48 protein-coding genes and 1 tRNA gene are annotated in these 53,802 nt (G+C 62.3%); 30 read left to right on the top strand and 19 right to left on the bottom strand.

Going from position 1 to position 53,802, the window contains the following annotated elements:
• Positions 1–5 precede the first annotated feature (5 nt).
• The 4 genes from SYN63AY4M2_RS11670 to lpxB all read left to right on the top strand — a co-directional run bounded on the left by SYN63AY4M2_RS11670 (position 6) and on the right by lpxB (position 3,239).
• The gene (locus SYN63AY4M2_RS11670; RefSeq protein WP_346426068.1) at positions 6–287 is read left to right on the top strand and encodes a zinc ribbon domain-containing protein; all 282 of its coding nucleotides are present in this window, start codon (positions 6–8) and stop codon (positions 285–287) included.
• 79 nt (positions 288–366) lie between these two features.
• Positions 367–867 (top strand): 3-hydroxyacyl-ACP dehydratase FabZ, encoded by a 501-nt coding sequence (gene fabZ / locus SYN63AY4M2_RS11665; protein ID WP_011430776.1) that lies wholly within the window; start codon positions 367–369, stop codon positions 865–867.
• Between the two features lie 273 nt (positions 868–1,140).
• A complete protein-coding gene (gene lpxA / locus SYN63AY4M2_RS11660; protein ID WP_099887397.1) occupies positions 1,141–2,052 on the top strand; it encodes an acyl-ACP--UDP-N-acetylglucosamine O-acyltransferase in 912 nt (303 codons plus the stop codon).
• Positions 2,049–3,239: a lipid-A-disaccharide synthase gene (gene lpxB / locus SYN63AY4M2_RS11655; RefSeq protein ID WP_011430780.1), complete on the top strand. Its 1,191-nt coding sequence runs from the start codon at positions 2,049–2,051 to the stop codon at positions 3,237–3,239. Before lpxA ends, lpxB begins: the two co-directional genes overlap by 4 nt.
• Positions 3,240–3,241: 2 nt before the next feature.
• Here the strand turns inward: lpxB and SYN63AY4M2_RS11650 are convergent, their stop codons facing one another.
• Positions 3,242–4,303, bottom strand: a complete 1,062-nt coding sequence (locus SYN63AY4M2_RS11650) for a DUF1611 domain-containing protein (RefSeq protein ID WP_099887396.1) — start codon at positions 4,301–4,303, stop codon at positions 3,242–3,244.
• Positions 4,304–4,307: 4 nt separating this feature from the next.
• Positions 4,308–5,387 (bottom strand): dipeptide epimerase, encoded by a 1,080-nt coding sequence (locus SYN63AY4M2_RS11645; RefSeq protein WP_240530539.1) that lies wholly within the window; start codon positions 5,385–5,387, stop codon positions 4,308–4,310.
• Positions 5,388–5,814: 427 nt separating this feature from the next.
• Here SYN63AY4M2_RS11645 and SYN63AY4M2_RS11640 point away from each other — a divergent pair, with 427 nt between their 5' ends.
• The 6 genes from SYN63AY4M2_RS11640 to SYN63AY4M2_RS11615 all read left to right on the top strand — a co-directional run bounded on the left by SYN63AY4M2_RS11640 (position 5,815) and on the right by SYN63AY4M2_RS11615 (position 18,086).
• Positions 5,815–7,878, top strand: coding sequence for a GspE/PulE family protein (locus tag SYN63AY4M2_RS11640; RefSeq protein ID WP_206336842.1), 2,064 nt, complete (start codon positions 5,815–5,817; stop codon positions 7,876–7,878).
• Positions 7,879–8,038: 160 nt separating this feature from the next.
• Complete coding sequence (locus SYN63AY4M2_RS11635) at positions 8,039–9,181, top strand: type IV pilus twitching motility protein PilT (RefSeq protein WP_099834829.1); 1,143 nt, start codon at positions 8,039–8,041, stop codon at positions 9,179–9,181.
• 160 nt (positions 9,182–9,341) lie between these two features.
• The gene (locus SYN63AY4M2_RS11630; RefSeq protein WP_099887395.1) at positions 9,342–10,568 is read left to right on the top strand and encodes a type II secretion system F family protein; all 1,227 of its coding nucleotides are present in this window, start codon (positions 9,342–9,344) and stop codon (positions 10,566–10,568) included.
• 51 nt (positions 10,569–10,619) lie between these two features.
• Positions 10,620–15,329 carry an MG2 domain-containing protein gene (locus SYN63AY4M2_RS11625; RefSeq protein WP_099887394.1) on the top strand — a complete coding sequence of 1,570 codons (4,710 nt, stop codon included), beginning with the start codon at positions 10,620–10,622 and terminating at the stop codon, positions 15,327–15,329.
• Positions 15,330–15,406: 77 nt separating this feature from the next.
• The gene (locus SYN63AY4M2_RS11620) at positions 15,407–17,038 is read left to right on the top strand and encodes an alpha-D-glucose phosphate-specific phosphoglucomutase (RefSeq protein ID WP_099887393.1); all 1,632 of its coding nucleotides are present in this window, start codon (positions 15,407–15,409) and stop codon (positions 17,036–17,038) included.
• A 160-nt stretch (positions 17,039–17,198) separates the two neighbouring features.
• The gene (locus tag SYN63AY4M2_RS11615; RefSeq protein WP_168173373.1) at positions 17,199–18,086 is read left to right on the top strand and encodes an alpha/beta fold hydrolase; all 888 of its coding nucleotides are present in this window, start codon (positions 17,199–17,201) and stop codon (positions 18,084–18,086) included.
• Here SYN63AY4M2_RS11615 and SYN63AY4M2_RS11610 read toward each other — a convergent pair.
• Positions 18,083–18,544: an HHL1-like protein gene (locus tag SYN63AY4M2_RS11610; RefSeq protein ID WP_011430790.1), complete on the bottom strand. Its 462-nt coding sequence runs from the start codon at positions 18,542–18,544 to the stop codon at positions 18,083–18,085. The two genes, SYN63AY4M2_RS11615 and SYN63AY4M2_RS11610, sit on opposite strands and share 4 nt — an antisense overlap.
• A 115-nt stretch (positions 18,545–18,659) precedes the next feature.
• On the opposite strand from SYN63AY4M2_RS11610, the gene SYN63AY4M2_RS11605 reads away from it, so the two are divergent.
• Positions 18,660–18,733: transfer RNA gene (locus SYN63AY4M2_RS11605), tRNA-Pro, on the top strand.
• A gap of 99 nt (positions 18,734–18,832) precedes the next feature.
• On the opposite strand, the gene SYN63AY4M2_RS11600 is transcribed toward SYN63AY4M2_RS11605, so the two are convergent.
• The 4 genes from SYN63AY4M2_RS11600 to xseA all read right to left on the bottom strand — a co-directional run bounded on the left by SYN63AY4M2_RS11600 (position 18,833) and on the right by xseA (position 24,244).
• Positions 18,833–21,409, bottom strand: coding sequence for a DUF3536 domain-containing protein (locus SYN63AY4M2_RS11600; protein ID WP_240530538.1), 2,577 nt, complete (start codon positions 21,407–21,409; stop codon positions 18,833–18,835).
• A 360-nt stretch (positions 21,410–21,769) separates the two neighbouring features.
• On the bottom strand, positions 21,770–22,639 hold the full coding sequence (gene folD, locus SYN63AY4M2_RS11595; protein WP_011430792.1) for a bifunctional methylenetetrahydrofolate dehydrogenase/methenyltetrahydrofolate cyclohydrolase FolD: 870 nt from the start codon (positions 22,637–22,639) through the stop codon (positions 21,770–21,772).
• Positions 22,640–22,740: 101 nt separating this feature from the next.
• A complete protein-coding gene (gene xseB / locus SYN63AY4M2_RS11590) occupies positions 22,741–22,977 on the bottom strand; it encodes an exodeoxyribonuclease VII small subunit (protein ID WP_011430793.1) in 237 nt (78 codons plus the stop codon).
• Positions 22,958–24,244, bottom strand: a complete 1,287-nt coding sequence (xseA, locus tag SYN63AY4M2_RS11585) for an exodeoxyribonuclease VII large subunit (protein ID WP_346426057.1) — start codon at positions 24,242–24,244, stop codon at positions 22,958–22,960. The genes xseB and xseA overlap by 20 nt, the downstream gene beginning before the upstream one ends.
• A gap of 76 nt (positions 24,245–24,320) precedes the next feature.
• Here xseA and SYN63AY4M2_RS11580 point away from each other — a divergent pair, with 76 nt between their 5' ends.
• From SYN63AY4M2_RS11580 to mraY, 5 genes are all read left to right on the top strand, one after another.
• Entirely contained in the window at positions 24,321–25,457 is a 1,137-nt protein-coding gene (locus tag SYN63AY4M2_RS11580) for an AI-2E family transporter (protein WP_099887391.1), read from the top strand.
• Between the two features lie 119 nt (positions 25,458–25,576).
• Positions 25,577–25,951 (top strand): DUF1257 domain-containing protein, encoded by a 375-nt coding sequence (locus tag SYN63AY4M2_RS11575; RefSeq protein ID WP_011430797.1) that lies wholly within the window; start codon positions 25,577–25,579, stop codon positions 25,949–25,951.
• A 22-nt stretch (positions 25,952–25,973) separates the two neighbouring features.
• Positions 25,974–27,089: a pentapeptide repeat-containing protein gene (locus tag SYN63AY4M2_RS11570; RefSeq protein ID WP_011430798.1), complete on the top strand. Its 1,116-nt coding sequence runs from the start codon at positions 25,974–25,976 to the stop codon at positions 27,087–27,089.
• A gap of 99 nt (positions 27,090–27,188) precedes the next feature.
• A complete protein-coding gene (locus tag SYN63AY4M2_RS11565; protein WP_011430799.1) occupies positions 27,189–29,564 on the top strand; it encodes a phosphoketolase family protein in 2,376 nt (791 codons plus the stop codon).
• A gap of 120 nt (positions 29,565–29,684) precedes the next feature.
• The gene (mraY, locus tag SYN63AY4M2_RS11560; protein ID WP_228375263.1) at positions 29,685–30,773 is read left to right on the top strand and encodes a phospho-N-acetylmuramoyl-pentapeptide-transferase; all 1,089 of its coding nucleotides are present in this window, start codon (positions 29,685–29,687) and stop codon (positions 30,771–30,773) included.
• A 214-nt stretch (positions 30,774–30,987) separates the two neighbouring features.
• Here mraY and SYN63AY4M2_RS11555 read toward each other — a convergent pair whose 3' ends face one another.
• The 4 genes from SYN63AY4M2_RS11555 to SYN63AY4M2_RS11540 all read right to left on the bottom strand — a co-directional run bounded on the left by SYN63AY4M2_RS11555 (position 30,988) and on the right by SYN63AY4M2_RS11540 (position 34,463).
• Positions 30,988–31,551, bottom strand: a complete 564-nt coding sequence (locus SYN63AY4M2_RS11555; protein WP_099813029.1) for a hypothetical protein — start codon at positions 31,549–31,551, stop codon at positions 30,988–30,990.
• Between the two features lie 231 nt (positions 31,552–31,782).
• Positions 31,783–32,400 carry an Npun_F5749 family FMN-dependent PPOX-type flavoprotein gene (locus SYN63AY4M2_RS11550; protein WP_011430802.1) on the bottom strand — a complete coding sequence of 206 codons (618 nt, stop codon included), beginning with the start codon at positions 32,398–32,400 and terminating at the stop codon, positions 31,783–31,785.
• A gap of 27 nt (positions 32,401–32,427) precedes the next feature.
• Positions 32,428–33,690 (bottom strand): GNAT family N-acetyltransferase, encoded by a 1,263-nt coding sequence (locus SYN63AY4M2_RS11545; protein ID WP_099813028.1) that lies wholly within the window; start codon positions 33,688–33,690, stop codon positions 32,428–32,430.
• A gap of 119 nt (positions 33,691–33,809) precedes the next feature.
• Positions 33,810–34,463, bottom strand: a complete 654-nt coding sequence (locus SYN63AY4M2_RS11540) for a DUF3386 domain-containing protein (RefSeq protein WP_011430804.1) — start codon at positions 34,461–34,463, stop codon at positions 33,810–33,812.
• A 436-nt stretch (positions 34,464–34,899) separates the two neighbouring features.
• On the opposite strand from SYN63AY4M2_RS11540, the gene murA reads away from it, so the two are divergent.
• Positions 34,900–36,252 carry a UDP-N-acetylglucosamine 1-carboxyvinyltransferase gene (gene murA, locus SYN63AY4M2_RS11535; protein WP_228375517.1) on the top strand — a complete coding sequence of 451 codons (1,353 nt, stop codon included), beginning with the start codon at positions 34,900–34,902 and terminating at the stop codon, positions 36,250–36,252.
• Between the two features lie 121 nt (positions 36,253–36,373).
• A complete protein-coding gene (locus SYN63AY4M2_RS11530; RefSeq protein ID WP_011430806.1) occupies positions 36,374–37,504 on the top strand; it encodes a geranylgeranyl reductase family protein in 1,131 nt (376 codons plus the stop codon).
• On the opposite strand, the gene SYN63AY4M2_RS11525 is transcribed toward SYN63AY4M2_RS11530, so the two are convergent.
• From SYN63AY4M2_RS11525 to SYN63AY4M2_RS11515, 3 genes are all read right to left on the bottom strand, one after another.
• Positions 37,501–37,986: an anti-sigma regulatory factor gene (locus SYN63AY4M2_RS11525; protein WP_011430807.1), complete on the bottom strand. Its 486-nt coding sequence runs from the start codon at positions 37,984–37,986 to the stop codon at positions 37,501–37,503. The two genes, SYN63AY4M2_RS11530 and SYN63AY4M2_RS11525, sit on opposite strands and share 4 nt — an antisense overlap.
• A gap of 119 nt (positions 37,987–38,105) precedes the next feature.
• The gene (locus tag SYN63AY4M2_RS11520; RefSeq protein ID WP_228375265.1) at positions 38,106–38,918 is read right to left on the bottom strand and encodes an OmpA family protein; all 813 of its coding nucleotides are present in this window, start codon (positions 38,916–38,918) and stop codon (positions 38,106–38,108) included.
• Between the two features lie 151 nt (positions 38,919–39,069).
• The gene (locus SYN63AY4M2_RS11515; RefSeq protein ID WP_011430809.1) at positions 39,070–39,726 is read right to left on the bottom strand and encodes a helix-turn-helix transcriptional regulator; all 657 of its coding nucleotides are present in this window, start codon (positions 39,724–39,726) and stop codon (positions 39,070–39,072) included.
• Between the two features lie 159 nt (positions 39,727–39,885).
• Here SYN63AY4M2_RS11515 and SYN63AY4M2_RS11510 point away from each other — a divergent pair, with 159 nt between their 5' ends.
• The 7 genes from SYN63AY4M2_RS11510 to SYN63AY4M2_RS11485 all read left to right on the top strand — a co-directional run bounded on the left by SYN63AY4M2_RS11510 (position 39,886) and on the right by SYN63AY4M2_RS11485 (position 43,590).
• Entirely contained in the window at positions 39,886–40,149 is a 264-nt protein-coding gene (locus tag SYN63AY4M2_RS11510) for a hypothetical protein (protein WP_041438440.1), read from the top strand.
• Positions 40,150–40,233: 84 nt separating this feature from the next.
• Positions 40,234–40,596: a photosynthetic/respiratory NAD(P)H-quinone oxidoreductase subunit C gene (gene ndhC, locus SYN63AY4M2_RS11505; RefSeq protein WP_011430811.1), complete on the top strand. Its 363-nt coding sequence runs from the start codon at positions 40,234–40,236 to the stop codon at positions 40,594–40,596.
• Positions 40,593–41,327, top strand: coding sequence for an NADH dehydrogenase subunit K (locus tag SYN63AY4M2_RS11500; protein ID WP_011430812.1), 735 nt, complete (start codon positions 40,593–40,595; stop codon positions 41,325–41,327). The genes ndhC and SYN63AY4M2_RS11500 overlap by 4 nt, the downstream gene beginning before the upstream one ends.
• Before the next feature lies 1 nt (position 41,328).
• Positions 41,329–41,874: an NAD(P)H-quinone oxidoreductase subunit J gene (locus tag SYN63AY4M2_RS11495; RefSeq protein ID WP_011430813.1), complete on the top strand. Its 546-nt coding sequence runs from the start codon at positions 41,329–41,331 to the stop codon at positions 41,872–41,874.
• 47 nt (positions 41,875–41,921) lie between these two features.
• Positions 41,922–42,095 carry a hypothetical protein gene (locus SYN63AY4M2_RS13855; RefSeq protein WP_011430814.1) on the top strand — a complete coding sequence of 58 codons (174 nt, stop codon included), beginning with the start codon at positions 41,922–41,924 and terminating at the stop codon, positions 42,093–42,095.
• Between the two features lie 62 nt (positions 42,096–42,157).
• Positions 42,158–43,333 (top strand): SAM-dependent methyltransferase, encoded by a 1,176-nt coding sequence (locus SYN63AY4M2_RS11490; protein ID WP_049749829.1) that lies wholly within the window; start codon positions 42,158–42,160, stop codon positions 43,331–43,333.
• Positions 43,330–43,590, top strand: a complete 261-nt coding sequence (locus SYN63AY4M2_RS11485) for a SemiSWEET transporter (RefSeq protein WP_041438445.1) — start codon at positions 43,330–43,332, stop codon at positions 43,588–43,590. The genes SYN63AY4M2_RS11490 and SYN63AY4M2_RS11485 overlap by 4 nt, the downstream gene beginning before the upstream one ends.
• Positions 43,591–43,657: 67 nt before the next feature.
• On the opposite strand, the gene SYN63AY4M2_RS11480 is transcribed toward SYN63AY4M2_RS11485, so the two are convergent.
• Both SYN63AY4M2_RS11480 and SYN63AY4M2_RS11475 read right to left on the bottom strand, forming a co-directional pair.
• A complete protein-coding gene (locus SYN63AY4M2_RS11480) occupies positions 43,658–45,148 on the bottom strand; it encodes an Ig-like domain-containing protein (protein ID WP_011430817.1) in 1,491 nt (496 codons plus the stop codon).
• 134 nt (positions 45,149–45,282) lie between these two features.
• Positions 45,283–46,545, bottom strand: a complete 1,263-nt coding sequence (locus SYN63AY4M2_RS11475; protein ID WP_011430820.1) for a class I SAM-dependent methyltransferase — start codon at positions 46,543–46,545, stop codon at positions 45,283–45,285.
• 103 nt (positions 46,546–46,648) lie between these two features.
• On the opposite strand from SYN63AY4M2_RS11475, the gene SYN63AY4M2_RS11470 reads away from it, so the two are divergent.
• The 4 genes from SYN63AY4M2_RS11470 to SYN63AY4M2_RS11455 all read left to right on the top strand — a co-directional run bounded on the left by SYN63AY4M2_RS11470 (position 46,649) and on the right by SYN63AY4M2_RS11455 (position 50,605).
• The gene (locus SYN63AY4M2_RS11470) at positions 46,649–47,467 is read left to right on the top strand and encodes a hypothetical protein (RefSeq protein WP_011430821.1); all 819 of its coding nucleotides are present in this window, start codon (positions 46,649–46,651) and stop codon (positions 47,465–47,467) included.
• Positions 47,468–47,777: 310 nt separating this feature from the next.
• The gene (locus tag SYN63AY4M2_RS11465; protein ID WP_099813022.1) at positions 47,778–48,755 is read left to right on the top strand and encodes a PspA/IM30 family protein; all 978 of its coding nucleotides are present in this window, start codon (positions 47,778–47,780) and stop codon (positions 48,753–48,755) included.
• A gap of 39 nt (positions 48,756–48,794) precedes the next feature.
• Positions 48,795–49,634 (top strand): tetratricopeptide repeat protein, encoded by an 840-nt coding sequence (locus SYN63AY4M2_RS11460; RefSeq protein WP_228375267.1) that lies wholly within the window; start codon positions 48,795–48,797, stop codon positions 49,632–49,634.
• Between the two features lie 551 nt (positions 49,635–50,185).
• Entirely contained in the window at positions 50,186–50,605 is a 420-nt protein-coding gene (locus SYN63AY4M2_RS11455) for a hypothetical protein (protein ID WP_011430825.1), read from the top strand.
• Here SYN63AY4M2_RS11455 and SYN63AY4M2_RS11450 read toward each other — a convergent pair.
• From SYN63AY4M2_RS11450 to SYN63AY4M2_RS11440, 3 genes are all read right to left on the bottom strand, one after another.
• Positions 50,592–51,836: a transposase gene (locus tag SYN63AY4M2_RS11450; protein WP_240530537.1), complete on the bottom strand. Its 1,245-nt coding sequence runs from the start codon at positions 51,834–51,836 to the stop codon at positions 50,592–50,594. The genes SYN63AY4M2_RS11455 and SYN63AY4M2_RS11450 overlap by 14 nt on opposite strands.
• A gap of 135 nt (positions 51,837–51,971) precedes the next feature.
• Positions 51,972–53,066 carry a nucleoside triphosphate pyrophosphohydrolase gene (gene mazG / locus SYN63AY4M2_RS11445; RefSeq protein ID WP_011430826.1) on the bottom strand — a complete coding sequence of 365 codons (1,095 nt, stop codon included), beginning with the start codon at positions 53,064–53,066 and terminating at the stop codon, positions 51,972–51,974.
• The gene (locus tag SYN63AY4M2_RS11440) at positions 53,047–53,262 is read right to left on the bottom strand and encodes a DUF2949 domain-containing protein (RefSeq protein WP_041438447.1); all 216 of its coding nucleotides are present in this window, start codon (positions 53,260–53,262) and stop codon (positions 53,047–53,049) included. Before SYN63AY4M2_RS11440 ends, mazG begins: the two co-directional genes overlap by 20 nt.
• A 356-nt stretch (positions 53,263–53,618) precedes the next feature.
• Here SYN63AY4M2_RS11440 and SYN63AY4M2_RS11435 point away from each other — a divergent pair.
• Positions 53,619–53,802: helix-turn-helix domain-containing protein (locus SYN63AY4M2_RS11435; protein ID WP_143597034.1), on the top strand; the 184-nt coding region annotated here is incomplete at its 3' end.

The raw sequence follows: 53,802 nt of genomic DNA, 5'->3' as shown, positions 1-53,802 counted from the left end.
AGTTCCTGCAAATTCTGGCAGCCAAGGCTGAAAGAGCTGGGCTGTTGACGATTGCAGGGGATCCCCGCGGCAGCAGTCAAGGGTGCTCGGGGTGTGGTCGTGAGGTGCCCAAAAAGCTGCATGAGCGGTGGCACGATTGCCCCTCCTGCGGGCTAAGGCTGTCACGGGATCACAACTCGGCGCGAGTTATCAAATCCAGAGCGGTGGGGCGTCCCGTTCTTCAAGCTCAGGAAATGTCCTGCCATTGGGCAGGAGTCACTGTTGGCGAAGCGTGGCGTAAGCCATGAAGCCTGCACTCTATGCGTCAGCATGAGTGCGGGAGTACGTCACGGTTTCACGGTTTGTCTTCTGGCTCTGTGGGTTACTATGTCCTCTGATGTCTCTCCTCCACCTCTTCTCTCGGCTGAAGCAGCTGCCCAGTTGGCAACCGCTCCCCCCGTCTTCACCACGGATCAAATCCTGGAGATCCTGCCCCATCGCTACCCTTTTTTGCTGGTGGATCGCGTGGTGGAGTATCAACCAGGGCAACGGGCGGTGGGCCTGAAAAACGTCACCTTCAACGAGCCCTTTTTCCAGGGGCACTTCCCCAACCGACCGATCATGCCCGGCGTTCTGATCGTCGAGGCCATGGCGCAGTTGGGGGGGATCGTGTTGACCAAGTTGCCGGATGTGGCTGGGCGGTTGGCTCTCTTTGCCGGCATCGATGGCGTTCGCTTCCGCCGCCCCGTGCTGCCGGGGGATCAGTTGCTGCTGTCAGCCAATTTGCTCACCATCCGGCAAAAACGCATCGGCAAGATGTTTTGTCGGGCCCAGGTGGGGGGACAGTTGGTGACCGAAGGGGAGCTGATGTTCTCCCTGGTGGATTGATGGGCCAACAGCGGCCAGCAGCGGGGCCTTTGGCGCTCCGCAACCGCGGGGCAAGTGGGGGGTGGCCATCTGTTTTCCCCATCGAGGAGGAGCCCAGCGGAGGCAACTTGGCGTGGAAAGACCCTGCTAAAGTGTTGGGATAGGGGCATGTCAAGTGCTGCTTTCACCTCCCGGTCGGAGTTTCACAGCAGAGCGGTGGAGGATTGTGCCCTCCCCAAGCAAGCCCTAATCGCAGGGTTGGGAGCGTAGCTACATTTGCTGGCTAGGTTAGAAATGAGTTCGTTGGCTTCAGCGGGATCCACTCCCAACTCCTCTGTTCGGATTCATCCCACAGCGGTGATCCATCCGAAGGCTGAGTTGCACGAGACGGTACAAGTTGGCCCCTATGCGGTTATCGGCGAGCATGTGCGCATTGGCGCCCGTACGGTGGTGGGGGCCCACGTGGTGATCGATGGTTGGACAGATATTGGCGAGGACAACCAGATTTTTCCGGGGGCGGTGCTGGGCAGGGAGCCTCAGGATCTGAAGTACAGCGGCGCGCCCTCTCAGCTGGTGATCGGCAAGGGCAACCGCATCCGCGAGTTCGTCACCATCAACCGAGCCACCAATGAAGGGGAAGCGACGGTGGTCGGCGATCACAACCTGCTGATGGCCTACGTCCACGTCGCCCACAACTGCGTCATCGAAAATCAGGTGGTGATCACCAACGCTGTCTCCCTGGCTGGCCACATTCACATTGAGTCGCAGGCGCGCATCGGCGGCATGGTCGGGCTCCACCAGTTTACCCGTGTGGGGCGCCTGGCTATGGTGGGGGCCATGAGCCGGGTGGATCGCGACGTGCCGCCTTACATGTTGGTGGAGGGGCACCCGGCCCGCATCCGGGGCCTTAACTTGGTGGGGCTGCGGCGGGCCAAGGGGATGGAGGGATCCCTGCCGGCCTTGCGCCAGGCCTACCGGCTGCTCTACCGTTCCGGTTTGCCCCTGGAAAAAGCGCTGCAAACGCTGCGGGAGAGCCTGCGAACCGAGAACGGGCAGAGCGTCCTTTCCCTAGAGGGGAAAGAGCTGGTGGACGAGACGGGATCCCTGCTCCATCTGCTGCAATTTTTGGAAGATTCCCTTTCCCAACCCCAACGGCGCGGCCCTCTGCCGGCCTTGCGCCGCAGCAGAGAAGAGGACGACCTGTGAGCCATCTGTTTATCTGCACCGGAGAAGTCTCCGGGGATCTGCAGGCCGGCCATCTCATCCGCGAGTTGCTGCGCCAACGCCCGCACCTACGCATCACGGCAGTTGGGGGAGAGGAGATGGCCGCTGCGGGGGCCAATCTGTTGCACCGCACCACGGAGATCAGCTCTATCGGCATTCTGGAGGCTCTCCCCTTCGTCGGCCCTGCCCTATGGACGGAGTGGAAGATCCGCCGCTTCCTGGCGCAAGACCCGCCTGATTTGGCCATCCTGGTGGATTACATCGGCATCAATAGCCGCATCGCCCGCCTGTTGCAGCGGCGACGCATCCCTGCCGTTTACTACATTGCCCCCCAAGAATGGGTGTGGTCGCCCAACAGCCGCCTCACTTACCGGCTAGCCCAGCAGATGCGACTGATGGTGGCGATTTTCCCTGAAGAAGCCCGCTACTACGCCGCAGCAGGTGCCCAGGTTTGCTATGTGGGCCACCCCCTGCTGGATATTTTGGCGAGTGTACCCGGTCGCGCTCAGGCCAGGGCTGAGTTAGGGATCCCTGAGGAAGCGATGGTGGTGGCGCTGCTGCCGGCCTCCCGCCGCCAGGAGCTGCGCTCGGTTTTGCCCATCTTGCTCCAGGCAGCGCGGCTGTTGCGGGCTCGCCTGCCCCAGGTGCGGTTTTGGGCGCCGCTGGCCTCGCCCCGCTTTGCCGCCCCGATTGCCCGAGCCGCCCGCCGCTATGGGCTGGAGGATCTCACCCTTCTCTTGCCTCGCCCTTCGCCTCCGAAGGCGCATCACCTGCTGTTGGCGGCCGCCGACCTGGTGCTGGCCAAGTCGGGAACTGTCAACCTGGAGGCGGCCATTTTGGGGATCCCGCAGGTGGTGATCTACCGCCTCAACCCAATTACCTTTTGGCTGGCCCGCCATTGGCTGAAGGTGTCGGTGCCCTTTATGTCTCCCCCCAACTTGGTGCTGATGCGCCCCATTGTGCCGGAACTCCTCCAGGAGGAGGCCCAGCCAGAGCGAGTCGCCCAACTGGCCTTGGAGCTGCTGACTCGGCCCGAGCGCCGCACCCAACTGCAGGCCGACTATGCTGCTATGCGGGCAGCGCTGGGGGAGCCGGGAGTTTTGGCCCGCGCCGCCAAGGCCATCCTGGAAGTGCTCGACAGCGAAACTCGCCCTAAGGGAGATCCCTGAGGCTAGCCTGTCGAGAGAATGGCATCCAAGAGGGGATCCGCCCCAAAGCGCACCACGTCGGTACAGGGCCGCCCGGTCTCCACTTCCACCTGGCGGATCTGGGCCAGGGCGGCTTCCTCCTCCCAACCGAAGGTATTGAGGGCCACCCCCACCACCGGCACGGGGGCAAAGGCGCCGGCAGCTCTGGCCACCTGTTCGTACAGCTCGATGACCTTACGCAGGGGAGGGATGGGTACGTAGTCCATCCCTTTGATGTGGGTTTGCCCAGCTCGGTGGACCAAGATCAAGTGGGTGGGCTGGGATCCCCGCAACAGGGGCAGGGTTGCTGTAGAGGCGGGGTTGAGCAGGGATCCCTGGCCTTCGATGTGCAGGATGTCGTGGTCAAATCCATAGCGCAACACCAGTTGCTCCACAGCGCCGCTGGCATAGTCCACCCGCACCGCATCCAGGGGTATCCCATCGCCGCTGATGAGGATCCCGGTTTGTCCGGTGGCCAAAAAGCGGGAGCGCAGGCCGCGCTTCAGGCTGGCCCGGTGCAGTTCCAGGCTGGTGGACATTTTGCCCACGCTCATGTCGGTGCCCACCGTCAGTACCCGCCGACAGGGGAGAGAGCGAGCTAGGCCCCTCCCTACTCCCAGACCAGGGGGTTCGCGGCGAATGTCCCAGATCCAGGCTCCCGGCTGCAGCCACTGCCGCAACTGGGCATCTTCCGCTAGGGGGGTGTGCAGCCCGTTTGCTAAAGACAAGCCGGCTTGCAGGGCTTGGCAGAGCTCCTCCCGCCACTCAGGGGGCAACTGGCCGCCGGAAGGAGCGATCCCAATCACCAACACCTCGGGGCCGTAAACCAGCGCCTCTTGCACCGAGGCTACGATGGGAATGTCTTTGGCAATGCCCGTGAGTTGGGCCAGGGATCTCCCCGCCTGCTCCCGGTCAATAACCGCCACCACCGGGAAGGGCCCATACCGAAGCAACCCCAGCCCTGTTTTGCCGTGCTCCCCCAACAGGCCGCCGTGGAGCAGGACGGCCACGCGAGTTTGTCTGGAGAGGGATCGCCGTTGCCCCATGGTGCTACTCCCGCAACTCCACCCCCAAGCCAGGTCGGTCAGTGGGGATAAGACAACCCTCCTGCACCAGAGCTCCGGAAAAGGGATCGTCGATGAGATTGAGGTGGCTGTCTAAGTCCACGTAGTCCACCAGCGGCGCTAGGTGGGCCGCCGCCGTGTTGCCCAGGGCGGTGTTGCTGTAGCAGCCCAGCATCACCTGGAGCCCATAGGCTTTGGCGGTGTGGATCATGCGCCAGGCTTCGCTAAGGCCGCCGCACTTCATCAGCTTGATGTTGATGCCGTGCACCCGATCCACCAGGGCGGGAATATCGCGGCTGTCGAAACAACTCTCATCCACGAAGATGGGCAGCTTCGACTCGTGCCAGAGGGTGATCAGCTTCGCCTCCTGTCCCCTCTCCAAGGGCTGCTCCAGGTAGCTCACCCCCTGCCCCGCCAGCCAATTGCTCATGCTCAGGCTCTGTTCCACCGTCCAGGCACCATTGGCGTCCACAGTAATCAGGGATCCCAGCGGGATCACCTCCTGCACGGCAATCAGCATGTTCTGATCCGCCATCAGCCCCAAGTCGCTGCCCAGCTTGATCTTGAAGGCCCGCGCTTGGGTCTGTTCCATCCAGGCCAAGGCACGCTGGCGGGCCGCCTGAGGGGTGGAAATGCCAATGGTCAAAGTGGTGGGCGGGATGCGGGAGCGATCCAGTCCCCACACCTGCCACAGGGGCATCCCCAGACGTTTGCCCATCCAATCGTGCAGGGCCATATCCACCGCTGCCCGCGCTGCCGAAGGGATCCCGGCCCGCAGCAGTTCCGCCTCAATGGCCTGCCGCTCCCAGGGGGAGTGGCGGCGTAGGATCCCTTTGGCCACCTCCAAACCCACCAAGATATCCTCCAAAGACTGGTGGCAGTCCTCGCTCACCGAGAAAGGACAGGCCTCCCCCCAGCCCTCGATCCCCTCCTCTTCGATCCGCACCCAGGCCAGCGTGGCCTCGGTATAGGTGCCGCGGCTGAGGGTGAGGGCATAGCGCTTGTGAACGGTAAAGGGTTCGACGTAGAGCCGCATGGGCAGTTGCAGCGAGGTAATCCTGAACAAGTTGGGCCGACTCCGTCCCTTTGAGCTTAGCTTGTCCCCCGAATTTCCCATCAGCTTGGCGTTGCCCGCCCTATTTTCGACCGATCTCAGCCATTGGCAGAAGCTGTCTCGAGAAAGGGGACAAGTTAGCAGGCTTCTCCCGTCGGAAAGGCTCGCAAGCCGCCGGCCTGCTCCCCATCTTAAGCTGATCCCTCTCTGGAAGCAGGCCCCCAACCGGCCCCGTGGATCCGGCGAAGATCCCGGCCTGACCAGACAGGCGTCACCACCCTGCCGGAACTAGGAAGGGGGATTTAAGTTTCAACCAAGTTGGGGCATAGTAAGGCCATGGGCAGCGCCCTTTGGGACGCGCAGGCCTGCATGTCCCCACCGTTGATCCCTGCGGTTAACTGCAGTCATTATGTGAATACATCCTGGGTGGCCCGGCAGCATGAATGACCTTCCTACTCCTCTAACCCGTCGCAGCGTTGCGGCCAGCAAAGCCCTGGCCATTGCCAACGTCAGCATCACTCCTTTCGGCCGCAAGCTCAAAGAGCTGGGCTTTGCCGACGATAAGCAAATCCAGGACATCCAAAACGCCCTCAAAGCCGATCGCGAAGGGGGCAGCAAGGCCCTAGCCCTGGTGGTCAAAGAGATTGTCGGCAAAGAGATCACCCCTGACCTGGAGCGGGCCTACAAGCGGCAGCAGCTCTTTGAGCTGAAAATCATCTACGGGATCCCCCCCCTCGACATCGATTTGGAGCCGGTGGAGATCTCGGAGATGATCGGGCTCATCGACTCGCTCTTGCCTCTCGACATCTGCAACCGCTACAAGTTCTTGCCCATCCGCCGCCAAGACAACCAAGTGCTGGTGGCGATGGTCAGGCCGGACAACCTGCAGGCGCTGGACGACATCCAGCGGCGCTTCCGCATCCAGGGGCTGAAGCTGCAGCGGCGGGTCTTCACCCAGCGGGATTTCGACGCCCTGATCAACCGCTACATGGATGCCCAGGCGGAGCTGCTGGCCATCAAGGGGATCAACGACGCGGCTGCTGCCCAACAGGAAGAAGAAGAAGAGGTGGTGGTCAACACTGCCGAAATCGATCTGGATGCTATTGAGGATGTGGCTGCCGATGAGGCCGGCGAGGGATCCCTGGAGCAGCAGGTCAAATCGGCAGATGATGCCCCGATTATTAAACTGTCCAACCAGATCCTGGTCAAGGCCCTGCAGGACGGGGCGTCGGACATCCACATCGAGCCACAAGAAGAATACCTGCGCATCCGCTTCCGCAAAGATGGGGTGTTGCGGCAGGCTTTTGAAAACTTTCCCAAGAAGATCGTCCCTGCCCTCACCGCTCGCTTCAAGATCATGTCCAACCTGAACATTGCCGAGCGGCGCATGCCCCAGGATGGGCGGATCCGGCGGGTCTTCAAGGGGCGCAAGGTGGATTTCCGCGTCAGCACCCTGCCCTCCCGCTACGGGGAGAAGATCGTGCTGCGGATTCTGGACAACTCCGCCACCCAGCTCGGCCTGGACAAGCTGATCACCGACCCAGAGACCCTGGCCAGCTTCAAGGAGGTTGTCAGGCGACCCTTTGGCCTGATCTTGGTAACCGGGCCCACCGGATCCGGGAAAACCACCACCCTCTACTCGGCGCTGGCAGAAGTGAACGATCCCGGCATCAACATCAGCACCGCCGAGGATCCCATCGAATACTCCCTGCCGGGGATCACCCAGGTGCAGGTGATCCGCGAAAAGGGCATGGACTTTGCCATGATCCTGCGCGCTTTCTTGCGGCAAGACCCGGATGTGATCCTGGTGGGGGAAACCCGCGACCACGAGACGGCCAAAACCGCCATCGAAGCCTCCCTCACCGGCCACCTGGTGTTGACCACCCTGCACACCAACGATGCCCCCGGTGCCATCGCCCGTCTGACGGAGATGGGGATCGAGCCGTTCATGATCTCCAGCTCGCTGTTGGGGGTGCTGGCCCAGCGCTTGATGCGTCGGGTATGTACCGAGTGTCGGATCCCGTACCACCCCACATCCGAGGAGTTGGCCCGCTATGGCCTCAGCCTCAGCGGCGACGGCGAACAGCTCACCTTCTACAAAGCCAACAAGCTCTCCCCCAAAGAGATCGAGCAGCGCAAAGCCACCGGCAAGCCCATCTGCGAGAAATGTGGGGGCGTGGGCTACAAAGGCCGCGTGGGGGTGTACGAGTTCATGCGCATGAACGACCGCCTGGCCGAGTTGATCAACAAGGGGGCTCCCACGGAGGTCATCAAGGAAGCCGCTGTCGAAAGCGGCATGAAAACCCTGCTCGCCTACAGCTTGATGCTGGTAAAGCAGGGCCTGACCACGCTGGAGGAGGTAGATCGGGTTATCCTCACCGACAAGGGTTTGGAAACGGAGCTGAAGGCCCGTGCCAAGGCCCTTAGCACCTGCCGCAACTGTGGCGCCGCCCTGCAGGTAGACTGGATGGATTGCCCCTACTGCCTGACGCCGAAGTTTTAGGCAAGGCGCCTGGCTCTTGACGCCGCCAAGGTGCTGATTATAACAGTCCTATACGAGTCCTGGAGGGTTGCCTCTAGCCCGGCTTTAGAAGGGTTTTTCATCGACAACTCCTAGGTCGAACCCAGCCTGACTCAGCTTACCGATTGGAGACACCAGCCCTATGCCACAACTCATGATCGAAGACCTGATGGAAGAAATCGTCCGCAGGGGCGGTTCTGACATCCACATCTCAGCCGGTTTGCCCCCCTATTTCCGCATCAATGGCGAACTCCAGCCAACCGAGCACGAGCCCCTCACCCCTGAGGAGGTGCAGCGGCTCATTTTCAGCATGTTGAACAACACCCAGCGCAAACACCTGGAGCAGAACTGGGAGTTGGACTGCTCCTACGGCGTGCGCGGGATCGGGCGCTTCCGCGTCAACGTCTACCGGGATCGCGGCACCTACGCCTGCGCCATGCGGGCGCTGGCCTCTGAGATCCCCAACATCGACAAGCTGGGCCTGCCGGATGTGTGTAAGGAGATGGCCCGTCTGCCTCGGGGCCTGGTGTTGGTGACCGGCCCGACGGGATCCGGCAAGTCCACCACTTTGGCCGCTATCATCGACTTCATCAACCGCGAGCGGGCCGAGCACATCCTCACCATCGAGGATCCCATCGAGTACATCTACACTCCCATCCGCAGCATCATCCACCAGCGGCAGTTGGGCGAAGACACCAAGAGCTTTGCCAATGCCCTGCGGGCGGCGATGCGGGAAGATCCGGATGTGATCCTGATCGGGGAGATGCGGGATCTGGAAACCATCCAGTTGGCCATCACCGCCGCCGAGACCGGCCACCTCTGCTTTGCCACGGTCCACACCAGCTCTGCCGCCCAGACGGTGGATCGCCTGGTGGACGTGTTCCCGCCGGAGCAGCAGCAGCAGATCCGCGTGCAGCTCTCCAACTCCCTCAAGGCCGTCTTCTCGCAAACTTTGGCCCGCCGCCTCAACCCCAAGCCGGGAGAGCCCGGGCGGGTGCTGGTGCAAGAGATCATGGTGGTGACGCCGGCCATTGCCAACCTGATTCGGGAGGGCAAGACCGCCCAGATCTACTCGGCCATCCAGACGGGCGGCAAGCAGGGCATGAAGACCCTGGAGCAGGATCTGGCCAACCTCTACCTGCAGGGCAAGATCGACTTCGAGACGGCCATGTCCAAGACCTCTCGTCCTGAGGAGTTGCAGCGGCTTTTGGGCAACGTTGCCGGGCCCTCGCCAGCCGCGGCAGCTCAACACCAGCGTCCAGCGGGGGTTGCCGTCCGTCGTTGAGCCGCAGCGCCGCGTCCCGGGGTGAGGTCTTCTTGCCGATCTCTGGCCGCCGCCTCAATTTGTGGCTAAGCTCTAGCTGAGAAAGTTAGTTGCCCAAAGTTCGGGGGCTGGATCCCACAACTCGAACCCTCTCATCATGAGTTTGAATCGGGGGTAAGCTATGCCGCGCTACAAGGTTCGGGGGTTAAAGGCCGGTCAGCCGGTACGCCTGACGGTGGTGGCCAACAACTTGACCGAGGCGCGTGCACGGCTGCGCCGAGAGGGCGTTTTTGCCAAGCCAGAGGACATTCAGGAAGAAAAGCCCTTTTTCTCGCTGGAGACCTCTTTTGATTTCTCGATGCTGGGATCCATCGACATTCGCGACAAGGCGGTGTTCTCCCGGCAATTTGCTGCTCTCATCAACGCCGGCGTGTCGATGGTGCGCTCTCTCACCATCATGGAGGAGCAGACTGGCAACCGCAAGCTCAAAAAATACCTGAGGGCCATCCGTGCAGAGGTGGAGGCAGGGAAAAACCTCTCCGACTCCATCCGCCCCTATCCAGATGCTTTCGACAGCCTCTACTGCAGCATGGTGCAGGCAGGGGAAGTGGGCGGCGTGCTCGATGAGGTGCTCAACCGCCTGGCCAAGCTGCTGGAGGACATGGATCGCCTGCAGAAGCAGATCAAGTCAGCCATGACCTACCCGGTGGTGGTGACGATCTTGGCTGTCTTGATTTTCTTGGGCATGGTGCTGTTCATCTTGCCCACGTTTGAGAGCATCTACAACGACTTGGGTGGGGAGCTGCCCGGCTTTACCCAGTTTTTCATCAACATCAGCAAGTTCCTGCGCACGCCCCAGTACAGCTTGGGCCTGGTGGGCTTTCTGGTGGCGGTCTTCTTTGCCTTCCGCCGCTTTTATCGCACCCCCGCCGGCAAGGAGACCATCGACGCGCTGGCCCTCAAGCTGCCCATTTTCGGGGATCTGATCCAGAAGTCGGCGGTGGCCCGTTTTTGCCGCACCTTTGGGGCCTTGACCCGCTCTGGGGTGCCGGTGCTGACTTCGTTGGAAATTGTGCGCGACACTTCCGGCAACCAGGTGGTGGCCAACGCCATCGACGCCGCCCGCCAATCCATCTCAGAGGGAGGGCAGATTGCCCCTGCCCTAGCTAAGGCAAAGGTGTTTCCCCTGATGGCCATTCAGATGATCAGCGTGGGCGAAGAGACGGGGGAGCTGGATGCCATGCTGATGAAGACGGCGGATTTCTACGAGCTGGAGGTGGAGGAGGCGGTGCGCGCCCTCACCAGCCTGCTGGAGCCGCTGATGATCGTGATCTTGGGGGGGATGGTGGGCTGCATCATCGTGGCCATGTACCTGCCGATGTTCAACGTGTTCGAGCTGGTGAAGTAGCGACCCCGTCCCCAGGGCAACCAGGACACATAGGGAGGAGGAAGGGATCCCATGCTGCGGCGCTGGTTGGTGGCCCTGGGGGTGTTCTTGGCCGTGGGGCTGGCGGTTTTGCTGTCGGAGCCGCCGACGGGATCCCTGACGGGGCGGGTGGAGCTGCCGGCAGGGGTGGCGCCGGGGAACGTCCAGGTGATTGCCGCCGGCCCGGTGAGCCGCAGCGTCAGCCCGTCTGCGGAGGGCGAGTATCGCTTGGATCAATTGCCCGTTGGGGAATACCGGGTGACGGTGCGGGGATCCGGCCTGGAAACCGTCTTCAGCGAGAGGCCTGTGCAGGTGCGGGAAGGGTCAGTAGCTTCTGCTCCTCTCCTGCGCCCGCAGCTTCTGCCCCCCAGCCTCTACCTCTACAGCACCAGCCAGGTGTTCACGACCGCCGAGCCGGCGCGGCTGGAGTGGAGGGCCAGTGGCTTGAGGGCGGTGCAGTTTGCCGTTTACCGCTTTTCCCTGGCCGATCTGGAGGGATCCCCTCGCTTGCGGAATTTGGCCCTCGGCTACGGATCCCTGGATCCGGATTTGTATTCCACCCTGCGAGGAGAGCTGCTGCGCCGTTGGCAGCAGCCGCTGGGGGGAGAAGAGGTGACCCGCACCTTGGATCTGGGGATCCTGCCGCCGGGGGCCTACTGGCTGGAGGCGGAAGGACAGGAGCCGCTGAACCCGAGTGCACCTTTGCCCCGTTCTGAGGAGTGGCTTTTGGTAAGCGACCTGGGCCTAATCCAGAAACAGGATGCCAGCCAGTTGGTGGTGCAGGCGGTGCATTTGCAGGAATTGCGTCCTCTGCCGGGGATCCAGATCCAAGTTTTTGGGGAGTGGGGGGATCCCTTGACGGCCACCACCGACGAGGAGGGGCTGGCCCAGTTTAGCTTGCCGGCGGGGGAGAGATCCTCGTTGGTGGTCTATGGCCGCAGCGCCGACAACACGTTGCAGGTTTTGTCCCGCAGCTACACCTACGGCTGGAACCAGCCGTACCGCATCTACGCCTACCCAGACCGCCCCCTCTACCGCCCCGGCCAGACGGTCTATTTTCGCGCCCTGGTGCGGGAGCAAGGCCGCCTCACCCCGCCCCCGGCAGGCCAGCCGCTGCAAGTAACCCTCGCCGCTCCCAACGGCGATGTGCTGGAGGAGCAGACCCTGGCCACCAACGCTTTCGGCAGCGTCCACGGGCAGTTTCAATTGCCGGAAGAAACCCCCCTGGGCAGCTACAGCCTAGAGTGGCAGTTCCAGGGATCCAGCCGCGAGTCCACCGACTTTGGGGTGGCAGCCTACCGCAAACCGGAGTTTGAGGTGACGGTGGTGCCCGACCGGCCTTGGCTGGTGCGGGGGGGATCCCTGAAGGTGCAGGTGGAGGCCGAGTATCTTTTCGGCGCGCCGGTGGCCCAGGCCCAGTTGCGCTATCGGGTTTACAGCAGCCCCGACTGGAGCCTGCGCTACGGGCTGTTGCCCCGTTCTGCCGAGGAAGACTATTTCGCCGACGACCTGGGAGAGGAGCAGGGCTACTATGGCGGCTACGGCCAGTTGGTGGCGGAAGGAGAAGGGGTGACGGATGCTCAGGGACGGGCCGAGTTGCGCCTGGAGCGCCTGTTGGCGGATCTGGACTGGGAGGAAGACAGCTACTGGGGCCCGCAGGAGGTGCAGCAGTTGCGCATTGAGGTGGAGGTGACCGATATCAGCCGCCGCAGCGTGACCGGGGCGGCGCGGGCCTGGGTGACAGCCGGCGAATTGGCCCTCTTTGCCGCAGCCGATCGCCACCTGCCCGCGCCGGGGGACGTCGTCACCTACCGGCTGCAAGCCCGCGACTACGATGGCCGCCCCGTCAGCACCGCCGGGGAGCTGAGCCTGGAGCGCTGGCGCTGGGATCCCAAGAGCAGCGCCTACCGACGGCAAGCCACCCTGGTGCGGCAACCTTTTCAAGTCGTCAACGGCGAGGGCAGCCTAGTTCTGCGCCTGCCCGCCGACCTGCAGCCGGGAGGCTACCGGGTGCGGCTGACGGCCCAGGATCCCCGCCGCCGTCGCGTGCAGGAGGTCGCCTCTCTCTGGGTGGTGGAGCCGGGCAGCCCCCTGCAAAGCTGGGGATCCCTGCCCAGCCTGGAGGTGGTGGCGGATCGCCAGATCTACGAAGTGGGGGAAGAGGCCCAGATCCTGATCGCCTCGCCGCTGCCGGATCTGCCGGTGCTGGTGGGCCTGGAGGGATCCCGGCTGCACCAGGTACAACTGCTGCGCCTGCAGGGGCATACGGCCACCCTGCGCCTGCCCATCCGGGAGGAGTATCGCCCCAACCTCTACGTCACCGCCACTGTCGTTGGCCCAGAGCGGCGGCTGTACCAGAACGAGGCGCTGCTGCGGGTCTCGCCGCTGGATCGCTTTTTGCAGGTGGAGCTGCAGACGGATAAGCCCACCTACCAGCCGGGGGAGACGGCCCGAATTCAAATCCGCACCCGCAATGCCCAAGGGCAGCCGGTCAGCGCCGAGGTGGGGCTGGGGATCGTGGACAATGCCCTCTACCTGCTCCGGCCCGACTTTACCCCCGATATCCGCCGCTTCTTCTACGGGCGCCAGGACAACCAAGTCACCACCACCACCTCTTTCCCGCAACAATATCCCGGCGGCGCCGACAAGCTGGCCGGCCAGGTGCGGGAAGACTTTCGCGATACCGCCGCCTGGTTCCCGGATCTGGTTACCGACGCCGATGGCCTGGCCCAGGTAGAGGTGCGCTGGCCGGATAACCTGACCACCTGGCGCTTGACTGCCCGCGCCGCCACCGCCGACACCCAGGTGGGATCCGCTCTTGCCACAGTCTCGGTTAGCAAAGACCTGTTGGTGCGCTTGGCAGCTCCCCGCTTTTTCCGGGTGGGGGATCAACTCACCTTGGCCGCTGTTGTGCAAAATCGCACCACAAAAGCCCAGGCGGTGGAGGTGGGGCTGGAAGTGCCCGCCAACTTGGCGTTGCAAGGCCCGGATCGACAACGCCTTACCGTGCCGGCCCAGAGAGCGGAGCGGGTGGAATGGCCCCTGCGGGTGCTGGGGGCCGGCGAGACCCCCCTGCGGGTTTGGGCACAAGGGGAGGGGCTGCAGGATGCGCTGCAACTGCGGATCCCCAGTCAGCCCTTAGGGGCAGTGCACCGCTTCTTCCAAACGGGGCGGCTGCAGGAGGATGGCCTTGAGCTGCCTTTGGATTGGCCGGCCACCTGGGTGCCGGGATCCCGACACCTGCATCTGGAACTGGCCGCCAGCCCCGCAGCGGAGCTGTTGGGGCCCTTGGACTACCTGGTGCAGTTCCCCTACGGTTGCACCGAGCAGACTTTGAGCCGCTTTTTGCCCGCCTTGGCGGTGGCCCAGGCCGGCGAGCAGTTGGGCCTCAGCTTGCGCTTGCCCACCCTGGAGCGGCTGCCGCGGGTGGTTCGGGCCGGCCTGCAGCGGCTGGAGGAATCCCAGAACTACGACGGCGGCTGGGGCTGGTGGGCCTACGACACCAGCAACCCCTACCTGACCGCCTACATCCTGCAGGGCTATCATCTCGCCCAGGCCGCCGGCTACGCCCTCAAGGAGTGGCGGGTGCGGCGGGCTTTGGAGTATCTGGCTGGGCAGCCGTTCCAACGCCTCTCCCCCGATCTGCGGGCCTTTGTGGCCTACAGCCTGGCCCTCTGGGATCCGGCGCTGGTGACTGCCGAGCTGCCGCCGCCGCCGCAGCTTTCCACCTTTGGCCTGGCCTACCGCGGCCTGGCCGCCCTGCAACGGGGCCAGCGGGATCTCGCCCAGGCGGCTCTGGAGGAAGGTCTGCAACGGCGACAAAGGGATCCCCAGGGCCGCTGGTTTATTCCTGCCGCCTCCGCTCCGCCAGCCGGGGAACGCCCCACCTACGACGACCTGGAGGTGGCCGGGCCCCTCCTGCAACTGGCCGTGCGCCTCCAGGATGGCCGCGCCGGGGAGATCGCCACCGCCCTTCTCCAGCAACGGCAGGACAACCGCTGGCGCACCACCAAAGCCACCGCCGACGCCCTCCTGGGCCTAGTGGCCCACTACCAAGCCCAGCAACAGCAACAGCCTGGCCCCCGCCAGGTGCGGGTGCAAGATGGGGTAAGCGGGGCGCAACTGGCCCAGTGGCAGGCCGGTCCTCAGGATCCTCGCCAGGTGCTGGACTGGGACGACGCCGAAGTGAGTAACCTGCGCCGCCTGCGCCTGGAAAAATCCGGCCCCGGCCCCCTCTACTACAGCCTGCGGGGAGAGGCCTTTCTGCCGGAGCTGCCGCCCCCCGACAGCCAGGGCTTCACGGTGAGCCGCCGCTACTTCCGCCTACAGCCCCAGCCCCAAGCCAATGGCGAGATCCGCTACCGGGAACAGCTCCTGCGCCCCGGCGAGGCGGTGCGGGCGGGCGAGGTGCTCCTGGCCCGGCTGACGGTGGAAGCTGAGCGGGATAGCCACTACGTGGTGATCGAGGATCCCTTGCCCAGCGGCGCCGAGATCACCTCCCGGGATCCGCGAGGGCTTGCCGCCGACTACTGGTGGGACTGGTTTTGGGCCCATCAAGAGAACCGGGACGACCGGGTGGCCTTCTTCAGCACCGAGCTCAAGCGGGGCCGCCACGAGTTCGTCTACCTCTTCCGTCCCGAGATCCCTGGCCAATTCCAGGTGGCCCCTGCCCTTGTCGAGGAGATGTACGATCCCAGCCGCTATGGCCGCAGCGCTGGCCAGGCGCTCAAAGTCCCGCCCTGAGCTTGAAGCTGCCCAGGGATCCTCCCTAGAGGCCCCAACGATGAGATAGTAGAGGGGCGAGCAGAGTTGGGCAGCCTATGATCCTGCGCACCGTGGCCACCATCCCTTTTCCCGACCAAAAGCCGGGCACCTCCGGCCTGCGCAAGCCGGTGCAGGTGTTCCAGCAGCCCCACTACCTGGAGAACTTCATCCAATCCACCTTTGACGTCCTCGAGGGATCCGCCGGCCAAACCCTGGTGGTGGGCGGAGACGGCCGCTACTACAACCGGGAAGCCATCCAGATCCTGCTCAAGATGGCAGCAGCCAACGGCATCGGGCGAGTACTGCTGGGCCGGGGTGGGATCCTCTCCACGCCAGCGGTTTCCTGCTTAATTCGCAAATACGGGGCCTACGGCGGCATCATCCTCTCCGCCAGCCACAACCCCGGCGGCCCCCAGGGAGACTTCGGTATCAAGTACAACATCGGCAACGGCGGCCCTGCCCCGGAGAAGGTGACCGAGGCCATCTACGCCCGCACCCAGCAGATCCGGGAGTACCGCATCCTGCAAGCCCCGGATGTGGACCTGGATCGCCTGGGGGAGCAGCGGCTGGGATCCCTGACGGTTTCCGTCATCGACCCGGTGGCCGACTATCTAGGCCTAATGCAGCGCCTGTTTGATTTCGACGCCATCCGCGACTACCTGGCCTCCGGGGTTCGCATCGCTTTCGACGCCATGCACGCCGTCACCGGCCCCTATGCCCACGCCATCCTGGAGGGAGCTCTAGGGGCGCCCCAGGGCAGCGTCCTCAACGGCCAGCCGCTGCCGGATTTTGGCGGCCTCCACCCGGATCCCAACCTGGTGCATGCCCGCGCCCTGGTGGAGCTGCTGTTTCGAGAAGATGGGCCGGATTTCGGCGCCGCCTCCGACGGGGATGGGGATCGCAACATGATCCTGGGCCGCCGCTTCTACGTGACCCCCAGCGACAGCCTGGCGGTGTTGGCTGCCAACGCCCACGGGGTGCCCGGCTACCGGGAGGGGCTGGCGGGGATCGCCCGCTCCATGCCCACCAGCCAGGCAGCAGACCGGGTGGCGGCCAAGCTGGGGATCCCTTGCTACGAGACGCCTACCGGCTGGAAGTTTTTTGGCAACCTCCTGGATGCCGGCAAAGTTACCCTCTGCGGCGAGGAGAGCTTCGGCACCGGCTCCCACCACATCCGGGAAAAAGACGGCCTCTGGGCTGTCCTCTTTTGGCTCAACATCCTCGCCGTGCGGCGCCAGTCGGTGCGGCAGATTGTGGAAGACCACTGGCGCACCTACGGGCGCAACTTCTACTCCCGCCACGACTACGAGGGGCTACCGGTGGAGGTGGCCGAGGAGCTGATGGAGCACTTGCGGCGCTCCGTGGCAAGCTGGGTGGGGCAGCGCTTTGGCTCCCAAACAGTAGCCTATGCCGATGACTTCAGCTACACCGATCCCGTGGACGGCAGCACCAGCCGCAACCAGGGGATCCGCATCGGCTTTGAGGACGGCTCCCGCATCGTCTACCGCCTTTCCGGCACCGGCACCCACGGGGCCACCCTGCGGGTGTACTTGGAGCGGTTTGAGCCGGATCCCAGCCGGCACGGCCTGGATCCCCAGGTGGCCCTGGCCGAGCTGATCCAACTGGCGGATCACTTCGCCCAGATCCGCGCCCGCACCGGTCGGCAGCAGCCGGATGTGATCACCTGAGAGTTCTGCCGAGAAGCTAGATCTCTCTGGGGGGAGGGATTAGGGGCAATGGCCGGCAGAGAAAGACGCTCGAGAGTGGCGGTAGGATGAGGAGGTGGGGACCCTTCCACAACGCCTCCACATCTTTTTTCTGTCTGTGTTCACTGCTCCTCCTGCGAGTTTGGCAGCCGATCCCATTGCCCCTTTTGCTCCCCAAACCTGGAGCTGGCGGGGTCACGCCATTCGCTACGTCGTCCAGGGATCTGGCTCCCCACTGATTTTGGTGCATGGCTTTGGGGCCTCCATTGGCCACTGGCGGCACAACATCCCTGTGCTAGCGGCGGCGGGATACCGGGTCTATGCTTTGGATTTGCTGGGGTTTGGCGGCTCGGCCAAGCCGGCCCTTGCCTACAGTCTGGAGCTGTGGGCCGAGCTGCTGGCGGATTTTTGGCGGCAGCATGTGCGGCAGCCGGCGGTGTTCATCGGCAACTCTATCGGCGCCTTGCTCAGCTTGCTCATGGCTGCCCGCTATCCCCAGCTTGTTGCTGGAGCCGTGCTGCTCAACTGTGCCGGCGGTCTCAACCACCGCTCCCACGAGCTCAGCCCGCTGGCCCGCCTTTTCATGGCCACCTTCACTGCTCTGGTGGCCTCGCCGGTCACGGGGCCCCTTCTGTTTGATTGGGTGCGGCAGCGGCAGCGGATCCGCGCCACTCTGAAACAGGTGTACTGCAACCCTGCCGCCATCACTGACGAGCTGGTGGAGATCCTCTACGCCCCTTCCTGTGAGCCGGGAGCGCAGCAGGTGTTTGCCGCTGTTCTCACGGCTCCCCCTGGCCCTACGCCGGAAGCGTTGCTGCCCCAGGTGCGCTGTCCGCTGCTGGTGATTTGGGGGGAACGGGATCCCTGGACGCCTATTCAGCGGGGTCGCGGCTTTCAAAACCATGTGCAGGGGATCGACTACCAATTTTTCCCTCTTCCCGATACGGGCCATTGCCCCCACGACGAGCGCCCAGAGATTGTCAACCCCTTGATTTTGAGCTGGCTACCCAAAGCCTTTGCCACGGCTTAGCCTTTCTTGGAGGCTTGGGTAGTTCTTTTGCCCAGGCCCAGCCACTTGCGCACCCTGTCTATCCAGCTCTGAAGGGGCGAAGGCTGGGGCCGAACTGCCACCTGAATCGGCTCGTCTTGAAACTCTTTGTCCTTAAGGCGAAAGCCAAACTCCAGCTCGTCTTTGACTTTGCTAAGACGGGGAAAGAGGCGGACGGCTGCTTTTTTGAGCTCTTCCTCGTTTTGGAAGATGGCCTGGTGGATGGCGCTGGAGCGACTGACCGCCAGGGATCCCACGGGCAGCCAGGGGTTGGGTTTGCCGGGCTCAGCTTGGCGGCGCCGGGCAAAAATGGCGAACTCCGGCATCCCCTTGGCTTTCAGCTCGTCGTAGCGTTTGGCGGCTTCCTTGCGCTTGGCCGTGTTGGCCTTGGCCGGTTTCTTCTCTGGCTTGGATTGGCTGAAACCCTTGGGCTGACTCATACTCCAGTAGGGCAACGGTGGATCCCCATAGCTTAGCGCAGAACGACTCCCGCCCGCGGGAAGATGCCATGCATGGCATGCTATACTTACAAAGCCTTGGATTTGGATTGCTCCTCGGGATGTAGCGCAGCTTGGTAGCGCACTTCGTTCGGGACGAAGGGGTCGCAGGTTCGAATCCTGTCATCCCGATAGATTCAGGAAAATGCGGGGCAACGGCCATCCTTCGAGCCTAAGGCCCTCTTCCCCTTGGGCAGCAGAGGGGCAAAAGCGCAGCCTGCGGCACTCAGATCACTGGTGGGGTTGTAGGTGACGCAGCCAGGCGTTGACGTTAACGCGGAGCCGCTGCCCAAGCTGGAAGAGGCGGCGCAAGGTTTCGCCAGGGATCTCCTGGCCTTCTTCTCGAAGGTGGGTTGGGCCGCTCGCGCTCCCTTCAGCCAGATGCAGTTGAAGTTCTCTCTGCCGTTCCAGACCCAGCAGGTAGAGCTCCTGGAGGCGATCCAGGTTGATGGGCAGGCGCAGATCGTCAGCTAGTTTTAGCCACTCCTCCAGGTTGTGGAGCTGTTCGCCAAAGCTCTCCGGCTCAAAATCGTGGGCAAGGTGCCACATCCCCCGCTGCAAGAGCCGATCCAAAACCCGGGCCGCCTCCTCCCGCCGCAACTGACACCCCAACTGCTCCGCCTCGCGGGCGATTGCCCGCAACTCCAGCAGGTGATCCTGCTTGCCCCCTTCCACTTCCATCGCCCGCAAGCTGCTCAACAGGCGCTGGTTGAGAGTGATCTGCGCGGCAGCCAACAGCTCTTCCGGGATCGGCAGGCCATCGGCCCGAAAAGCCATCAAAACCCCGTAATTTTCCAGGTAGGTTTGGCGATAGAGCTGGGCCAAGCGCTCCAACGTGTCCTGGGTAAGCCAGCGCAGCATCTGCTGCCGGTCTTCCTCAATCAGGGCGTTGAGGTCAAAGGTTTCCGGGCCAAACAGCTCTTGCAGGGTTAGGACGAGCTGGATGCGGCTGCGGGATCCAGATAGCAGGGTGGCTTTCAACTGCTCGTAGCTGCGCCGCCCTGTAAACGGCTTAACCCCACACTGAAAGTCCCAGCCGCCCAGGTGGAGTAGAGCGTAGATGAGGTCGTGCTCTTCGCCGGTGTTGGGAAAGGCGAGCTTCACCCGCCCGACGAGCAGTGTGGATCCCCCTATAGCCAGGCGCTCCTGATCCACCGGCTCCAGCATATATCCGGGGGCTCGGGGCATGCCGTTGCACAGGGAAAGCAGGGCGTGCTGGGCCACCAGCCGCTGTGGGCTGATCAAAGCGGGGCGCACCAAAGCCCAGTAAACCCCCTTGCCATCTCTGTATAGGTCGAGGTTACTGGGAGCCTTGCTCAAGCGGCCCAGAAACTCTTCTTCCAGATCCACATCCGCCACTGCTGCCGCCAGCTCGATGGCCCGCGCCGCGTAGCGCAGGATCTGCACTCCCTCAGGACGCGAGAGCTCCTCGAAGAACCAGCCGCAACTGGTAAACATCAACTGGCCGTAGCGCTGCATCTCCAGTAGGCGCAGCACCTGCACTCGGTCTTCGGCAGTGAGGCGGTGGCTCTGGTGCTCCTGCAAAAACGCCTCGCAGCGCTCCCGATCCAAGATCACCTCGATGTAGCGATCCCGGGCCAGCCAGGGATCCCGCAGGTAGGCCTTAGCCTCCGTCTCGTAGATCTCGGCCAACTGATCCCGCAGCCAGTTGAGGGCCTCCCGCAGCGGTTGCCGCCAGCGCTGGTGCCAGCCTGGAACCGCCCCACAGCCGCAGTCGCGCGACCACCGTCCTACCCCGTGGGCGCAGCTCCAGGCGGTGACCGGCTTCAGTTGCACCTCCCAGGTGGGGGGATGGTGGCTGAGGAAGTGGCCGTAGTTGCCCACCTGCCACCCCCGCCGGGGAAACTCTTCGCAAAAGGCGTAGGCCAGCGTGCGCTCCACGCTGCGCTTGTGGTGGCCAAAGGTCTCGCCATCGGTAGCACAGTTGATCAGATAGGGTTCCCCTTTTCTGTCAGGGCGGATGGCCAGCCGGATCCGCTCCGCCAGCGACTGGGTGCTGTAGACGATATCGCCAAAGCCAAGATCCCGGGAGATAGGGCCATCAAAAAAGAAAATGTCCAGGTAGCCGCTGCGATCCGGGGTAAAGCAGCGGTAGGGCCGGCTGGGATCGATCTGACCCTGGCTGACATCGATCCATTCCGTTTGACCCAAAGGGCGAATGCGCTGCGCCTGGCTGGGTGCCAAGATGACAAAGCGGATCCCGCAGTCGACTAAGGCTTTAACCGTTGCCGCATCGATGGCGGTTTCCGCCAGCCACATGCCCTCGGGAAAGCGGCCAAAGCGATGCTGGAAATCGGCAATCCCCCAGCGGATCTGGGTGTACTTGTCCCGCTCGTTGGCCAAGGGCAGGATGACGTGGTTGTAGACCTGGGCGATGGCATTGCCATGCCCCTCCAGCCGCTCGGCGCTGAGGCGGTCGGCAGTCAAGATGCGTTGGTACACTTCAACATCGTGCTCCTCCAACCAGGAGAGGAGAGTGGGGCCAAAGTTAAAACTCAAGAATTCGTAGTTATTGACAATGCGCACCACCCGCCCCTGCTCGTCCAGGATGCGGGCAAAGGCGTTGGGACGATAACACTCCGCCAGAATGCGCTCGTTCCAGTCGTGGAAGGGGGCAGCGCTGGGCTGGCGCTCAATGCGGTTTAGCCAGGGATCCTCCCGCGGCGGCTGGTAGAAATGACCGTGCAGCACCACGTAGGGAGCGGTGGTTGTAGCTCGCGGAGGCGGAGAGCTAGCATCAGCTAAAAAGGGAGCCGGATCCCCTTGCCCTGATTCGGCCGCCGGCATAGAGGCGTTTTTGGAGCCACTCGGCAGCATGAGACCCTACTCCTTGCCCGCCCTCGGAGCTTCAGTTCTGGGGAGACGGGCTGCTAGTTAACCTAAGTTCATATCCATACGTTACAGCGATCCCCGATCTGCGACTGTCAACGTAAAGGACTTGGACAAAAATTTGATGGCGAATAACTATTGCTTAGCAATCTTCTTGCGTTCCCCCAGCGAAGACTCTTGAGCAAGCCCGAAGATGACCCGATCTCACTGCCACTCGGAGTAACAAGCTATACAAAAAGCCTCACTGATGTCTCCAAGGCTCCCTCCTGGTGGCCGGCCATTGGCAGTTGTTCATGGATTTTGAGGACAGCTTCCAGGCTACAGGTGGCTGCGAAGCTTGTAGCTTTCCAGGGTGTTGGCCAGCAGCATCGTCACCGTCATCGGCCCCACGCCGCCTGGTACAGGCGTGATGGCAGCGGCCCGCTCTTTGACCGCTTCGTAGTCCACATCTCCCACCAACTGCTCAGATCCGTCAGGGTCTTGGATACGGTTAATGCCTACATCGACAACCACGGCGCCCGGCTTCACCATGTCTGCCGTGAGCAAGCGAGGACGCCCTACAGCCATGACCACAATGTCGGCACTGCGGGTTACTTCGGCCAGGTTGGGTGTACGGGAGTGGGCCACGGTAACCGTTGCGTCGGCGGCCAACAACATCAGGCTCAGGGGCTTGCCCACCAGGAGGCTGCGGCCGACCACCACCGCTTTTCGTCCGGCAATGGGGATCCCTTCCGCTTGCAACAGGCGCATCACACCTAGAGGCGTACAACTGCGCAGGCCGGGCTCGCCGCGCACTAGCCGGCCCAGGTTGAGGGGGTGGAGACCGTCCACGTCTTTGGCGGGGTCGATGGCCAGAAGGGGCGGGATGGGATCCCAGCCGGGGGGCAGAGGCAGTTGCACGAGGATGCCGTCGACGCGCTCGTCCTGGTTGAGTTGGGCGATGGCGTCGAGCAGATGGGCGGGGGAGTCTTGGGCGGAAAAATGGCGGCCAAAGGAGGCAATGCCCACTCGCTCACAGGCCCGCTCTTTGCCGCGCACATAGGCAGCACTGGCGGGATCCTCCCCCACCCGCAGCACTGCCAATCCCGGCGGACGCCCCACCCGCGGCAGCCAAGCTTGCACCTGAGCGGCCATCTCGGCTTGCAGCCGGCCAGCCAAGGCTTTGCCATCCAGGATCTTGGCAGACATGGGGGCCCCAGAAGACATCTTGACAACTTGACGATTGTTACGGGTCGAGCATTGTCCGTCAAGCCTCGGCGCAGCAAAGAGGCGACGGCAGAGCGGGATCCCTAGAATGCTTGCCAGTCTTCGTCGTCTTGGTTCAATTCCTCGATGAGGATCTCCACCTGCTGCCGCTTTTCCTCCAAAAACTCGGCGCAGCGCTTCAGGGTCTGGGCGGCCTGTTGGAAGCGCTCCACCACCTCCGCCAGATCCAGCTCTCCCGATTCGATCTGGGCAATCAGACTTTCCACTTCGGCGATGGCTGCTTCGTAGCGCCAGGGATCCTCACGTTTGCGGCGGCTCATGGCTCTCCTCCACTCGGGCCCAGAGGCTGCCCGAGGCCAGTTGTATCCTCAGCCGGGTCTGGGGCGGCAGGCGGTGGCTGCGGACCAGGGATCCCCGCTCGTCGCGCACCAGGGCATAGCCCCGCCTGAGAACGGCGGCAGGATCGAGGGCTTGCAGGTGCTGCTGGAGAGCTTGGTGGCGCTGTTGCTGCTGCTGGAGACGGTGGCGCACGGCCTGGACCAGGCGCTGCTGCTGTTGGGCTAGGCGCTCCTGGGCCTGCTGCAGCAGCCGCTCCGGATGCACCTGGGCTAGGCGGCGCTGGGCGTGGTGCCAACGCTGTTCAGCTTTTTCCAGAGCATGCAGGGTGCGCTCGACAAGCTGCTGGCGCAACTGGAATGCCTGGCGCTGCAGTTCCCGCAGATCGGGCACAACTCGCTCGGCGGCCGCTGTGGGGGTGTGCGCCGCATAGTCAGCAGCGTAGTCAGCTAAGGTCTCATCCCGCTGGTGGCCGATCCCGGTCACCACCGGAATGGAGCACTCGGCAATGGCCCGCACCACCCGCTCGTCGTTAAAGCAGGCCAAGTCCTCGCCGGATCCGCCCCCCCGGGCCACGATCAGCACTTCCGCCCGCCCGTCCCGCTCCACCCGGCGAATGGCCCGCACAATCGACTCCGGGGCCGCCTCCCCCTGCACCTGGGCTGGCGCAAACAGCACCCGCAGCCCGGGGTAGCGCTGGTTGAGGGTGCGGCGGATATCGCCCCAGCCAGCGGCGTCGGGAGAGCTGACGACGGCAATACACTGAGGGTGGGTGGGCAGGGGCCGCTGGTTGTCGAACAGGCCTTCGGCGGCAAGGCGGGCCTTAAGCTGCTGAAACCGCCACGCCAACAGCCCCTCGCCCGCCGGCAGCAGTTGCCAGATAACCAGGCGGTAGTAGCTGCCGCCGCTGTAGATGCCAAGTTGACCCAGGGCCAGCACCCGTTGCCCCACTTCTGGCCAGAAGCTGAGCCGGGCAGTCTGACTTTGCCACACAACCCCCTTGAGGAGGTCGCCGCTTTCCGGATCCACCAGGGTCAGGAACAGGTGGCCGTTGCGGCTGCGCTGGCAACTGGAGACTTCTCCCACCACCCACAGCCTGGCCAGGTAGGGATCCCCGGCCAGCAGCGATTTCAAGTAGCCGGACACTCCCCCCACCGAGAGCAGGGGGACTTCCTCGGCAAGAAAGGATTCTGTCCCGCAGTCGAGGCCATCAAAGGCCAGAGCCATTGCTTGCGGATCCAGATCGCGCATACGGGCTCCCCCATGGAAATGCTCGGGATCCCATCTAGAATAGGCGACGACAGGGCGAGAGAGGAGGCGAGCTGCGGTGACCTTCGCCCAGTGGCTGGGGCTGGCAGCATTGCTGGGTTTGCTGGTTCTGCTCTGGCAGATCCGGCAGATCCTGCTGTTGGTGTTTGCGGCCATCGTCTTGGCAGTAGCTTTGGATACCTTAGCCCAGATCCCGCAGCGCTACGGCTTTCGCCGCGGCCCCTCGCTCCTCATCACCGGTTTGACGGTTCTGGTGGGGGCGATTCTGGTGGGGCTGATCGTGGTGCCTCCCTTGGCGGATCAGTTGCGGCGGCTGTTTACCGATGGGGTGCCCGCCGGGATCGTGCAGGCGCAGCGGCTGTTCGAGAGCCTCATCCTCTCGTTGCCGACGGATATCGAGCTGCCGACGCTGCGGGAGTTGGCCAATAGCTTGGTGCCCCAGGCCACCGAGTTGGTGCGCCAGGTGCGCGACTTTTTCTCCGAGTCCTTCACCGCCTTTTTCGCCACCCTGCTCAATCTGTTGTTTGTGATCATCCTCACCATCCTGTTGTTGGTGGATCCCCAGGCTTATAGCCGCGCCTTTGTCTCGGTTTTCCCGGCCTTCTACCGCCCCCGCGTCCGCTACATCCTCAAGCGCTGCGAGCTGGCGCTGCGAGGGTGGCTGGTGGGGATCCTGTTCACCAGCAGCTTGGTGATGCTGCTAAGCGGCATTGGCCTCTGGATTTTAGGTGTGCCCCTGAGCCTGGCCAACGCGGTGCTGGCGGGACTGTTTAATTTCATCCCCAACATCGGCCCCACCCTGAGCGTGGTTGCCCCCATGCTGGTGGCCCTCACCGATGCCCCCTGGAAATCGCTGGCGGTGCTGGGGCTCTACATCCTTATCCAGCAGCTCGAAAGCAGCGTCTTCACCCCCATCGTCATGTCGCGGCAGGTGTCGCTTTTGCCCGCCCTAACTTTGGTGGCCCAAGTTACCTCGGCCTTTTTCTTCGGCGTGCTGGGCTTGTTTTTGGCTGTGCCGCTGGCGGCCATCCTGCAGGTGTGGATCCAGGAGGTGCTGATTCGGGATGTGTTGGATCCCTGGCAGGGATCCCGGGCCCGCCCCTTGCCCCTGGCCAAGGGAGATGGGATCCCGGCTTCCCAGGAGAAGCGGAAGCCTCTGCAGCCGGAGAACGAGAACGCCATCCTGCTGCCGTGAGGGTAGAGAAGTTACGGGAGCCGCGGGAAACGTAATCCTCCTTCACATTTCTTCCACAACTGCAGAGGCGCTTCTATAGTGAGGATCCCGTCTCCATCCGTCCAAGGATCGGAACCGCCATGTCCCACTTCACCACCTTGCAAGTGCAAATCAAGGATGCCGACCTGCTGGAAGAGACCCTGAAGGAATTGGGCTACACCGTGGAGCGGAACGCCAGCCTGCGCGGCTACCTCTGGAACCGCACCCGCGCCGATCTGGTGATCCGGCAAAAGAACGGCTTCGACATCGGCTTTCGCCGCAACGGGGATCACTATGAGCTTGTGGTGGATCTGTGGGGGGCGGGCATCGATCCCCAGACCTTTCTGGAGCCGATTTTGCAGCGCTACGCCCACAAGAGCTTGCTGCGCTCTGCCCGGCAACAGGGCTTCGCCATCGAGGCGGAGGAGCATCTAGAGGATGGCACCATCCGCGTAGTGGTGGGGCGCTGGGTGTAGCCGGGCCCATTGGCATCCGCTCATGCTCAGCAACTCCCGACCCTTGGTGGGCACAGGTGAGGGATCCCGGCCCCGCCCTTGGGATCTGGTGTTGGGAGGACGAGCCGCAGCCGGCGGTGCCCCGGCCCACGCCTTAGTTTTGGGGGGGCTTGAGGGGGCGCGGCGACGGCTCACCCAGGGCGACGAGGCGGTGCGTCTGGCCACCTTGCCCCAGCTGCTGCAGTACGGGCCGGCAGGCCTGGCCGAACTGATCGAAGCACTTGCTGGCAACACCTCCTGGGCGGTGCGCCTAGAGGCCTGGCGGCTGCTCTCCCAGCTCGAGCAGCCGGAGGCAGAGGAAGCCTGTCGAACCTACAGCCCCTTTCGCCCGGTGGGGGGTGCCCAGGGGGTCATCGTGGCCTATCGGCGCGGGGAGCGGAACTTTGCCTACGCCGACTTGGAGGGAGTGGATCTGCAAGAGGCGCGGCTGGGGGGTGCCAACTTCTACGAAGCTAATTTGAGAAAGGCCAACCTGGGTCTTTGCAACTTCAACGGCGCCCACCTGCACCAGGCAGATCTGCGCCAAGCTAACTTGCAAGGGGCCAAGCTCAGTGGCGCCGTCCTCCAGGGGGCGGATCTGCGGGGAGCCGATCTGAGGGGGGCGAAAGTCAGCGGCACCAGCCTGCGGGGATCCCGGCTTTCGGAAGAGACCCGCCTGGAGGAGCGGCTGCGCCACATCTGGCAGTTGCAAAACTGGGGGGGACAAGGGCAAGATTTCTCCGGCCAAGACCTGAGCAAGGCCGACTTGAGAGGGCTGGGGCTGCGCCAGATCCGGCTGCGGGGGGCCAACCTCAAGCGCGTGGATCTGCGCGGATCCAACCTGGAGGGAGCAGACCTGCGGGGGGCCAACCTGCAGCGAGCGGATCTGCGGGGGGCCAACTTGCAAAATGCCGACCTCGAGGGGGCCGATCTCGGCGGCGCCGAGCTGCGCCAGGCCCAGTTGCAGGGGGCCAACCTGCGCCGGGCTGACCTCAGCCGCGCCAACCTGACTCAGGCCAACCTGGAAGGCGCCCAGATCGAGGGCCTCAAACACAGCGGATCCCAGATTGCCGGCCTCATCTTCCCCGACGGCACCCCCCTCAAGCCCTGGTGGTGGTAGGCTGACCACCGCTGCCAAATCCAAAGGAATCCCAAGATCCCCAAGCCCCCGCCCCAACCTGGAGCAGCATGAGAGTAGAGATACCTAGGGGGTACGGCTATGGTTTTGGCAGAACAGCTCTCAACCAAACCGCTCACCGACGACGAACTGCGCAAAATGGACGCCTACTGGCGGGCCGCCAACTACCTGTCGGTGGGGCAGATTTACCTGATGGACAACCCGCTGCTGCGGGAACCTCTAAAGCTAGAGCATGTGAAGCCGCGCCTGCTGGGGCACTGGGGCACCACACCGGGGCTGAATTTTATCTACGTGCATCTCAACCGCATCATCAAGCGGGAAAACCTCAACGTCCTCTACATCACCGGCCCCGGCCATGGCGGCCCCGCTCTGGTGGCCAACACGTACCTGGAGGGCACCTACAGCGAGGTGTACCCCAACATCGGCCAAGATGCCGACGGGATGCGCAAGCTCTTCAAACAGTTCTCCTTCCCCGGCGGCGTGCCCAGCCACGTGGCCCCAGAAACCCCCGGCTCCATCCATGAGGGGGGAGAGCTAGGCTATGCCCTGGCCCACGCCTTTGGGGCGGCCTTCGACAACCCCGATCTGTTGGTGGCCTGTGTAGTCGGGGATGGAGAGGCGGAAACCGGCCCTCTGGCTGCTTCCTGGCACTCCAACAAGTTCCTCAACCCCATCCACGACGGGGCAGTGCTGCCGATTCTCCACCTCAACGGCTACAAGATCGCCAACCCCACCATCCTGGGCCGCCTCAGCCGTGAAGAGCTGCAGAGCCTGTTTGTGGGCTATGGCTACAAGCCTTACTTCGTAGAAGGCTCCGATCCGGCCCAGATGCACCAGTTGATGGCCGCCACTTTGGACACGGTAATCCACGAGATCCAAGAAATCCAGCAGCATGCTCGTACCAAGGGGGATCCCAGCCGTCCCCAGTGGCCGATGATCATCCTGCGCACCCCCAAAGGCTGGACGGGCCCCAAAGAGGTGGACGGCAAAAAGGTGGAGGATTTCTGGCGCTCCCACCAGGTGCCGCTGGCGGATCTGGCCAAGAAACCAGAGCACCTCAAGATCCTGGAAGAGTGGATGCGCAGCTACAGACCGGAAGAGCTCTTCGACGAAAACGGCCGCCTGCGGCCCGAGCTGCAGGAGCTGGCCCCCAAAGGGGAAAAGCGCATGGGCGCCACCCCCTATGCCAACGGCGGCCTGCTGACGCGGGAGCTGAAAATGCCGGATTTCCGCCGCTACGCCGTGGACGTGCCGCACCCCGGCACCCTCGAAGCCGAAGCCACCAAGGTGCTGGGGCAATTCTTGCGAGATGTGATGAAGCTCAACCCCCACAACTTCCGCCTCTTTGGCCCCGATGAAACTGCATCCAATCGCCTGGACGCCGTGTTTGAGGCCAGTGACCGCACCTGGGTGGCGCCTATCTACGACTACGACGAGCACCTCTCCCCCGATGGGCGGGTGATGGAGATCCTGAGCGAGCACGTCTGCCAGGGCTGGCTGGAGGGCTACCTGTTGACAGGCCGCCACGGCTTTTTCTCCTGCTACGAAGCCTTCATCCACCTGGTGGACTCCATGTTCAACCAGCACGCCAAGTGGCTGAAGACCACCCGCCACATCCCCTGGCGGCGGCCCATCCCCTCTCTCAACTACCTGCTCACCTCCCACGTGTGGCGGCAGGATCACAACGGCTTCAGCCACCAGGATCCCGGCTTTCTGGATCACGTGGTCAACAAGAAAGCCGATGTTATCCGCGTCTACCTGCCCCCGGATGCCAACACCCTGCTCTCGGTGGCGGATCACTGCCTGCGCAGCCGCCACTACGTCAATGTCATCGTGGCGGGGAAACAGCCGGCCCTGCAGTACCTGGACATGGATGCCGCCATCAAGCACTGCACCCAGGGCTTGGGGATCTGGGAGTGGGCCAGCAACGACCAGGGCTCGGAGCCGGATGTGGTCATGGCCTGCTGCGGCGATGTGCCGACGATGGAAACCCTGGCGGCGGCGGACTTCTTGCGGCAGCACCTGCCGGACATCAAGATCCGGGTGGTGAACGTGGTCAACCTGATGAAGTTGCAGCCGCCCAGCGAACACCCCCACGGCATCAGCGACAAGGAGTTTGTCAGCATCTTCACCCCCGATAAGCCCATCGTGTTTGCCTTCCATGGCTATCCTTGGCTCATTCACCGCCTCACCTACCGCCGCCCCAACCACCACAACCTACACGTGCGCGGCTACAAGGAGGAAGGCACCACCACCACTCCCTTCGACATGTGCGTCCTCAACCAGGTGGATCGCTTCAACCTGGCCAACGACGTGTTGGAGCGGGTGGAGCGCTTCAAATACCGGCGGGATCACGTCCAGCAGCTCATTCGGGACAAGCTGGTGGAGCACAAGCAGTACATCTGCAAGTACGGCGAGGATCTGCCCGAGGTGCGCAACTGGAAGTGGCCCTACTAGTGGATCCCCCTTCCCCCAACTTTCACCTCTAGCCGCCGGCCCTCTAGCCGCCGGCAGGGTAGAGTTTTCTTGGGCTCTCCTGCCGGAGCGTTCTGGGCGGTTGTGCTGGAGGTTGAGAATGTGAGGGGTTCAGAACGGGTGGATGCGGATACCCTTCCCCGGCTGGAAGAGGCGGACTGGGGAGGGATGGCCCTCTCCTTAGTTCTCGGCCTGGCCCTCTCAGCGCTGGTCATCGGGATCCGGCCCCAGGTGGCCGTCCCCTTTGGATTGAGCGTGCTGGGCTCGGCCCTGCTGGGATCCCTGCTTCTCCCGGTCTTGCGGCGCTGGAAGGCAGGCCAGGTCATCCGCGAGGAGGGGCCCCAGTCCCACCACAAAAAAGCGGGCACGCCGACCATGGGTGGCCTTAGCTTTTTGCCCGTAGGGCTGCTGGTGGCCGGCATCGGGAGCGGCTGGGATCCCCAATGGCTGGCGGTGGCCCTACTGACCCTGGCTTACACCGTGGTTGGCTGGCTGGACGATTGGCTGGTCATCCGGCAGCGCTCCAACAAGGGGTTGTCTGCCAAATCGAAGCTTTTACTCCAAGTTGGGATCGGCCTGGTTTTCTGTGGCTACCTGGCCTGGCAAGGGATCCCCACCGTTCTCACCCTGCCGGGAATAGGCGCCCTCCCCCTGGGCTGGCTGTTCTGGCCCTTGGCCTTGTTTGTGCTGGTGGGCACCAACAACGCCGTCAACCTCGCCGACGGCATGGACGGCCTGGCGGCAGGGATGGTGGCCCTTGTCCTGGCAGGGCTGGGGCTGACGGCAGCGGATCCCGTTTTGGCGCTCGTGGCTTTTGCCTTGAGCGGCACCTGTCTGGGCTTTCTGGTGCACAACCACCACCGGGCCCGCCTGTTTATGGGCGATACCGGATCCCTGGGGTTGGGGGGCGCTCTGGCGGGGCTGGCGCTGTTGGGGGATCAGCTCTGGGCCCTGGCCTGGATGGGCGCGGTGCTGGTGGCAGAGGCCCTGTCGGTGATCCTGCAGGTGGGCTACTTCCAATACACCAAACGCAAAACCGGACAAGGCAAACGGCTGCTGCGCATGTCGCCCTTGCACCACCATCTGGAGCTGGGGGGCTGGTCGGAGGTGCAGGTGGTGGGGTGCTTCTATGGGCTAACGGCGCTATTGGTGGGGCTGGGCTGGGCCTGGTGGCACTGGGCCGGCGCTTGAGAGGCAGAGGATCCAGGGGTACCACGGCAGGGGCCAAGCGCCGAAGCCGGACTTGGGGCTGCTTTCGGGGTTGGGAGGAGGTCTAAACTGACTTAAGGGTTGTGGCTTGCCCTGGGCAGAGATTTGTCCATGGGTACAGCATCCTGTCCCCAACCCAAATGGCTGCAATTTCAAAAATGGTTGAAAAGGGCTTCTAGGCCGCCCGCAGAGCCCTCTAAGGCTGCAGGATCATCGACCAAAAGCCGCTCTCTTCATTCCAAAAGGGCGCCAGCGACTCTCCCACCACGTTCGGCCCCCAGTAGCGAGCGGTTCCATCCAGGGTAAAAGCCACCACAATATCGCCGGGGCCGATCTGCAATGGCTCCTCGCCCAAACTCAGCACCAGCCCCTCGCTGCCCCCTTCTCCGGGCGCAAAGTCCCAGTGGGCCGTTTCCGGGTTGAGCAGCCGTCCACCGCTGCGCATCAAGATCACCAGCCGAATCGGGTGAGGGGTGCGATTGCCGACTCGAAAGGCTCCTGTGCGGGTGGAGGTGGGGAAGGCAGACTCTGAGGGCAGGACAGGAGCTGCATTCCCCTCGAAGGAGCCTTGTGGGGATTTTAACATCGGCTGGGCTGCCAACCCCCGAACGAGAGCCAGACCCCAAACCAAAGCGGCAGCCAACCCCAGGGATCTCTGGCGCAGCTTGCCCCGCAAGGTCCCTTTCGGCGGCCCGCCGGCAACAAGAGCGGCAACAGCTTGGGTGATACAGGCAGGAAATGAGCGGATGGAAACAGACATCAGATTACCGCAACCAGGAGTGCTACATGCCGGATTGAGAAAGAAGCTGAGCGACCGTGACCTCGCCATTGGTGAGCAGATCCAGCCCGCAGGCGGCGTCGCGCTCAGAATAGGACGGTTGTTCAGCCACGCTAACACCTCTATCCTTGTCTGTTCTTCAATATTCATTCAACCTTCTCTCGGAAGGCGAAAACCGCTCCCCCCTCCCACCTGCAGTCGGCTGGGATCCTTCTAGGGGTTGACCGCTCGGCATTTCCACCCTTGCGGGCTGCGCTCATACAGAGTCCGTCGCTGGGGATAGATCGCATCTCCCTTGAGCTGGAGGTGATCCACCTCCGTTGGATCCAACAGCAGTAGGACAAATGTCGGCGGTGGCAAAGATGCCTTTTCGGGGGGCAGCTCTTCAACAAAAGCCTCGGGTGGGGCAAGAGGGCCTTTAGGTTCCGGCCAGAACCAGAGCAGCCGTCCTTTTTCCGAGATTTGTTGCCACAACTGTTGTCGGTGCTGCTGCGCCCGAGGATCCGGGTGGTCGGCGGTGATGGCCTCGAGAGTGCCGGCAATGCGAAATTGCTCGCGAGTTTTACAGAAGTACCAGCAGATCTGGGCCAGTGGGCAGTGGGCGATCTGGCAGATCTTCTCGCTGCGGCTGTCCACCGCCAACTGAATGCGGTCGGTATCCCCCAAAAATCCCCGGAAGACCACCGTGCGGTTGCGCGGGTGCCCCCAAGGATCCACCGTAGCCAACTGCAAATAGCGCACACCCGCGTCGCTGCGGTTGCGGTGCAAGGCCGCCTGCAGCAACGTCCGCCAAGAGGGATCCCCAGCCGGGTTATCCTTCAACTCGTTCATAGGGGTGCGCAGGTGCCAGCCGAGACTTTAGCCGGGAGGGGGAGGAGCTTCCGATTGCGGATCCCTGGCCTGTCCTAGTGAGGATTCCGGCCGAACGGAATGGGAATCCAGACCAGTTGGGTGAAGGGAATGAAAGGGATGCTCCAGACAGCCCTCTGCCAGCCCCTCGAAGCGTTCCGGCACCGGCTGTTTCACCGGCAATTTCTGGAGCACCAGAGCGAGATACTCGCTGTACCATGGGGAGCGAGCTTCTCGCACCTTGTGCCACACCGAGCGCGACATCAACAGCGTCCGCTCCACGTCCCGGGCTCCCAGCTTGAGCAAAAATTCCTCCCGTTCCGGCTGGTAATCGGTGGAGGCCAAAGCCAAAGCCTGCGGCGGATAGGCTTGGGTGAGCCGGGCCATCTTGGCCATGAGCTCAGGATAGAGCCAGGTGTAGGCGGGGTGAACCGTAAGCTTGGCCACATGCGGCTGCTGCCCGGTACGGTCCAACTTCAGGTTGAAATAGCCGATAGCGGTTTTCCGCTCCGGCTCATAGACACACATCTCCACCCGTTCCGTTTGGCTGATGACGCATTTGGCCTGATCTAGGAGCCAATCCAGCGGGCTGGTGCGAAAATCGCTCACGTCGCGGTCGTATACCTGGCGCACGGTGGCCGGCATGGATCCCGTATCCAGTTGGTAAATGGCGTAGGCATCCCGGTTGGTCACCGGCACCAGGTTGGGCAGCATGGGCTCGTGCTGGCTGAGGGCGGCCAGAATCTCGGGCCGGATCGACCAGTAGGTAATCTGGGCCAGCGGTTGGAAGCCGTTGTGGCGGTAGAGGGCCATCGCCCCCTTGTTGTGGATGTTCACCTCCAAGATCCAGGTGCGGGCCTCGCGAAAGTGCTCCATGCAGTGTCTGAGCAACTTAGAGCCGATTCCCTGCCGCCGGGCGGAGGGCACCACAGCAATGTGATCCACCCGCCAGGTGCTGCGGGAATGATTAAAGGGAGAAACTTGAATGACCCCCTGGATTTTGCCCTCCAGCTCCGCCACATGCACCGTAAACATGTGCTGAAAACGGTTGGGAAACAGGCTCAAAGTTTTCAGGGGGCCATACCACTGGCGCAGCCGCCGCACCTGGCGACGAATGTCCACCGAGCGGCCGCTGTACTCTTCATCAAAAGCTTGAGCCAAAATCTCCTCCACCGCCTCCAGATCACCCAGTTGAGCCGGGCGGAGAATCAGTTCGGGAGCCTCCTTAGGAGCTTTGGAATCCGGGTTGGGCTTTTCCGCAGGGTTGTCCATGCCAAAGTGTGGGCGGGAGAATACTCAAAGCATAGCTCAGGATCCCCCACTTCTTCTATCTAAGGGGGGCGTTGCTGCCACAAATGAGATTATCGGGCTTTCCGTTGGCCTTTGGCCAATCAGGCCCCCGCATCCAGCAACGCCAGGTTGCGGAAGGTAAAGCGCTTTTCCACAGGGCCGGTTTCCGTCTCTGTTTGAATGCGCCGCTCCGAGAGGATATAGTACTTGCCCACTTTGGTGTAGAGATCTTCAAATTGGCTGCGCCCACCCTTCTGCTCGCCAGTCTTGGCGTCGTGATAGACGGAGTCGTAGCGGTGGGAGAGGTAGCCTTCGCCCGTGTCATGGCTGCTGAAGGTGTGAATAGTAACCACCATACCGTGAATATGCCGATGCACCATGGTAACTTGGTTGTCGCGCACGTGGTAGCGATCCCCTTCGGCTTTGCCGCCCACCAGGATCTCCACGGTGCCATCGGGTAGGATCTGGCCATAGCGAAAAGTGTTGTTCCCGTGGGTCTCGGCGAAGCTGCGGCGCACCCGGTGAACGGCAATCTCCCAAAGTTGATTGTGAATGGCTTTCCGGGCTTCCTCATCCTCCACGCCCGTAACCGTCGCTTTTAGGTCTGCCCCCACTCGCACCTGGCCCACAAAAGTGCGCTCCCCATCCCAGTAGGTGACCTCGGCGCTGTAGCCCGGAAAGTCGGGATCCCAGGTGTAGCGATTTTCGTAGGCGGCCCGAAACAACTCTTCGGCAGAAACTTGGGTCGCGGTCATCGAGTGTCTCCTGTCTTACTGGCAAGCGCTTCTCATGACCATCCATCATACTGCCCCTTGCTGCCAGGCTATCCCCCTAGCCGCCCGCGGCAGGAACCTGCGTTTGTTGACATACTCTCTACGCCCAGGGCCTGCTTCCCCACAGCGATCAGCCAGGGGTTTTCGCGCCACAAAGAGCTGACATAGCTAATTGCCCATCCGCCGCTGTAGGATAGAGGCATAGCCACTGGAGCTTCTCTTCCTTCGTCACCCTAAGTTTTGGCCTGCAAGTTTAGTTGCTGCTTTGATCCCCGGAGTATTCTCTGGAAAGAGCCTTTCTATTTTTGGTGGGTGAGGAGGAAGATTGAGAGATTTTTTTGACAATCGCGTCGGCAGGACGGAATCCCTAGCGCCTAACCTGTCGCCGGCCCAGACCAGAGTGGCAGCCCCGCCGGAGATGATGGGGCCAGTGCTGAAAATTGTCGGCAAGCAGACCTTGAGCGGCCACATTCCCATCGGCGGCGCGAAAAACTCAGCTTTGGCGCTCATGGCGGGATCCCTTTTGGCTCCTGCCGCTTGTCGAATTCACAACGTGCCGCGCCTGCTGGACATTGAACGCATGGGGCAGATCCTGACCAGCCTGGGGGTTAAGGTGTCCCATGTGGGCAATACCCTTGACCTGGACGCCAGCTCCCTCAAAACTTCCCAGGCGCCCTACGAGTTGGTCAGCCAGTTGCGGGCCAGCTTCTTCATCATCGGGCCGCTGCTGGCGCGGCTGGGAGTGGTCAGAGTTCCTCTGCCCGGCGGCTGTGCCATCGGCTCGCGTCCGGTGGATCTGCATGTGCGGGGCCTGCAAGCGTTGGGGGCAACGGTTCAAATCGAGCACGGCGTGGTTCATGCCTATGCCCGCAAGCTGGTGGGAACCCGCATCTACCTTGACTATCCCAGCGTCGGCGCCACCGAGACGCTGATGATGGCCGCTACGCTGGCCGAAGGGGAAACGGTGATTGAAAATGCTGCCCAAGAGCCGGAGGTGGCCGACTTGGCCCGTTTTTGTCAGGCGATGGGAGCCCGCATCCGTGGCGTGGGCACCAATACGGTTGTGGTGGTAGGGGTGCCGCGCCTGCACGGCACCGAGTACACGGTCATTCCCGACCGCATCGAGGCCAGCACCTACCTCATTGCCGGGGCCATCACCCGCTCCGAACTCACGGTTGGCCCTGTTATCCCGGATCACCTGCGAGCGGTGATTGCCAAGCTGCGCGACATGGGGCTGCGGGTGGAGGAAGAAGGCCCCAACCGGCTGCGCATTGCCCCGGCTCAACTCAGTTCGGGCTGGCTTTGCCAGGCAACCGATATCCAAACCTTGCCCTATCCAGGTTTTCCCACCGATGTGCAGGCGCCGATCATGGCCTTGGCTGCCCTGAGCGAGGGCAGTTGCACCATCGAGGAGACGGTGTTTGAAAACCGCATGCACCACATTCCCGAGCTCAACCGCATGGGGGCGGATATTCGTCTCAAGAACCGGGTGGCCATTGTCCGGGGGGTGCCGTCGCTGTCGGGAGCGCCGGTGGTGGCCACGGACTTGCGGGCGGGGGCAGCTCTGGTGTTGGCTGGCCTGGCGGCTGAGGGCTGCTCTACTATCCACGGGCTCCACTACATCGACCGCGGCTACGAAGCTATCGATGAAAAGCTGCGCAGCGTTGGGGCCAAGGTGTATCGCTGTAACAACCCGGCAGGGATCCCGGCCACCCCTCAGCCTGAACAAGCTGATGGAAAGGGGATCCCATTGCAGAATTGGCCCACTTGAGCCTACGCCGTTGGGGGGATCCGCCGGCCCCCTCCCCCTTGTTTTCTTGAGGGAAAAAGGATGCGGTAGGCTAGGAGCCGACAGCCCAAATTCAGGGAGAAGGGGTTGGGGATCGAGAGCCATGTCCCAAGTGTACGACTGTGTCATCGTCGGCGCTGGCCCTGCCGGCGGCTCGGCCGCCTATCACCTGGCCAAGCGGGGGCGCTCAGTGCTGGTCTTGGAGAAGGATCCTTTGCCCCGCTACAAACCCTGTGGCGGCGGCGTTTCTCCCATGGTGGCGGCCTGGTTTGACTTCGATTTCAGTCCCGCCATTTCGCTGAAGATCCGGCAAATTCGCTACACCTGGCGGGGCGGGGATCCGGTCGTGGCCGACCTGGATCTGAAAGAGCCGGTATGGATGGTGCGGCGGGAGGTCTTCGACCATTACTTGATCCAGCAGGCGCAAAAGCAGGGGGCAGCACTCCAGACGGAATGTCCCGTCTCCGGCATTGAGTGGCAGAGCGACCGCTGGCAAGTGATGACAGCCACCGGCCCGGTCTGGGGTCGGTATGTGATCGGGGCCGATGGGGCCAAAGGCTCGATGGCCAAGTGGCTCGGCTTTCAAAACCGGCAGCGCCGCCTGGCTGCCGCCCTGGAAGCAGAAGTGCCCGTCTCAGAGCCAAAAACCGCAGCCGCCCATTTCGACTTTGGCGCCGTGAGCAACGGCTACATTTGGAACTTCCCCAAAGCCGATGGCTACTCCATCGGGGCAGGCACCTTTCGGGGTGGCGAAAAACAAAACTTGCGGGAAATCGCCGCCGAGTATGCCCAAAGCTTTGGTGTGGACTTGAAATCGGTCAGGCAGTTTGGCCATCCCATCTGTCTTTGGGAGGGGGATCAACCCCTGCACAGCCAAAATGCCCTCCTGGTGGGAGATGCTGCCTGTGTCGTCGATCCGTTTACCGCCGAAGGGATCCGCCCCTCCCTCCTCACTGGCATGCTGGCAGCGCAGGCCATCGACCAAGCCCTGGCGGGAGATACCGAAGCCCTGGCGAACTACTCCGCCCGCGTGCAGCAGGAGTGGGGCTCAGAGATGCGTTGGGCCAAGCGGATCGCGGCGCTGTTCTACCGCTTTCCGGGCGTCGGCTACAGGGTAGGCGTCAAGCGACCGGGAGCCACTCGGCGCATGGGCCAGATCTTGGCCGGTGAGCTGCGCTACAGCGATGTGGCCAGCTCGGCCATTCGCCAGTTGAGCGCTGGCCTGTTGGCCTAGGCCGGCCGCTGGGAGAGGGGGGCGGGATCGTCGAAGCGCCTGCTGATCAGCAGGCAGTTGCGGCCATCTGCCTGGCGAGTATAGCTCAGGTGGGTGGAGAGAGCCTTCATCAGCCGAATACCCCGTCCCCCCTCGGATTCGACCTCGGCGTCGGGGGGCCTGCTGGCTGCTCGGTTCTGGAAGAATTCCTCCAAGTTGAACTCCTGCCCTTGATCCCAGATGCGCAGCTCCAGCTCCTGGGGCATCAGAACCAGCTCGATATCGATGGGTGTACTGGGAGACAAAGTGCGGTGGGCATGGCGAACGGCGTTGGTAAAGCCCTCCGCCAAGGCCAACTGGCATTCCAACCAGATGGGGCCCGGAATGCCGGCGTCGCGGAAAGACTCAAACCACGTCAAAACTTGGCTGAGAGCATCCAGGGTTGTGTCTACTCTCAGCGCAAAGGTCTGCTTTTCCCCCGACGGGATCCCTGCCGCGTTCAAAATCGAACCCCAAAGCTCAGACTGTTGCCTGGGCCCTCGCCCCCACCAGGGATCGGACCAGTTGATTCTAGACTAAGGCGCTGTTCAAGCCTGCCAACCCCCAACTTTGGGGGGGGCCACTAGGGGGCGATGATGAGATCCACGCGGCGGTTTCGCTGTCTCCCTTCCTCCGTATCGTTGTCGGCCACCGGCAGGGTGGGGCCAAAGCCAGAGGTTGTCCAGCTGATGGGGTGGTCTTCCGGCAACAGGTTAGCTAAGTAGTCTTTCACAGCGTTGGCGCGGCGCAGGGAAAGGTCGAGGTTATAGTTCAAGGAACCGATGTTGTCGGTGTGGCCGTTGACTTGAACGCGGGCGCCGGGCATTTCCCGCAAAGATTTGGCCACTTCTGCTAACAGGGAGGCCGCCTCAGGCCGAATCTCGGCCTTGTCGAAGTCGAAGAGCAGATCGCCCGGCAGGCTAATGGTTCGGGTTCCCACCTGAAAAGAGGTAGGGGTCGGCGTTGCGGTGGGGGCAGGGACGCTTGCTCCCTCCGGGGCGATCTCGGCAGTGGTGGCCGATTCTCGCCTCGGCTCAGGGGCCGCTGCTGGGGAAGACAGCCGTTGCAGCCGCGACTCCAGTTCTTCAACGCGGATCAAAAGCTGGATGGCCTGCTGGCGGAGTTCTCGAATCTCCCTTTCCAGATCCGTGGAGCCGCCGTGATTTGGATTCCCCTTTGGTGAATCTGCATCTGGGCTCACCGCTGGGAGACTGGCCTGGGGTGGAGACAGGGTGGGCAGGAGCGGCGGCGTGTTGGCCTGCGGCTGGGGAACTGGCAGCGGTTGGGTCTGAAGCGGCTGCGGGAGCACCATTCCCGCCCAGATGCCGCTGCCGACCAGGAGGATCCCACTCGAGAGATTGAGAAAGACCGTTGCACGTTCCGATGGGCGGGGCATCGCAGGCAAACCTCTGGCTAGATGGGCGCAGGCGAGGAGCGAAAACCGGGCTCAACTCAACGCCTAGAGTCGATCCTATCCGGCGACCGCAGCTTGCCAAGGGGATTAGGGGCTGCTCAGGCTACCCCTTCCCGCCATCCTCGGCAAAAGCCTAGTCGAAGCTGAGACGGCCCCGATAGCGTCCTATGAGGATCAGGCCGTTGACGGGATCCGCACAATCGACCACAAAAGACGGGAAGCGAGGGTTGTCGCTGATAACTTTTACTCGGGATCCTGACAGGCGTTGCAGCCGTTTGACCCACAGCTCGCCATCCCTCTGAAAGACGTAGATGCCCTCACCCCCCAGCTCTTTTTGCCGTTCGACAAAGATCCAGTCGCCATCTTCCAAGGTGGGAGACATGCTGTCCCCTTGCACCCGAATCAAACTGAGCCCATCCGGGTTCCCCTTCAGATGGGCCCGTAGCCAGTTACGCTCAAAAGCTAGCACCGACTCGATGGACTCTTCCCGCACCAGCGCCCCCGCCCCTGCCGAGGCGACCACATCCACCAGAGGCACGTATACATACTCCGTTTTGGCGTCGCCAGCCTCCAGCCGCGGGGATCCCTCCCCCGTAATCAGCCAACTGAGACTCACCCCCCCCACCTGGGCAATTTTCACGGCCTTGTCGATGCCGGGCACGGATCCCTTGAGGTAACTGCGCAAGGCTGTATCGCTAATGCCGGCCCGCCGCCCAAACGCATAAATGGCCTCATCGCCGATCACCTGTCGCAAACGGTCGGCAAAGGAGGAATCAGAGGAGGTGGACATCGGCTTAACGCTACGGGTTGTGTACAACTAAATTTCTACCACTACCTGTTGACAAGTCAACCCTCGTGAGGGGCAGGGGCTTATGCTGGGTTGGAGGGAAGAGGGCAGGGTTTCCAGTAGTAGGATCTGAGAGACTTCACCTGCTCTGGCTTGCTCCCTATGACCGTCTCAGACTGGAAACGCTGGCTGGATCATTTTCTCATTGCCCTGGTCTTTCTGGTGTTTGCCGGGTTTGTCTGGTTTGTCTTCTCGGTAACGGGAGCTTTCATCGGGATCCCGCTGGGCTACAAACTTTGGCTGCGGCTGTGGTTGCCTTTGTTCCAGCCGGCACTGGGGATCCTGATGGCTGGAGCCCTGCTGAGTGGGGTGTGGGGTTGGCTGGAGAAACGCCACTCCCGCAATCGAGACCATCAGCAGAACTAAAGATCGGGCAGCGCCGGGAGGCGGCAGACTGGCTCTATACTGAAAACGTATCTAAATGTTGAGCACCTGAGGCGGTCTGGCGTCGTGTTTGTCTTATCCGGCTACGAGTATTTGCTGGTCTTTCTGATCGTCTGCGCTCTGCTGCCGGTCTTGGCTCTGGGAGCTTCTGCGCTCTTGGCCCCAAAGCGGCGGGGATCCCTGCGCCGCAGCACCTATGAGTCGGGGATGGAGCCGTTTGGCCAGGCCTGGATCCAGTTCAACATCCGCTACTACATGTTCGCCCTGGTCTTCGTGATCTTCGACGTGGAGACCGTGTTCCTCTATCCCTGGGCGGTGGCCTTTCATCGCTTGGGACTGCTGGCCTTTGTGGAGGCCCTGATTTTCATCGCCATCCTTGTGGTGGGCCTTGTGTACGCTTGGAGAAAAGGAGCGCTGGAATGGTCATGACCTCTCAGGAGCCGGAAGTCTTGTTTCCGGCGTCTGCCCCGCAAGTTACCACAGACCTCTCGAACAACGTCGTTCTCACCACGGTTAACGACCTGTACAACTGGGCGAAGATGTCCAGCCTCTGGCCGCTCCTCTACGGCACTGCCTGCTGCTTCATCGAGTTTGCAGCCATGCTGGGCTCCCGCTTCGATTTCGACCGCTTTGGCCTGTTGCCCCGTTCTTCGCCGCGCACGGCTGATTTGATCATCACGGCGGGCACGGTCACTATGAAAATGGCCCCAGCGTTGGTCAAGCTCTACCAACAAATGGCTGAGCCGAAGTACGTGATCGCCATGGGGGCCTGTACCATTAGCGGCGGCATGTTCAGCTCCGATTCCTACACGGCGGTGCGAGGGGTGGACAAGCTGATCCCTGTGGACGTGTACATTCCCGGCTGCCCGCCGCGTCCGGAGGCGATCATGGATGCTATTGTCAAGCTGCGCAAGAAGATCGCCGCCGAAGACATGCGGGAGCGGGGCCGCCTGCAACAAACCCACCGGTACTACACGGTCAAGCACAACCTCAAGCCGGTGCCGGAGATCATCACCGGCAAGTATCTGGAGAGCGAGACCCGCCAAGCTCCTCCACCGGAACTGGCGGCGGCTATTGGCCTGCCGGTGCCTCCGGCCTTGCAGACTGCCGACTTCAAGCAGGCGGAACAGCAGCTCAAAGCTTTGCGGGGAGGGATGTGAGATGACAGAGGACAAAGCCCAGCAAAAGCCGTCCTCGACAGCCGAGCCGACAGAGCCGTTGGCGACGCTGGAACGGGGGCCGGTTTCCCAGTTCCTCGCCGATAACGGCTTTGACCATCAGTACCTGGGCAGAGATGCCGCCGGGGTGGAGCTGCTGGAGGTGGAGCGGGATTTTCTCTTGCCTGTGTGTACTGCCCTCTATGCCTACGGCTTCAATTACCTGGAGTGCCAGTGCGGCTACGACCTGGGGGCAGGGCAACCCCTGGTCAGCCTCTATCACCTGATCAAACTGGCGGACGGGGCAGATCGGCCGCAGGAGGTGCGGGTTCAGGTGAAGCTGCCCCGCCAAGATCCGCGGGTGCCCTCGGTGTACTGGATCTGGAAGTCGGCGGACTGGCAGGAGCGGGAGACCTATGACATGTACGGCATCATCTTTGAGGGACACCCCAACTTGAAGCGGATCTTGATGCCGGAAGACTGGATTGGGTGGCCGCTGCGCAAGGACTATATCACGCCTGACTTCTATGAGTTGCAGGACGCTTACTAGGGGGGATCCCTTAACCGGCTGAGCAGCGTTCGCAGGACGTGAGAGAAATGTGGCCTTTTTTGCTCTTGGCAATCTACGCAGGGGGAGTTTGGTACTCAGCCCGCAAGGCGGATCGCATCTACTCAGGCTCTGGAAAGTGGGCGGTGTCGGCCCTCTGGCCACTGCTGCTCTTGACCAACCGCCAGTTTCGCCAAAATTGGCGTCGTCCCTTGAACAAGTGAGTCTATCCCCATTGGTAAGCCCTTCTAGGCAAGACTTAGGCTTGGGCAATCCGGATTTGCCCTTGTCGCCCTCGCAGGCCGACCGGAGGTTGCCAGAGCTGATCGGCAGCCGCATTCGCGCCCGAGGACCCGTGACCTTTGCCCAGTTCATGGAGTGGGCCCTCTACGAGCCAGGTCTGGGTTACTACGAGCGGGAGCATCTCCCCCTCGGCTGGGACTATCGCACCTCCCCTCACTTGGCGGCGGATTTTGCCCAACTGTTGGCTGAGCAGATCTTCCAGTTCTGGCACATTTTGGGATCCCCTCCCCATTTTGCGGTGATTGAGATGGGGGCGGGCAGCGGGCGCCTGGCCGAAGATTGGCTGGCCTATGTGTGCTCCAATTGGCCCGACTTCTGGCAAGCCCTGGAGTACGGGATCCTCGAGCGCTCTGCTTTTTTGCGGCGGCTACAGCAGGAGCGCTTGGCCGGCTATGGCGAGAAGGTGCGCTGGCTAGAGTGGGACGAGATCCCAGATGGTTCGGTAACCGGCTGTTTTTTTTCCAACGAGCTGGTGGACGCCTTCCCAGTCCATCGGGTGCAGGTGCAGGCGGGGGCCTTGCGAGAAATCTACGTGGATTGGGCGGAGGGGGAGGGCTTCCGAGAAGTGTTAGGGGATCTCTCTACGCCCGCGCTGGAAGCGTACTTTGCCCGCCTGGGGATCCCGATTGCCACCTATCCCTCCGGCTACCAAACGGAGGTCAACCTCAAGGCCCTAGAGTGGCTCCAGCTTCTGGCCCGCAAGCTGCGGCGGGGCTACGTGCTCACCCTTGACTACGGCCACACCGCCCAGCGCTACTACAGCCCCCAGCGCTTCCAGGGCACGCTCCTGGCCTACCGCCAACACGGCACCTACGCGGATCCCTATGTCTGGGTGGGATCCCAAGATCTCACTGCCCACGTGGACTTTACCACCTTGCAGCAGGTGGGGGAGTCTCTGGGGCTCAAGTGCCTGGGCTTCACCCAGCAGAGCTGCTTTTTGGTGAACCTGGGATTGGCGGAAAGGCTGGCCGCCCTCGGCCAAGTTGGCGACGAGGGGGGGGATCTGGGCCAGGTGTTGCAACGGCGACATGCCCTTCACGCTCTGCTGGATCCGCTGGGGTTGGGGAGCTTTGGGGTGTTGCTGCAGGCCAAGGGCTTGAGCGAGGCGGAAGCGGCCCAGCCGCTGCAGGGCTTTGTCGAGCCGGAGCTACACTTATGAACCTCACCTTTTGGGTGGGCCTATCGGCTGCTGCTCTGACCACTGCCAGTTTCTTCCCGCAAGCCTGGAAAACTTGGCATAGCCAAAAGGCGGACGATTTTTCTTGGAGCTACCTGCTGCTGTTTGGGGCAGGGATCCTGATGTGGGATCTGTACGGCCTGTTGCGCCAAGATGCGGTCATCCTGCTTGCCAACACGGTAACCCTGGCGCTGGTGGGAGTGATTATCCTAACCAAACTGAGAACCTCGGCTCGCTAGGGGGAGAGGGGAGTTGCTCTGCATCTGGCCTGGGTTTTAGGCCTTGCTTGCCTAGAACTCCTCCTGACTAAGGGATCCAGGCCAGTGCGCTGCTGCTCAGCGGCAGGCGGCGACGGCTGTTGGGGATCGGCAGCCCATCTTGCAAGTCCACCAGCCACACTTGCCCGCTGCGGATCGCTTGCCCAGTGCGGCTAAAGGGGGCCCAGGGATCCGGGATCTCCTCTTGCAAGGGCTCCAAAAGCGTGTAGGCCAACAGGCGGCCGTCAGGGGAAAGGCTGAAGTCCAGCTCAAAGGGATAGTCGGCCCGCCCCACCTCTACGGTCTTGCCCGCCGGGGCCGCGCCGCCGCTGCCGAACACCACTGCCAGCAAGCGGGGGGACTCGGTGTAGGCCAGAGATGCCAACGCGCCCTCACCAACAAACTCGGCCTCGCTGACCAAGCCGTAAAAGACGGGTGCCCTCGGCGAAAAAGCTCCTTTGGTTACGGATCCCTCGGTAACCCAAATCTCCTCGCTGGTGCCGGTATTGCTGACGATAAAGAGGCTGCGGGTGTAGTCGGGATTGAAGCGCAGCAAAGCCCCGAAAGCCCCATCGGGACGGATGGCCAAGGTTTGGCCGAACTGGGCCAAAAAGCTCTCCGCTGCCGCCCGCGGCTGCAAGGGCACAATCCCCACCCCCTGCCCCTGGGAGATGAGCAGGCTGCTCTCATCAGGGCTGATGAAAAAGTCTCCCCCCAAAGCCGTATCCAGATCCAGCCGCTCAAAGGGATCCCGGCTCCTTTTCTGGATCCACAGTTCCGTCTGGACGGGAGCCAGGGGATCCCGTTGCAGGGGGATCCGCTCCGCTACCACCAGCTCCCCCGTCGGCGAGACCTGGAAGCGCAGGTTTTGGTAGCCCTGGTGGTCCAGCAGCAACCGGGAAGACAGATCCTCCAGATCCAGGCGGTAGAGATCCTGCTGCTGGATGGTGCTGGCGGTGGCAAAGTAGTAGACGAAGCGGCCATCGGCGCTGGGCTGCATCTGGGTAACCTTCAGCCCCGCCGGCGTCAGCAAAGTGGTGGATCCCGTCTCCAGGTTAAAGAGCAACAGCCGCCCCCGTTGGTCTGCTTCCGTGCCGATCCCCAACAACTGCCGATCCGGCGTGCGAAACTCGCCCTCAAAAGGCCGCGCCATGGGCTGGCCCCGCTCATCCACGGCTGCCTGCAGGCGCACCCGGTAGGTCTGGCCGTAGGGGGCCGGCTCTGTCAGCGTCCAAAAAAAGCGGCGGCCCAGCTTGCGCATCCGGCCCGGCAGAGGCGGCTGGATCTCCAGGTTGGCCGCAACGCTGTCCGCATCCATAGGGCGGTTGAAGGTCAGCACCATCTGCAGTTCCTGGGATCCCACCCGCTGCTGTTGCCAGTTAAAGTCCCGCACATAGGGGGCCGTGTGGTTGCCCAGCAAAAATAAGATCACCCCAACCGCCAAGTTGCAGAGGGTGATCCCGGCCACCCAGCGATCCAGGGGCTGGGTCAGCCCTCGCTGCAGAGCTGCATAGAAGCGACGTGCCGGCCAGGCAGACATCCGAGTCGTACAGTTTTCGACCTCTCAAACCAGATTAAGACACTTCCCAGGCACTCCGCGCCACTGCCCTCACCCCCAACCCCTCTCCCAGAGGGAGAGGGGAGTTGGGATTGGTCGGGAACGGGAAAACGGCTCTACTGCAGCATGACGAATAGAAAGTCTTCCAACGCCGTCAGGAAGGTCAGCACCTCGTCAGTTGCCTGTTCTTCCGTCAGGGATCCCAACTCGACGACCCGCTGAATCAGCTTTGCCACCGGAGTTGGCCCCTGCAGCAGCGGGGCCAGCCATTTCACCTTCTCGGCAGGGATGCGGATCCGCCCGTGGGTGGCCCCTGTCCACTGCATTTCGTAGGTGCAGTTCTCTTGCAGGGCCTTGTTGTACTCCTGGTGGAAGCGAGCGTTGTCCATCAGCAGGGGGTTGAATTGCACGGATCCCGCCAACCAATCTGCATCCGTCCAAGGTAGCACCAGGGAAGAGCCGGCGTGCTCGGCCCAAAAGTCGATGAGGCGATGGGCAGGCCGGATCAGCTCGTAGAGGTGCAGCCGCTCCATGACGCTGAGGGTTTCCAGCCGTTGCCGCACAAACTCCGGCACTTGCTTAAAGAGAGACTCCAGCGACCAGTCGGGCATATCCACCAGGCTTAAAAAGCCCAACCCCGCCTGCTGCAACATGCCAAACACCTCGGGGATCGTGAATCCCTTGTCGTTGGAGAGCAGATAGTTGTTCATGATGGCGGCATCTTCGGTATAGCTGGCCGGGTTCCACAGCACCGCCTTGGCCACCTCTTCCTGCAGGGATCCCATGAACTCCCGCACATGTTGCGCTCCCACCGCCGGCGGGACGTCGAATTGCCCCACCTTTTGCAAAGCTGCCTGCAGGCGGAGAAACACCTGGCGTTGGCGGCGGCTGTGGAGATTGGCGCGAATGATGCCCTCGGGCTTGAGGACTTTTTTCATCGCCCGCAAGCCCTCAGTGGGATCCGCCAACAAATACAAAACATCGTTCAGGCTGATGAAATCGAACTGGATCCCCAGGCGATCCAGCTCCAGCACGTTGAGGACGTAGCACTGGACATCGGTGAAGCCGTGGTGCCGCAGGCGTTCCTCGGTGAGCTTGACCGAAGCCGGCGACAGATCACAGGCCACGATCTGGGCGCCCGGATTGGCCTCCGCCATCATCAGCGTCTCCCAGCCGGAGCCACAGCCGGCGTTGAGCATCACCTTGCCCTCGGACGGGACGAGGGCGTGGGTGCGTAGGTACTGGGCGGTGGTATAGCTCATCTTGAACATCTCCCCCAGGGCATTGCGGGCCGACTGCGAGAGGGGCACGTTGGGGTAGGGCAGAGCCTCGTAGAGGCTGAGGGCCCGGTCTGCAGCCGAGAGGGCGGATCTGGTCATACGCAGAGGAAAAGCTCAACAGAGAGCGAGAGAGCAGTCGATGCAAAGGCAGGATGAATTTATGATTGAGTGTAGCCGTTGAGGGATCCGCTCAGAACTGGCTATGACTGCTGCTGCTTTGCCCCGTCGCCGCTCCCGTTTCTCCCTGGCAGGCACCCTGGCCGCCGTGGGCGGGGCGCTGCTGTGCGGGATCCTGGTGGTGCGGCTGCAGGTGCCGATGCTGGAGCGGATCAACCTAGAGGCCCTGGAAAATGCCGAGGCCCGCAAAAACCGCAACATCGCCCTGGCCACCACCCTGGGCTGGCTGGGCTACCGCAACCTGGGCGCCTCCTGGCTGTGGCTGGAGCTGATCCAGTACTACGGCGACGCCCCTGCTCGTGCCCAAACCGGCTACGGCCTCGCCTACGAGTACTTCGACCACATGCTGCGACTGGATCCCAACTTTTTCTTGGGCTACCGGCTGTCTAGCTTGGTGTTGGCCTATCGGGCCGGCCAGCCGGAAAAAGCTGTCGAGATTTTGGATCGCGGCCTGCAGCAGTTTAACCCCCAAAACAATCCCGACGCCTGGCGGCTCTACGTGGATCGCGCCTTGATCAACTTCATGTTTTTGGGGGATGCGGAAGCGGGCCGCCGCGACTACTACCAAGCTGCCGCCTGGCGGGAACAGGTGGGCCTGCCCGGCGACGACTTTCGCCAACTGGGGGACAACATCGCCCGCAGCCCCCTCAGCCGCCGTTCCCGCTTTGATGTCTGGCTGAGCGTGTTCAATGCCACCAGCGACCGGGATACCCGCCAGTTTGTTCTGGAACAACTGACCCAATTGGGGACGGTGCTGCGGACGCTGCCCACCGGCGAGATCGAGATTCTCCCACCTCCTCTGCCCGATTTTCCCGAGGAAGAGCCCTACCGCTTGCGCCTGTAATTCCAATCCCCTAACTGGGCAAAGATTGCGCTCTAGGGTTGTGACGTTGCCCCAAGAGGTGAGCTAAACTCTAACCCAAATTGTCATCCTGGAAGCCGTCTTCTTCACAGGACCGATCCCTGCGTCAGAGAATCTGCTCTCTCTGGCGCAAGCGAAGTGTTGCTCCCGCTGCCTCTCCTCGAAGAAGGGGCGGCTATCGTTCTTGCTTCCGGTTCGTGAAGACGCTCCAGGCTTTCGGTAAGTTCCCGCAGCTTCCCCATTTCTTATTATTTCTTAACTTTTGTTGTTCTGCACAATAGGAGTGATCCCCATGGCCTCAAGAACTTCTCTCCTGATGATGGCGGCTGTCCTTTCGGGCAGTTGGTTTGTCCTCCCTGCAGCGGCCCAATCTTCTGGGACAGCGCGAGTACGGTCGGTGGTGGATGGGGACACCTTTTGGGCAGACTTGAACGGCAGGCCAACCCGTTTTCGTCTTGCCTATGTGGATGCCCCAGAGCTGACGCAAGGGCGCTGGGGGCGGCTCTCGCAGGAAGCTTTGCAAAGCCTGCTGCCGCCGGGATCCCTGGTGCAGGTGGATACTCTCTACGTCACGCCAGAAGGGCTGCACATTGCCCAGGTGTACAACGCCGAGGGTTTGGTGAATTTGGAGATGTTGCGCCAGGGGCAGGCGGTGGTTTATGAGCGCTTTTTGTACGGGGCCAACCGGGAGCGCTACTTGGAAGCTCAAGAATTGGCCCAGGCGGCGCGACGAGGTTTTTGGCAGCAACGCAATCCGGTGATGCCCTGGGAGTTTCGGGAGACAGCCGCGCAAACCTCAGCCTTTGCGGGATCCAACGTTTTGGACGGCTCCTTCCTACGGGAAAACCTGGCAGCGGCTGCGGGCGTGGGCATTGCCACCGCGGTGGTGATGGTGGGCTTGAGCAAGCTGCTGTGGAGAAAGCCCAGCCGGCAGAGGGTGAGCATCCGCCAGATGGAGCGGGATCTCAAACAACTGCAGCGCAGCCTGGCCACAACGCTGGCCAGCCGCAAGCAACTGGAACGGCAGTACGATCAACTGCTGCAAAAGGCCGAGGATTGGTTTGTCAGAGCCCAAAAGGCCAGCCAACATGACCAGGACGAGCTGGCGCGCCAGGCTTTGGTGCAGCGGAACCAACACATGAGTGCTGCAGAGGCGGTTCGCAAATCTTTGGATGAAGTTGAAGCGCAGGCGGCAACCCTCCGCGAAGGCATTTCTCGCCTGGAAAGCCAGATCGCGCTGGCCAAGCTGGAACGGGAGATGAACAACTAAGCCTGGGGCGGCGGCTTAAGATGGGGGAGCATCTACCTAGTGAGCCAACTGGCAATGGCGATGAAGGCAAGAGTATCCCCTCTTTTAGCTGCCCTGCTGTTGGTGCTGCTTTGGCTTGGGATCCCCCTTGGATCTGAGTCAGCGAATGGGGCAGCGGCGGCGAGTGCCAAGATCGATCCTGAGATTGACCGGCTGTTTGAGGAAGCCTTTGCTGCCACCAACCGGGGAGATTTTGCCCGGGCAGAGGCCTTTTGGAGCCAATTGTTGCAGCGCCAGCCCGACAACCCGGCCCTGTGGAGCAACCGAGGCAACGCCCGCGTCAGCCAGAACCGCTTGCAGGAGGCTTTGGAGGACTATGCTGAGGCCATTCGCCTGGCTCCCAACGCACCAGATCCCTATCTAAATCGGGGGACGGCTTTGGAGGGGCTAGGGCGCTGGCAGGAGGCCATTGCCGATTACGAGCGGGTGTTGCAGTTGGATCCCAACGATGCGGCAGCCTACAACAACCGGGGCAATGCCGAGGCAGCGCTGGGAGAGTGGCAGCAGGCCCTGGCCGATTACCGTCGCGCCACGGAGCTGGCTCCTGACTACGCCTTTGCCCAGGCCAACTACGCCCTCTGCCTTTATCAGGTGGGAGAAACGGAAGCTGCCTTGCGCCTGATGCGGGCTTTGGTGCGCAAGTACCCGAAGTTCCCGGATATGCGGGCTGCCCTCAGCGCTGTTCTTTGGGTGCAAGGCCGGCAGGGAGAAGCAGAAAGCCAATGGGTGGCTGTGCAAGGGCTGGATCCCCGCTATGCCGACCTGGAGTGGGTGAAAACCGTCCGTCGTTGGCCACCGGCGATGGTGGCAGCCCTGGAGCGCTTCCTTTCTCTGCGTTGAAGAGCTGTCAGCAGACTCCCCTGCAACTCTGGATCGCAGCAATTCTTAATCTCATCTCAATTGAGAGGAGACATCGATCCTAGAAAGGAAAAGCCCCCACGACTCCCTCAAAAGAGGAAACGGGGCGGGCGCAGTGCCTCAGTCTAAATCGAAATAACAACATTGCCATCTTTGAGTTATGGTTTCGGACTTGGCTCTGCGCATTGGCGAAGCGGTTGCTAGGGATCCCCGCAGCCAGAGGCTCAGGTTGCAGCCTGTCTGGGGGGGCGGGGATTGCCTAAATTGGGATCAGGACAACTGAGGATCCCGGCAGCCAGCTCAACCCAAGCCCAAGAGAACGCGAAGGGATCCCGACGGTTTCGATAGACTGTGAGAGGGACAGTGTAAAAAATTGCTTCCTCGAGCTTCCTCCCGCTCTGCTGTGTTTCAGTTCTATCGCGGCGTGTGGTACTGACGTGAGTGCAATGGCCTTTTTCTCTCGCTATTCTTTCCTCTCTCCTGGTTGGAGGAGGGCACTACGAGCTCAGGGGAGCTGGGCAGGGCTGTTGCTCATGGCTCTACAGCTTGGGCAGCCCGCCGTGGCTCAGACAGAGACCCAAGTTTGGAGTGGCACTGGCCAGATCTTGAGCGGTCAGGGGCAAGGGGCCACGGTGCAACTAGTTCTGGAAACCGGTGGCGGACGCATTTGGACGCAGTCGGGGCCGGCGTTGGATGCGCCCTTTTCCGGCGGGCAGATTTCGGTTACCAGCGGCGACGGCACCTGGCAGATCCAACCGCAAGGGGATCAGTTGCTGGTGACCTTTTACCGCGGCGAGCAGATCATCCGCTGGCAACTGCGCCCCGTCGGCGAGGTTCCAGCCTCTTCTCCTCCTGTGCCATCCAGCTCCTTGATCGGCGACACCGCCCAACCGCTGGCTCTGCCTGTGCAAGAGCTGGTCGTTCCCATCCAGAATTTGCCTAACAATCGCTGAGGGATCCCGCGGGCAGGTCTCCCGGTTCAGACATAAGTAAACTACCCGGCTCCGACCGCCCCCCTTCCAGCCCCCTGCCCCCCACTCCCCCCGTATACGGGGGGCAGGGGGGCGGGGGGATTGAGGGGGGCTGGTTTACAGCAGCCCCCAAAAGCGCAATTACATTTGCCCCGTTGTAGTCTGCGTCCCCTTCCCAACCACAAGCCGGGTTGACACAACGGAAGCGCTTCCTTTCCCGTTGCCCAATCCACAGGCACTGGTGGCAGGTCTGTGAGCTGTAGGCAGGCGGCACCAACACAACCCGGATCCCTGCTCTTGCTGCCTTGTACTGCACAAACTGCCGCAACTGGTAGAACGCCCAACTATTCGACCGCCGGCGCTCCGTCTTGCTACGCGGCTGTTGGTTGACACGCTCCCGGATCCCGGTCAGGTCTTCCAAGGCAATAAAGCTGTGGGTTGCCTGCACCCTCGACACAATCGCTTTGGAGATGCAGTGATTAACCCAGGTTTGGAAGCGTCTCTCCCGGCCAGACAACCGTTGCAAGAGCTGCCGGCACCGCCGCCGACTAGACCTTGTGCCCTTACTGGCCTTGCGTTGGAGAACCGCTCTCAACCGGGAGTAGTGGTCTCTGACCCGGCTCAACTGCTGTCCACTCCAGTTATCCCCCTCTGAGGTGTGTGCAATATCTGTTCTGCCCAAGTCCACTCCAATCGCCTTGGGGGTGTTCTGGGGCTCCGGCAGGTCATGCTCGACGCAAATCTGGATGTAGTAGGAACCGTCCTGCCGTTTGACCAGGGTGGCCGCTTTTGGGTGGGTGCCGGCCAGCATGCCCCGTTGGTAGTTACCCATGGCCAGCTCAAACCGTTCCTGCCCCTCAACCGTAGTTAGCGATACCGTCCAGTCTTTTTCACGGAACGAGAAGATGCGGGCATCGTAGGTGACGAAGCCCGCCTTGAACGCCTTGACTGGACGGTTCTTTTGCTTGGCAACCTTGCGCGACCCCGCCACCCGCCTGCATACCTGCCCCGCCAGATTACTGGATAACCCAAAGCGAGCGCGTATCTCGTAATAGCAAAGGGAATGGAGTTTGACTGCGTTAACGACTTTCTCTGGTGTGCTTTGGTTGACCCAGTTCAGTGCCTGCGCAAAGGCGTCCAGAGTCGCATCCAACTTGGCGGCCTGCGCCTCAGACACCTTGAGCTTGCAGGAGATAGTCAGGGTTTGGGTCATACTGTTACTGTACCTTATGGGAACGCATTCCTCCCAGCCCTGACCGGCCCGGCCCCCGGCCCCCCACTCCCCCCGTATACGGAGGGGATATAGGGGGGTACAGGGCGGGTCTCCTGCGGTTTCTAGATGAAGGGATTAGGGGTGCTCCTGCTTTGCCTGTTGCCAGAGGGCCTCTAACTCCGCGAGGGTGAGTCTTTGGAGAGGGGAGGCTTGGCCGCTGCTAGGCAATGCCGCTTCTGCTGGTTGCCGCGCCAGCTCTTCCAGGCGCAAAAAGCGGCGGGCAAAGCGCAGGTTGGTTTGGGTCAAGGCCTGTGCGGCATCCAGCCCATACCAACGGCCCAAATTGACCAGAGCAAACAGCAGATCCCCCAACTCGGCTTCTTGTCGCGCCGGGTCAGGGGGATCCCGTTCCAGCTCTCGGCGCAGTTCGGCCTCTTCCTCGCGCACCTTGGCCCAGATCCCCTCCACCGTCGGCCACTCAAATCCTGCTCCCACCACCTTTTGGGAGATCTTCAGGGCGGCCATCAGGGGGGGCAAACTTTCGGCGTAGTGGAGCAGTTTCTGGCCGAGGGTTTGCTGCGGCTGTTCCTTCTGCTTGATGTCTTCCCAGGAGCGGTGCAACTCAGAAAGGCTGGAACTATCTGACTGCGGAGCCTCCCCAAATACATAGGGGTGACGGCGGATCAGCTTATCGGCAATCCGCGCGGCTACAGTTTCCAGGTCGAAGTGGTTTCGCTCGGCAAAGATCTGGGATTGCAACACCACCTGCAGCAACAGATCCCCCAGCTCTTCGGCAATCGCTGCCGGATCCCCGGCCCGAATGGCCGCCACCGTCTCGTAGGCTTCTTCGAGGATATAGGGAGTGAGCGACTCAGGCGTTTGGGCGCGATCCCAAGGACAGCCGTCGGGGGCGCGCAACTGAGCCACAATTGCCGCCAAGCGGCTGAGGTGCTGTGCAGACGCAGAGCGCTCCAGATAAAGATGGGCAAAAGAGCCTGTGGCCTGCGGATCCCAGCTTTGCAGCGTCAGGGGGCCGCCCACTATCTGCAAGTCTTCTGTGAGCAAGGTCAACGCTTGGACAGGGGCGCAGACCTGCTGTAAAAAACGACGCAGCTCCGCCGGATCCTTCTTCCCGCAACTTTTCAGCAGCAGGGATCCCTGCCCAGCCGCAGACCAGCGGGCCAGATGCTGTTGCCAATCGGGCTCAAGGCTATCCAGCGTTTGGAGCATGGTCGTAGGTGCGGCCCAAATCCAGAAGGCGCCTGAGCTGCTCGAGATCGATGAAACTCAGCTCCAAAAGGATCATCAGCAGCGGCCCCTGCTGGCGATGCTGCAGCTTTTTGGCCAAGCTCAGCTGCGAGCGGTCAATGATGCCCGCTTCCAACAGGTATTCTTCAAGGACAGGAGGGGGAATGGGATCTAGCATAGTCGTTTCACAGCGCTGAGAAGGACAAGTGGGAAAACTGAGAGGATGACAGACTAGTGTAATCATTCTTAACACTCTTACAGAGCTTCCGCAAAGATCTGGCCGGCAACTAAGCCAAGAGGCAGTAAGCCAGGTTTGCCGAGCGCAGCTCCGCCAGGCGATCCCTCCCGTTACCGGGACAGATGGGATCTCTGTATCCAAGAGCACAAAAAATGGATTCAGTGAGGTCAATGTATAATAGCAAGCTCGCTGCCGATTGACAGTGCCCTGATGAGCCGATTCTCTTTCCCCGACGAAAAGTACAGCCTTTTAATTTAAAATAGGGTACAGGTATTCAAGAGGAAGGAGAGAAAGGAATGCCGACTCATTCTTTGGATTTGCGGCAAAGAGTTGTAGCAGCCTACCAGGCAGGTAACACCTCCATCCGCCAGGTAGCTAAACGCTTCATGGTTACCAAAAGAACAGTACACCGCTGGGTGCGTCAGTACCAACAAACTCAAGATTTAGCCCCTAAGAAAGCAGGCACCAAGCGAGTGGGCA

The organism is Synechococcus sp. 63AY4M2 (genome assembly GCF_002760475.1).
Taxonomy (GTDB): domain Bacteria; phylum Cyanobacteriota; class Cyanobacteriia; order Thermostichales; family Thermostichaceae; genus Thermostichus.
Note: the sequence above shows the minus strand (reverse complement) of the source record. Positions and strands in the feature narration are given on the sequence as shown.

Bases quoted from the DNA above. Each gene is read 5' to 3' on its own strand.
- fabZ (WP_011430776.1), top strand. From the start codon at position 367: ATGTCCTCTGATGTCTCTCCTCCACCTCTTCTCTCGGCTGAAGCAGCT.
- lpxA (WP_099887397.1), top strand. From the start codon at position 1,141: ATGAGTTCGTTGGCTTCAGCGGGATCCACTCCCAACTCCTCTGTTCGG.
- SYN63AY4M2_RS11650 (WP_099887396.1), bottom strand. From the start codon at position 4,303: ATGGGGCAACGGCGATCCCTCTCCAGACAAACTCGCGTGGCCGTCCTG.
- SYN63AY4M2_RS11640 (WP_206336842.1), top strand. From the start codon at position 5,815: ATGAATGACCTTCCTACTCCTCTAACCCGTCGCAGCGTTGCGGCCAGC.
- SYN63AY4M2_RS11635 (WP_099834829.1), top strand. From the start codon at position 8,039: ATGCCACAACTCATGATCGAAGACCTGATGGAAGAAATCGTCCGCAGG.
- SYN63AY4M2_RS11630 (WP_099887395.1), top strand. From the start codon at position 9,342: ATGCCGCGCTACAAGGTTCGGGGGTTAAAGGCCGGTCAGCCGGTACGC.
- SYN63AY4M2_RS11625 (WP_099887394.1), top strand. From the start codon at position 10,620: ATGCTGCGGCGCTGGTTGGTGGCCCTGGGGGTGTTCTTGGCCGTGGGG.
- SYN63AY4M2_RS11620 (WP_099887393.1), top strand. From the start codon at position 15,407: ATGATCCTGCGCACCGTGGCCACCATCCCTTTTCCCGACCAAAAGCCG.
- SYN63AY4M2_RS11610 (WP_011430790.1), bottom strand. From the start codon at position 18,544: ATGAGTCAGCCCAAGGGTTTCAGCCAATCCAAGCCAGAGAAGAAACCG.
- SYN63AY4M2_RS11600 (WP_240530538.1), bottom strand. From the start codon at position 21,409: ATGCCGGCGGCCGAATCAGGGCAAGGGGATCCGGCTCCCTTTTTAGCT.
- folD (WP_011430792.1), bottom strand. From the start codon at position 22,639: ATGTCTGCCAAGATCCTGGATGGCAAAGCCTTGGCTGGCCGGCTGCAA.
- xseB (WP_011430793.1), bottom strand. From the start codon at position 22,977: ATGAGCCGCCGCAAACGTGAGGATCCCTGGCGCTACGAAGCAGCCATC.
- xseA (WP_346426057.1), bottom strand. From the start codon at position 24,244: ATGCGCGATCTGGATCCGCAAGCAATGGCTCTGGCCTTTGATGGCCTC.
- SYN63AY4M2_RS11575 (WP_011430797.1), top strand. From the start codon at position 25,577: ATGTCCCACTTCACCACCTTGCAAGTGCAAATCAAGGATGCCGACCTG.
- SYN63AY4M2_RS11570 (WP_011430798.1), top strand. From the start codon at position 25,974: ATGCTCAGCAACTCCCGACCCTTGGTGGGCACAGGTGAGGGATCCCGG.
- SYN63AY4M2_RS11565 (WP_011430799.1), top strand. From the start codon at position 27,189: ATGGTTTTGGCAGAACAGCTCTCAACCAAACCGCTCACCGACGACGAA.
- SYN63AY4M2_RS11555 (WP_099813029.1), bottom strand. From the start codon at position 31,551: ATGTCTGTTTCCATCCGCTCATTTCCTGCCTGTATCACCCAAGCTGTT.
- SYN63AY4M2_RS11550 (WP_011430802.1), bottom strand. From the start codon at position 32,400: ATGAACGAGTTGAAGGATAACCCGGCTGGGGATCCCTCTTGGCGGACG.
- SYN63AY4M2_RS11545 (WP_099813028.1), bottom strand. From the start codon at position 33,690: ATGGACAACCCTGCGGAAAAGCCCAACCCGGATTCCAAAGCTCCTAAG.
- SYN63AY4M2_RS11540 (WP_011430804.1), bottom strand. From the start codon at position 34,463: ATGACCGCGACCCAAGTTTCTGCCGAAGAGTTGTTTCGGGCCGCCTAC.
- murA (WP_228375517.1), top strand. From the start codon at position 34,900: ATGATGGGGCCAGTGCTGAAAATTGTCGGCAAGCAGACCTTGAGCGGC.
- SYN63AY4M2_RS11530 (WP_011430806.1), top strand. From the start codon at position 36,374: ATGTCCCAAGTGTACGACTGTGTCATCGTCGGCGCTGGCCCTGCCGGC.
- SYN63AY4M2_RS11520 (WP_228375265.1), bottom strand. From the start codon at position 38,918: ATGCCCCGCCCATCGGAACGTGCAACGGTCTTTCTCAATCTCTCGAGT.
- SYN63AY4M2_RS11515 (WP_011430809.1), bottom strand. From the start codon at position 39,726: ATGTCCACCTCCTCTGATTCCTCCTTTGCCGACCGTTTGCGACAGGTG.
- SYN63AY4M2_RS11510 (WP_041438440.1), top strand. From the start codon at position 39,886: ATGACCGTCTCAGACTGGAAACGCTGGCTGGATCATTTTCTCATTGCC.
- SYN63AY4M2_RS11500 (WP_011430812.1), top strand. From the start codon at position 40,593: ATGACCTCTCAGGAGCCGGAAGTCTTGTTTCCGGCGTCTGCCCCGCAA.
- SYN63AY4M2_RS11495 (WP_011430813.1), top strand. From the start codon at position 41,329: ATGACAGAGGACAAAGCCCAGCAAAAGCCGTCCTCGACAGCCGAGCCG.
- SYN63AY4M2_RS13855 (WP_011430814.1), top strand. From the start codon at position 41,922: ATGTGGCCTTTTTTGCTCTTGGCAATCTACGCAGGGGGAGTTTGGTAC.
- SYN63AY4M2_RS11485 (WP_041438445.1), top strand. From the start codon at position 43,330: ATGAACCTCACCTTTTGGGTGGGCCTATCGGCTGCTGCTCTGACCACT.
- SYN63AY4M2_RS11480 (WP_011430817.1), bottom strand. From the start codon at position 45,148: ATGTCTGCCTGGCCGGCACGTCGCTTCTATGCAGCTCTGCAGCGAGGG.
- SYN63AY4M2_RS11475 (WP_011430820.1), bottom strand. From the start codon at position 46,545: ATGACCAGATCCGCCCTCTCGGCTGCAGACCGGGCCCTCAGCCTCTAC.
- SYN63AY4M2_RS11470 (WP_011430821.1), top strand. From the start codon at position 46,649: ATGACTGCTGCTGCTTTGCCCCGTCGCCGCTCCCGTTTCTCCCTGGCA.
- SYN63AY4M2_RS11465 (WP_099813022.1), top strand. From the start codon at position 47,778: ATGGCCTCAAGAACTTCTCTCCTGATGATGGCGGCTGTCCTTTCGGGC.
- SYN63AY4M2_RS11455 (WP_011430825.1), top strand. From the start codon at position 50,186: ATGGCTCTACAGCTTGGGCAGCCCGCCGTGGCTCAGACAGAGACCCAA.
- SYN63AY4M2_RS11450 (WP_240530537.1), bottom strand. From the start codon at position 51,836: ATGACCCAAACCCTGACTATCTCCTGCAAGCTCAAGGTGTCTGAGGCG.
- mazG (WP_011430826.1), bottom strand. From the start codon at position 53,066: ATGCTCCAAACGCTGGATAGCCTTGAGCCCGATTGGCAACAGCATCTG.
- SYN63AY4M2_RS11440 (WP_041438447.1), bottom strand. From the start codon at position 53,262: ATGCTAGATCCCATTCCCCCTCCTGTCCTTGAAGAATACCTGTTGGAA.